At 61.2% G+C, this 41,964-nt stretch carries 35 protein-coding genes; 19 read left to right on the top strand and 16 right to left on the bottom strand.

Annotation, left to right across the window (positions count from 1 at the left end):
• Positions 1 to 490 precede the first annotated feature (490 nt).
• Entirely contained in the window at positions 491 to 862 is a 372-nt protein-coding gene (locus tag CYD26_RS20940; protein WP_065760406.1) for a hypothetical protein, read from the bottom strand.
• 236 nt (positions 863 to 1,098) lie between these two features.
• Between CYD26_RS20940 and CYD26_RS20935 the strand changes: the two genes are divergently transcribed.
• Both CYD26_RS20935 and CYD26_RS20930 read left to right on the top strand, forming a co-directional pair.
• Positions 1,099 to 2,397 (top strand): serine/threonine protein kinase, encoded by a 1,299-nt coding sequence (locus tag CYD26_RS20935; protein WP_099775529.1) that lies wholly within the window; start codon positions 1,099 to 1,101, stop codon positions 2,395 to 2,397.
• Entirely contained in the window at positions 2,390 to 3,175 is a 786-nt protein-coding gene (locus CYD26_RS20930) for a VacJ family lipoprotein (protein ID WP_102053514.1), read from the top strand. Before CYD26_RS20935 ends, CYD26_RS20930 begins: the two co-directional genes overlap by 8 nt.
• Here CYD26_RS20930 and CYD26_RS20925 read toward each other — a convergent pair whose 3' ends face one another.
• Positions 3,176 to 4,327 carry a patatin-like phospholipase family protein gene (locus CYD26_RS20925; RefSeq protein ID WP_102053513.1) on the bottom strand — a complete coding sequence of 384 codons (1,152 nt, stop codon included), beginning with the start codon at positions 4,325 to 4,327 and terminating at the stop codon, positions 3,176 to 3,178.
• A 42-nt stretch (positions 4,328 to 4,369) separates the two neighbouring features.
• Positions 4,370 to 5,302: a lipid A biosynthesis lauroyl acyltransferase gene (locus tag CYD26_RS20920; protein ID WP_065760410.1), complete on the bottom strand. Its 933-nt coding sequence runs from the start codon at positions 5,300 to 5,302 to the stop codon at positions 4,370 to 4,372.
• A 120-nt stretch (positions 5,303 to 5,422) separates the two neighbouring features.
• Between CYD26_RS20920 and minC the strand changes: the two genes are divergently transcribed.
• From minC to CYD26_RS20895, 5 genes are all read left to right on the top strand, one after another.
• Positions 5,423 to 6,163, top strand: a complete 741-nt coding sequence (gene minC / locus CYD26_RS20915; protein WP_065760424.1) for a septum site-determining protein MinC — start codon at positions 5,423 to 5,425, stop codon at positions 6,161 to 6,163.
• A 96-nt stretch (positions 6,164 to 6,259) separates the two neighbouring features.
• Entirely contained in the window at positions 6,260 to 7,072 is an 813-nt protein-coding gene (gene minD, locus CYD26_RS20910) for a septum site-determining protein MinD (RefSeq protein ID WP_065760411.1), read from the top strand.
• Between the two features lie 3 nt (positions 7,073 to 7,075).
• Positions 7,076 to 7,330, top strand: a complete 255-nt coding sequence (gene minE / locus CYD26_RS20905; RefSeq protein WP_065760412.1) for a cell division topological specificity factor MinE — start codon at positions 7,076 to 7,078, stop codon at positions 7,328 to 7,330.
• A gap of 90 nt (positions 7,331 to 7,420) precedes the next feature.
• Positions 7,421 to 8,056, top strand: a complete 636-nt coding sequence (locus CYD26_RS20900) for an RluA family pseudouridine synthase (protein WP_065760413.1) — start codon at positions 7,421 to 7,423, stop codon at positions 8,054 to 8,056.
• Between the two features lie 133 nt (positions 8,057 to 8,189).
• On the top strand, positions 8,190 to 9,479 hold the full coding sequence (locus CYD26_RS20895) for a M18 family aminopeptidase (protein WP_065760414.1): 1,290 nt from the start codon (positions 8,190 to 8,192) through the stop codon (positions 9,477 to 9,479).
• 218 nt (positions 9,480 to 9,697) lie between these two features.
• Here CYD26_RS20895 and CYD26_RS20890 read toward each other — a convergent pair whose 3' ends face one another.
• Positions 9,698 to 10,399 (bottom strand): hypothetical protein, encoded by a 702-nt coding sequence (locus tag CYD26_RS20890; RefSeq protein WP_145991804.1) that lies wholly within the window; start codon positions 10,397 to 10,399, stop codon positions 9,698 to 9,700.
• A gap of 60 nt (positions 10,400 to 10,459) precedes the next feature.
• A complete protein-coding gene (locus tag CYD26_RS25035) occupies positions 10,460 to 10,897 on the bottom strand; it encodes a hypothetical protein (RefSeq protein ID WP_145991803.1) in 438 nt (145 codons plus the stop codon).
• Between the two features lie 267 nt (positions 10,898 to 11,164).
• Between CYD26_RS25035 and CYD26_RS25260 the strand changes: the two genes are divergently transcribed.
• Positions 11,165 to 11,329, top strand: a complete 165-nt coding sequence (locus CYD26_RS25260) for a hypothetical protein (protein WP_167524074.1) — start codon at positions 11,165 to 11,167, stop codon at positions 11,327 to 11,329.
• Between the two features lie 41 nt (positions 11,330 to 11,370).
• On the top strand, positions 11,371 to 13,524 hold the full coding sequence (locus CYD26_RS20885; RefSeq protein ID WP_371917254.1) for a mechanosensitive ion channel family protein: 2,154 nt from the start codon (positions 11,371 to 11,373) through the stop codon (positions 13,522 to 13,524).
• Here the strand turns inward: CYD26_RS20885 and phnR are convergent.
• Entirely contained in the window at positions 13,521 to 14,234 is a 714-nt protein-coding gene (gene phnR / locus CYD26_RS20880; RefSeq protein WP_099775534.1) for a phosphonate utilization transcriptional regulator PhnR, read from the bottom strand. The two genes, CYD26_RS20885 and phnR, sit on opposite strands and share 4 nt — an antisense overlap.
• 356 nt (positions 14,235 to 14,590) lie before the next feature.
• On the opposite strand from phnR, the gene CYD26_RS20875 reads away from it, so the two are divergent.
• The 6 genes from CYD26_RS20875 (at position 14,591) to CYD26_RS20850 (ending at position 19,873) form a co-directional block, all read left to right on the top strand.
• Positions 14,591 to 15,655 (top strand): ABC transporter substrate-binding protein, encoded by a 1,065-nt coding sequence (locus tag CYD26_RS20875; protein WP_065760418.1) that lies wholly within the window; start codon positions 14,591 to 14,593, stop codon positions 15,653 to 15,655.
• A gap of 119 nt (positions 15,656 to 15,774) precedes the next feature.
• Positions 15,775 to 16,581, top strand: coding sequence for an alkaline phosphatase family protein (locus CYD26_RS20870; protein WP_102053511.1), 807 nt, complete (start codon positions 15,775 to 15,777; stop codon positions 16,579 to 16,581).
• Entirely contained in the window at positions 16,578 to 17,420 is an 843-nt protein-coding gene (locus tag CYD26_RS20865; RefSeq protein ID WP_065760420.1) for an ABC transporter permease subunit, read from the top strand. The genes CYD26_RS20870 and CYD26_RS20865 overlap by 4 nt, the downstream gene beginning before the upstream one ends.
• Positions 17,407 to 18,204 (top strand): ABC transporter permease, encoded by a 798-nt coding sequence (locus CYD26_RS20860; RefSeq protein ID WP_102053510.1) that lies wholly within the window; start codon positions 17,407 to 17,409, stop codon positions 18,202 to 18,204. Before CYD26_RS20865 ends, CYD26_RS20860 begins: the two co-directional genes overlap by 14 nt.
• Before the next feature lies 1 nt (position 18,205).
• Positions 18,206 to 19,195 carry an ABC transporter ATP-binding protein gene (locus tag CYD26_RS20855; protein WP_065760422.1) on the top strand — a complete coding sequence of 330 codons (990 nt, stop codon included), beginning with the start codon at positions 18,206 to 18,208 and terminating at the stop codon, positions 19,193 to 19,195.
• 24 nt (positions 19,196 to 19,219) lie between these two features.
• On the top strand, positions 19,220 to 19,873 hold the full coding sequence (locus CYD26_RS20850) for an HAD family phosphatase (protein WP_065760423.1): 654 nt from the start codon (positions 19,220 to 19,222) through the stop codon (positions 19,871 to 19,873).
• A gap of 865 nt (positions 19,874 to 20,738) precedes the next feature.
• On the opposite strand, the gene CYD26_RS20845 is transcribed toward CYD26_RS20850, so the two are convergent.
• Positions 20,739 to 21,701: an NAD(P)H-quinone oxidoreductase gene (locus CYD26_RS20845; protein WP_102053509.1), complete on the bottom strand. Its 963-nt coding sequence runs from the start codon at positions 21,699 to 21,701 to the stop codon at positions 20,739 to 20,741.
• A gap of 139 nt (positions 21,702 to 21,840) precedes the next feature.
• Here CYD26_RS20845 and CYD26_RS20840 point away from each other — a divergent pair, with 139 nt between their 5' ends.
• Both CYD26_RS20840 and CYD26_RS20835 read left to right on the top strand, forming a co-directional pair.
• The gene (locus CYD26_RS20840; RefSeq protein WP_176717470.1) at positions 21,841 to 23,922 is read left to right on the top strand and encodes a carboxy terminal-processing peptidase; all 2,082 of its coding nucleotides are present in this window, start codon (positions 21,841 to 21,843) and stop codon (positions 23,920 to 23,922) included.
• Between the two features lie 123 nt (positions 23,923 to 24,045).
• Positions 24,046 to 25,824, top strand: a complete 1,779-nt coding sequence (locus tag CYD26_RS20835) for a bifunctional diguanylate cyclase/phosphodiesterase (protein WP_102053508.1) — start codon at positions 24,046 to 24,048, stop codon at positions 25,822 to 25,824.
• On the opposite strand, the gene CYD26_RS20830 is transcribed toward CYD26_RS20835, so the two are convergent.
• The 8 genes from CYD26_RS20830 to CYD26_RS20795 form a co-directional block, all read right to left on the bottom strand.
• Positions 25,800 to 26,174, bottom strand: a complete 375-nt coding sequence (locus CYD26_RS20830; protein ID WP_065761454.1) for a hypothetical protein — start codon at positions 26,172 to 26,174, stop codon at positions 25,800 to 25,802. The two genes, CYD26_RS20835 and CYD26_RS20830, sit on opposite strands and share 25 nt — an antisense overlap.
• A complete protein-coding gene (locus tag CYD26_RS20825; RefSeq protein WP_102053507.1) occupies positions 26,171 to 26,521 on the bottom strand; it encodes a helix-turn-helix transcriptional regulator in 351 nt (116 codons plus the stop codon). The genes CYD26_RS20830 and CYD26_RS20825 overlap by 4 nt, the downstream gene beginning before the upstream one ends.
• Positions 26,522 to 26,609: 88 nt before the next feature.
• On the bottom strand, positions 26,610 to 27,050 hold the full coding sequence (locus tag CYD26_RS20820) for a YkvA family protein (RefSeq protein ID WP_065761452.1): 441 nt from the start codon (positions 27,048 to 27,050) through the stop codon (positions 26,610 to 26,612).
• A 285-nt stretch (positions 27,051 to 27,335) separates the two neighbouring features.
• Positions 27,336 to 28,058, bottom strand: coding sequence for an FKBP-type peptidyl-prolyl cis-trans isomerase (locus CYD26_RS20815; RefSeq protein ID WP_065761451.1), 723 nt, complete (start codon positions 28,056 to 28,058; stop codon positions 27,336 to 27,338).
• 153 nt (positions 28,059 to 28,211) lie between these two features.
• Entirely contained in the window at positions 28,212 to 29,138 is a 927-nt protein-coding gene (gene pcaQ / locus CYD26_RS20810; protein WP_102053516.1) for a pca operon transcription factor PcaQ, read from the bottom strand.
• An 89-nt stretch (positions 29,139 to 29,227) separates the two neighbouring features.
• Positions 29,228 to 29,593 (bottom strand): nitrite reductase small subunit NirD, encoded by a 366-nt coding sequence (nirD, locus tag CYD26_RS20805; protein ID WP_099775538.1) that lies wholly within the window; start codon positions 29,591 to 29,593, stop codon positions 29,228 to 29,230.
• Positions 29,593 to 32,151 carry a nitrite reductase large subunit NirB gene (gene nirB, locus CYD26_RS20800; protein ID WP_102053506.1) on the bottom strand — a complete coding sequence of 853 codons (2,559 nt, stop codon included), beginning with the start codon at positions 32,149 to 32,151 and terminating at the stop codon, positions 29,593 to 29,595. Before nirB ends, nirD begins: the two co-directional genes overlap by 1 nt.
• Positions 32,152 to 32,418: 267 nt before the next feature.
• Positions 32,419 to 36,483, bottom strand: coding sequence for a sulfite reductase subunit alpha (locus CYD26_RS20795; protein ID WP_102053505.1), 4,065 nt, complete (start codon positions 36,481 to 36,483; stop codon positions 32,419 to 32,421).
• 338 nt (positions 36,484 to 36,821) lie between these two features.
• Between CYD26_RS20795 and CYD26_RS20790 the strand changes: the two genes are divergently transcribed.
• Positions 36,822 to 37,502, top strand: a complete 681-nt coding sequence (locus tag CYD26_RS20790; protein WP_099775541.1) for a DUF1266 domain-containing protein — start codon at positions 36,822 to 36,824, stop codon at positions 37,500 to 37,502.
• Positions 37,499 to 40,165, top strand: coding sequence for a J domain-containing protein (locus CYD26_RS20785; protein ID WP_102053504.1), 2,667 nt, complete (start codon positions 37,499 to 37,501; stop codon positions 40,163 to 40,165). Before CYD26_RS20790 ends, CYD26_RS20785 begins: the two co-directional genes overlap by 4 nt.
• 4 nt (positions 40,166 to 40,169) lie before the next feature.
• Here the strand turns inward: CYD26_RS20785 and CYD26_RS20780 are convergent, their stop codons facing one another.
• Complete coding sequence (locus CYD26_RS20780; protein ID WP_102053515.1) at positions 40,170 to 41,858, bottom strand: molecular chaperone HscC; 1,689 nt, start codon at positions 41,856 to 41,858, stop codon at positions 40,170 to 40,172.
• Positions 41,859 to 41,964 lie beyond the last annotated feature (106 nt).

Below are 41,964 nucleotides of genomic sequence, written 5' to 3'. Positions count from 1 at the left end.
GCTTGCCTGCGATGGCGTCGGTGGGGTGTCCGTGAGTTCGCGGCGTTTGTATCGCGGGCAAGCCCGGCTCCTACAGGTTGCGCGGGCTCTGTTGGAGCAGGTTTGCCTGCGATGGCGTCGGTGGGGTGTCAGTGAGTTCGCGGCGGCTGCATCGCGGGCAAGACCCGCTCCTACAGGTTACGCGGGCGCTGTTGGAGCTGGCTTGCCTGCGATGGCGTCGGTGGGGTGTCCTTGAGTTCGCGGTGGCTGCATCGCGGGCAAGACCCGCTCCTACAGCTTGCGCGGGCGCTGTTGGAGCTGGCTTGCCTGCGATGGCGTCGGTGGGGTGTCAGCGAGTACGCGGCGTTTGTATCGCGGGCAAGACCCGCTCCTACAGGTTGCGCGGGCGCTGTTGGAGCTGGCTTGCCTGCGATGGCGTCGGTGGGGTGTCCTTGAGTTCGCGGCGTTTGGCTGCCACAGCAGGCTTGCCTGCGATAGGCTCAACACGGTCTCAGGGGGTACGCGGCGCCTGCCTAACCAGGCGCAACGCCGCCAGCACCACGGCAAACACGGCCATACTGGCGGTGTACAAGACCAAGGCCGGAATCCCGAACAGTAATGCCAACACCGCCATGCGCCAGCCGGCCCGCCCCGGGATCAGCATCGCCAGCAGTGCCAGGCCCAACGCCGTCCAGGCCAGTACCCGCCAGTGGATCATCAAACCCAACGTCGAACGCACCTGACACGACCAGGTCGTCGCCTGCTCCAGGCACAGGCCAACCCACTGTGGGTCTTCCATCAACACGTAACGCACCCCGTAGCTTGCGGCCAGCCACAACGGCAGCAAAACCAGCAAAGCGACAAACGGTAACAAGCGGGGCATGCGCAACTCCAAAATACTGAAAATCGGCACCCAGCATAATCGTCCAAACGGTCTATGCAAGGCGAAAGCGCCAGCCTGGGCTACTTTACCCGTATGACCAATCAAACCTGTTGTTGCAGCAACAGATGCCGCAACGGCACTATCGGCTGCGATGAATGCAACACCGCTTGGCAACTTTGCCAGCCTCAGGGTTGTCCTAACCTGCGCATTTCGCTTGTATTTTCCGGGGACTCGTCATGCTTCGATCACTGCACCTTGCCACTTTGTTGGGTGGCCTCCTGCTGAGTGCGTGCGCCTTGGCGGCCGATATCGATGCCGCCAGCTACGGTTACCCACTGACCAATCCCTTTGAAGCGACTATCGCCTCGACCCCGCCCGAGCTGCGCCCGGAGCTGCCCAGTGATGAGGATATCCGTCAGTCCGATTACAGCCTGAATCTCAGGCCTGAGCGGGCGTTCAGCCTGCCCGACAATTTTTGGCCCGTGAAAAAACTGCGCTATCGCATGGCCCGCCAGGACCATCCCGCACCGCTGATTTTCCTCATTGCCGGCACCGGTGCGCCTTACAACAGCAGCCTCAACGAGTACCTGAAGAAGCTCTACTACAAGGCCGGTTACCATGTAGTGCAGTTGTCGTCGCCCACGAGTTTCGACTTCATGACCTCGGCTTCGCGCTTCGCCACCCCCGGGGTTTCCAAGGACGACGCCGAAGACATGTACCGGGTGATGCAAGCAGTAAGGGCTCAGCACTCACATTTGCCCATTACCGACTTCTACCTCACCGGCTACAGCCTCGGCGCCCTGGATGCGGCGTTTGTCAGTCATCTGGATGAAACCCGACGCAGTTTCAACTTCAAGCGCGTACTGCTGCTCAACCCACCCGTGAACCTCTATACCTCCGTCAGTAACCTCGACAAGTTGGTGCAGACGCAGGTCAAGGGCATCAACAACAGCACCACGTTCTACGAGCTGGTGCTGGGCAAGCTGACCCGTTACTTCCAGCAAAAGGGCTACATCGACCTCAACGATGCCTTGCTTTACGACTTCCAGCAGTCGCGCCAGCATTTGTCCAACGAGCAGATGGCCATGGTGATTGGTACCTCGTTCCGCTTTTCCGCGGCCGATATTGCCTTCACTTCGGACCTGATCAACCGCCGCGGCCTGATCACCCCGCCCAAGTACCCGATCACCGAAGGCAGTAGCCTGACGCCCTTCTTCAAGCGCGCCCTGCAGTGTGACTTCGATTGCTACCTGACTGAGCAGGTCATCCCGATGTGGCGTGCCCGTACCGACGGCGGCAGCCTGCTGCAACTGATCGATCAGGTCAGCCTGTATGCCTTGAAGGACTACCTCAAGGGCAGCTCGAAAATCGCCGTGATGCACAACGCCGACGACGTGATCCTCGGCCCCGGCGATATCGGTTTTCTGCGTAGCACCTTTGGTGACCGCCTGACGCTTTACCCACATGGAGGCCATTGCGGCAACATCAATTACCGCGTCAACAGCGACGCCATGCTGGAGTTTTTCCGTGGTTAAAAAACTTCTATTCCTATCGGCGCTGTTCACCGCCGGCCTGGCCCAGGCCGGCGGCCCTTCGAACCAGACGCGTACGGCGGACGCGGATGGTTTTACCCAGCCGCTCAAGACCCTGAAGTTCAACCCAGGCCTGGACCAGCGCGAATTTGAGCGTTCGACGCTCACCGCCCTGAACGTCTACGACCCATGGGAGTCCTGGAATCGCCGGGTGTACCACTTCAACTACCGCTTCGATCAGTGGGTGTTCCTGCCCGTGGTCAACGGCTATCAGGCGATTACGCCGGGCTTCGTCCGTAGCGGCGTAAGCAACTTCTTCAGCAACCTGGGCGATGTACCTAACCTGTTCAACAGCCTGTTGCAGCTCAAGGGCAAGCGCTCGATGGAGGTCACCGCACGCCTGTTGCTGAACACCACGATTGGGGTCGCAGGGTTGTGGGATCCGGCCACCAAAATGGGCCTTCCGCACCAAAGCGAAGACTTCGGCCAGACACTGGGCTTCTATGGTGTGCCCGAAGGCCCCTACCTGATGCTACCGATCCTCGGGCCGTCCAACCTGCGTGATACCGGCGGACTGGTGGTGGACTATAGCGGCGAGACGCAGATCAACTTCCTCAACGTTGCCGAGGTCAGCAGCAATCACCCGGAACTGGTCGTGCTACGGGCGGTCGACAAGCGCTACACCACCAGTTTCCGCTATGGCCAGACGAACTCGCCGTTCGAGTATGAGAAAGTGCGCTACGTCTACACGGCAGCACGGCAACTGCAGATCAATGAGTGATCAGAGCCCGAGAAACCGGCTGAGCTGCGAACGCTTGGCCAGGGCATCGCGCCGCCCCAGTTCAATCAGCTCACTGCAGTAGCTGGCCTCGAACAGCAGGTAGCTGAGCACTCCGGCGCCGCTGGTCCTGGTCGCCCCCGGCCCACGCAGGAACAGGCGCAACGCCGCTGGCAACTCGCGCCGGTGACGGGCTGCGATTTCATCCAGCGGCTGGCTGGGCGCGACCACCAGCACTTCCACCGGCGTCAACCCCAAGTGTTTGGGGCGTCGCTCGGACGGCAACAGGTGGCTCAGGTGGTTAAGCCGCTGCAGTAACTCCAGGTCGTCTTCCAGGCTGTCGATGAAGGTGCTGTTGAGCATGTGCCCGCCAATTTGCGCCAAGCTCGGGTGCTGGCCTCTGAAGCTACGCTGATGCGGGTGAGGTACCGCTGGCTGCTGGGGGTTACCACTGACCCCGACCACTAGTACCCGGTTCGCACCCAGATGCAGCGCCGGGCTGATCGGCGCCGACTGGCGCACCGCACCATCACCATAGAACTCCTGGCCCAACATGACCGGCGCAAAAAGCAAGGGGATCGCCGAGCTGGCCAGCAGATGTTCGATGGTCAAGCGCGTGGGCATGCCGATGCGTCGGTGGCGCAACCAAGGGTCGATAGCACCACGCCCCTGGTAGAAGGTCACGGCCTGCCCCGACTCGTAACCGAAGGCAGTCACCGCCACGGCGTGCAGGTGCTTTTGCTCGATCGCCGTGGTAATGCCGTTCAGGTTCAAATGCGTATTGAGCAGACCGCGCAACGGGGAGCTGTCGAGCAACGCAACCGGTACTGGCCTACCCAGCCCCAACAGGCTGTGAAAGACAAAGCGCGCAGCCTGGCGCACCACGCCTGGCCAATCACTGCGCAGCACCTGACTGCTGCGAAAGCCTTGCCAAAGCTCGGTGAGCTTGTGAATCGTCTCGGAAAACTGCATGGCGCCGCTGGCCAGGGTGACGGCATTGATGGCGCCGGCCGAGGTACCGACAATCACCGGGAAGGGATTGGCAGCACCCGCTGGCAATAGATCGGCAATCCCGGCCAGCACCCCGACTTGATAAGCGGCACGGGCCCCGCCGCCGGAAAGGATCAGACCGGTGACCGGTTCTGCTGCTGCCATGCTGTTGCTCCCTGAGAACTCGCTGGAAAGTCCGTATATGGACTAACGCCGTTTTTCGTAAAGCTTCGGCGCCCCTGGTGGCCGCGATTTGAAGCGTCGATGCGCCCAGAGATACTGCTCAGGGCATTCACGGACCGAGGCCTCGACCCACTGGTTGATGCGCAGGCAATCGGCTTCTTCGGTCTCACCCGGGAAGTCGGCCAGCGGCGGATGGATCACCAGCCGGTAGCCGCTGCCATCGGCCAGGCGCTGCTGGGTAAAGGGGATCACCCTGGCCTTGCCCAGGCGGGCGAACTTGGTGGTTGCCGTCACGGTCGCAGCCTCAATGCCGAACAGCGGCACAAACAGGCTCTGCTTGGCGCCGTAGTCCTGGTCTGGCGCGTACCAGATCGCCCGGCCGGCACGGAGCAGTTTGAGCATACCGCGCACGTCTTCACGCTCCACCGCCAGCGAATCGAGGTTGTGCCGCTCGCGCCCCTGGCGCTGAACAAAGTCGAACAGCGGGTTCTTATGTTCGCGGTACATGCCGTCGATGGTGTGTTTCTGGCCAAGCAAGGCCGCACCGATCTCCAGCGTGGTGAAATGCAACGCCATCAGGATGGCACCCTGGCCATCACGCTGCGCGGCCTGCAGGTGTTCCAGCCCTTCGATATGCGCCAGGCGCGCCAGACGGGCTTTTGGCCACCACCAACTCATGGCCATCTCGAAGAATGCGATACCGGTAGAGGCGAAATTTTCCTTGAGCAGGCGAGTCCGCTCGTCGGACGACAGCTCGGGGAAACACAACTCGAGATTGCGTGCGGCAATACGCCGACGCTCGCCAGCGACGCGGTACATGGCCAGCCCGAGGCCACGGCCGATAGCCAGCAATACCCGGTAAGGCAACTGTACGATCAGCCAGAGCAGGCCCAAGCCCAGCCACAAAGGCCAAAAGCGCGGGTGCAAAAAATACGGACGAAAACGCGGGCGATCCATTCAAGATTCCGGAAAGACAAAGGCCGCGCATTCTACAACGGTTCGGTGCGGGTTGCGGCTAACGAACGATCTCGTTATAAGTCTGGGCACTTTTTCGTAACAAGTCGCCCGATGCAGACCATGAGCCAAACTCAGACGCCCGACCAAGAACCCGTGTTCCAGCTCAAGGGCAGCATGCTCGCCATTACTGTGCTTGAGCTTGCGCAAAACAACCTTGAGGGCCTGGATCGGCAATTGGCCGCCAAGGTTGCCCAGGCCCCCAATTTCTTCAGCAATACGCCGCTGGTACTGGCCCTGGACAAGTTGCCCGCCAGTGAGGGCGCCGTGGACCTGCCGGGGCTGATGCGCGTCTGCCGTCAGCACGGTTTGCGCACCCTGGCGATTCGCGCCAGCCGTATCGAGGACATTGCTGCCGCGATAGCCATCGACCTGCCCGTGCTGCCGCCTTCCGGCGCTCGCGAGCGGCCCGTGGAGCTGCCAGAGCCGGTGGTCGAGAAGAAAAAGCCCGAACCACCGGCAGAACCTGCGGTAAAACCGACCAAAATCATCACTTCGCCTGTACGCGGCGGCCAACAGATCTATGCTCAGGGCGGCGATCTGGTGGTGATTTCATCGGTCAGCCCGGGGGCGGAACTTCTTGCCGACGGCAATATCCATGTGTACGGGGCAATGCGGGGACGCGCCCTGGCAGGGATCAAGGGGAACACCAAGGCGCGGATTTTCTGCCAGCAAATGACCGCTGAACTGGTCTCGATCGCCGGGCAATACAAGGTCTCCGAAGACCTGCGCCGCGATCCGCTGTGGGGGGCCGGGGTACAGGTCAGCCTGTCCGGCGACGTGTTGAACATCACCCGTCTTTAACGGATACTGCCGCCATTTTCCGCGCAACTTTTTTCGACGTTGCCGTTTTGTATTTTTTGGGACTGAACGTCCTTTTTTCTTTAGGGGTGATACACCTTGGCCAAGATTCTCGTGGTTACATCCGGCAAGGGTGGTGTGGGTAAGACCACCACCAGCGCCGCTATCGGTACCGGCCTCGCTCTGCGTGGCCACAAGACAGTCATCGTCGACTTCGACGTCGGCCTGCGTAATCTTGACCTGATCATGGGCTGTGAGCGCCGCGTGGTGTATGACTTCGTCAACGTCGTGAACGGCGAAGCCAACCTGCAACAAGCCCTGATCAAAGACAAGCGCCTTGAAAACCTGTACGTACTGGCGGCCAGCCAGACCCGTGACAAGGACGCGCTGACCCAGGAAGGCGTCGAAAAAGTCCTGATGGAACTCAAGGACTCGTTCGACTACGTGGTCTGCGACTCGCCGGCCGGTATCGAGAAAGGTGCCCACCTGGCCATGTACTTCGCGGATGAAGCGATCGTCGTGACCAACCCGGAAGTCTCCTCGGTACGTGACTCCGACCGTATGCTGGGCCTGTTGGCGAGCAAGTCGCGCCGCGCCGAAAACGGCGAAGACCCAATCAAGGAACACCTGCTGATCACCCGCTACCATCCAGAGCGCGTGAGCAAGGGCGAAATGCTCGGCGTCGAAGACGTGAAGGAAATTCTCGCCGTGGCCCTGCTGGGCGTTATCCCTGAATCCCAGGCGGTGCTCAAGGCATCCAACCAGGGCGTTCCCGTCATCCTCGATGACCAGAGCGACGCTGGCCAGGCGTACAGCGATACCGTTGACCGCTTGCTGGGCAAAACCGTGGAGCATCGTTTCCTCGATGTACAGAAGAAGGGATTCTTCGAGCGCCTGTTTGGAGGCAACTAATCAATGAACCTTTTTGACTTCTTTCGTGCCAGCAAAAAAGTAAGTACCGCCTCGGTTGCGAAAGAGCGTCTACAGATCATCGTGGCGCACGAGCGCGGTCAGCGCAGTACCCCGGACTACCTGCCAGCCTTGCAGAAGGAACTGGTGGAGGTGATCCGCAAGTACGTCAACATCGGCAACGATGATGTGCAGGTCGCTCTGGAAAACCAGGGCAGCTGCTCGATCCTGGAACTCAACATCACCCTGCCCGACCGCTAACAGGCAGCCGGGCAAGCCACCACGGCGGCCGCCGGGCCTTCGCACTGCGAGGGCTCGACGGTCGCCGTTGGTGTTTACAGAGAGCACGCAATGCCGCTGTCCAACGTCCACATCCTGCACCAGGATGCCGCTGTCCTGGTGGTCAATAAACCGACCCTGCTGCTGTCCGTCCCGGGCCGCGCCGAGGACAACCGCGACTGCCTGATTACCCGCCTGCAGGAAAACGGCTACCCGGAAGCCCGTATCGTCCATCGCCTGGACTGGGAAACCTCCGGGATCATCCTGCTGGCACGTGATGCCGACAGCCACCGCGAGCTGTCACGACAGTTCCATGACCGGGAAACCGAGAAGGCCTACACCGCACTGTGCTGGGGGCAACCGGAGCTGGACAGCGGCAGTATCGACCTGCCCCTGCGCTACGACCCGCCAACCAAGCCACGCCATGTGGTAGACCATGAACAGGGCAAACATGCGCTGACCTTCTGGCGTATCGTCGAGCGTTGCGGTGACCATTGCCGGGTTGAGCTGACGCCGATTACCGGCCGCTCACATCAGTTGCGCGTGCACATGCTCTCCATCGGCCATCCGCTGCTGGGCGATCGCCTGTACGCCAACCCCGAAGCATTGGCGGCCCATGAACGGCTGTGCCTGCATGCAAGCATGCTGAGTTTTACCCATCCGGTGACCGGCGAGCGTTTGCGCTTCGAGTGCCCGGCGCCGTTCTGATCGATTGCATCGCCTCTATCGCTGGCAAGGCCAGCTCCAGCCCCCTTGCTGGAGCCGACCTTACTGGCGATTCGGGCCGCCCCAATCCCCAAGCAATACGTTAAACTCGCGCCACTGCTGTCTGGAGTGACTTATGCGCGATGCTCTGAATCAAGGCCTGATCGATTTTCTGAAGGCCTCCCCCACGCCGTTCCATGCCACCACCGGCCTTGCTTTACGCCTTGAAGCGGCGGGTTTCCAGCGCCTTGACGAGCGCGACAGTTGGGCCACCACCGCTGGCGGCCGCTACTACCTGACCCGAAACGACTCCTCGATCATCGCGTTCAAGCTCGGTCGACACTCGCCCTTGATCGACGGTATCCGCCTGGTCGGCGCCCATACCGACAGCCCGTGCCTGCGGGTCAAGCCACAGCCGGAACTGCAACGCCAGGGCTTCTTGCAATTGGGCGTGGAAGTTTACGGCGGCGCGCTGCTGGCGCCGTGGTTCGACCGCGACCTGTCCCTGGCCGGGCGGGTAACCTTCCGCCGTGACGGCAAGGTTGAAAGCCAACTGATCGACTTCAAGCTGCCGATTGCGGTGATCCCCAACCTGGCGATCCACCTCAACCGCGCCGCCAATGAGGGCTGGGCAATCAACGCCCAGACCGAGCTGCCGCCTATTTTGGCGCAGGTGGCCGGCGACGAGCGCGTAGACTTCCGCGCCCTGCTCACCGATCAACTGGCGCGTGAGCACGGCCTGAACGCCGACGTGGTGCTGGACTACGAACTGAGCTTCTACGACACCCAGACCGCTGCGCTGGTTGGCCTGAACGGCGACTTTATCGCCGGGGCGCGGCTGGACAACCTGCTGTCCTGCTACGCCGGCCTGCAAGCCCTGCTCGCCGCCGACAGTGACGAAACCTGTGTGCTGGTGTGCAATGACCACGAGGAAGTCGGCTCTTCCTCGGCCTGTGGTGCCGATGGCCCGATGCTGGAACAAACCCTGCGTCGCCTGCTGCCTGACGGCGATGATTTCGTCCGGACCATTCAGCGCTCGCTGCTGGTCTCGGCCGACAACGCCCACGGCGTTCATCCGAACTACGCCGACAAGCATGACGGCAACCACGGCCCCAAGCTCAACGCCGGCCCGGTGATCAAGGTCAACAACAACCAGCGTTACGCCACCAACAGCGAAACCGCGGGTTTCTTCCGCCATCTGTGCATGGCCGAGGAAGTGCCGGTGCAGAGCTTCGTGGTACGCAGCGACATGGGTTGCGGCTCGACCATCGGCCCGATCACCGCCAGCCACCTGGGCGTGCGTACCGTCGACATCGGCCTGCCGACCTTTGCCATGCACTCCATTCGCGAGCTGTGCGGCAGCCATGACCTGGCGCATCTGGTGAAAGTACTGACGGCGTTCTACCGCAGCCGCGACCTGCCGTAACACCCGGCAGGCAGAAGCAGGCCTTGCTGGGTATTTGAACCGGGCCGTGTGGGATCAAGCTTTGCCAGCGATGCGCGTATCGCGCACTGGCTGACAGGCCGTTGATCCCATCGTAGGCAAGCCTACTCCCACAGGGATCTACGCAGAACACTGCATTTTCTGTGGTAGCAAGACTTGCCTGCGATGCTGCCTTTTGCCGGGCCAACCACTGAAACACATCAACTCTGTGCCATAAGTTCCCAAATGGAGAACTCGGCAGGGAGTTTGCCAAGGCGTTGTTCTTCCTGGGCAAGCAGGCGTTCAACTTTTTCACGATCATCCGCCGGATATCGCAAACGCTCTACAGGGCTGAGGTTGTCCAGTAACTCCATGTAGCCGCGATAAACCGGGCGCGCATCACCCGCAGAAAAAATAAAGCTGGCTGCTGCCTGAAAACACTCGAAATCCAGCCCATCCTTTGCATAATCCGCTACATAACGCTCTTCATCCGTATATTCACCGCTTTCGTCTTCTACGATCGCCACAAGCTCCGAACGGGACAGCCCTGCAAATGGATTATCCGGCCTCCCCCTTCCTTCATGAATGGACAGTAGGAACTCAAAGGACTTCTGCTTTCGAGACAGTTGCTCAGGCGAGCTCTCTGCCGATACCTCTGACTGTTTGAAAGCCTCTGCGCCGTACATCCTCACCCGCAACCAAGCCGTTTTACCAAGGCCATGAGCACCGTAAACTCTTTCGTATTTATCCCTGGCTTGATCATTCTGGCCATCGACCTGCGCCATGCTGGCGCTCAACTTCACCCCCTCCGCCGAGAGGCTCACGCTTTCCTTCGTATTTGAGGTTGAAAGGTCTTCTGTGGGTGCTGGTTTTGGTGGCGTTCTAACAATGGCTACCGATGATGGAATTGTGCCTATTTTCATATTGCTCCCTCCAACCGCTCCAATACAACGAGGCACTTATTCAAGTGCCTCGCCGAACGACTACTTAATAGAGAACTGCACGGAATAATTGAAGGGAAGATTCGAGTCTGCCTTTACCAATGTTGCGGTACAGGTTGCACGGCTCGAACCAATAGACACTGCATCTTTCTTCCAACTAGGCAGGTATCCGCCCAGATGCATTTCAACCAAGTGCGACGCCGAGAACCGGCATATTTTCGAGCCCACTGCGTAAGTAAATCGCATACCGGATGCGATATCACTTCCACTGGCATGAACGAACCCAATACTGTAATTCGGTTTAATATTTGTAGGCAGGGGATTAACACTTCCAAAAAAATACTCATAGCCGTACACAGCTTCTGCACTGGTTTCATTTACAACTGTCACAGTCGCCAGATTGGCCGCTTGTACCGCCCCACCCACCGTACACCCCAACACCACAAAAGAACCCAACAACACTTTCTTGATATTTATCATTCGCGACATCCATTCAAAGGTTAACGACACGCAGCTGTTGCTGCATGTCCGTGCCGGGGCGATTCATCGATCGCTCATGACGCTTTTAACCAGTCGGCAGGAAGCCTTGGGCGCTGTATCAGACGCGGTCTGATATCGATGTAGGAAATTTCTCTGCTGTTAGAATCAGCACGGGCCGTGCCCACGCTGACCTCCATCAACCCCGGCCCAGCGATTCCGGCCTATGCTTGCCCCATGAATTTCCACGCTTTGAGAAGGTTCTTGCACATGTCAGAGTTCCAGATGATGTTCCTCCCGGTGATCGCCGGCCTGATCCTGTTGACCGTCGGTTTCAACATGCGTGAGCGCAATATCGGGGTGCTGATGATGTGGATCGGAACCTTGGGCATGATTGGCATCATGGCCTGGAAGATCCTTGAGAAACTGAACTGACAAATACACTACACTCGGGCGATTGATTGCCTGAGGTCGATTTGCCAGTGCCTGCCTTTTTCCGTTTTTTCGCGCTGTTTCTGATACTGCTGGCGCCCGTCAGCCTGGCACAGGCAGCAGGTTTGCCGGGTTTGCTCGGCAGTAGCAAAGCCCAGCCCGAAGCCACCGAGCCGCTGAGCCAGTCCCTGGACGAGGTCATCAAGCGCCTGGAAAACGATCAGCAACGTGCCAGTTTGCTGGCCGATCTGAAGAAGCTGCGCGACAGCACCAAACAGGCGCAGCCGTCGGTAGAGCAAGGCGTACTGGGGGTGATTGGCAACACCGTGGCCAGCCTCGAGAAGCAGTTCAGTGGTGATGCCAGCCCCTTCACGCGGTGGTCGCGGGAGCTGGACCAGGCTCAGGAGGAGCTGGCCGCCCTGATGGTGCCGGTGAAAGAGTTGCCCGCCATACTGTTCGGCTTTGCCGCGGTCATCGCCCTCTGGAGCCTGTTGGCTTACGGTTTTATCTGGGTCGGGCATCGGGTGCGGCTACGCTTCGGCCTGACCGAGGAACTCCCCCATCACCCCAAAACCTGGGACATGGTGCGCTTCGCCTTGCGTAAGCTTGGCCCTTGGCTGGTGGCGCTGATCATCACCCTGTACCTGAGTTTTGCCCTGCCCTCGTCACTGGGCAAGTCAATGGCCATGGTGCTGGCCTATGCGCTGGTGGTCGGTACCTGTTTCTCGGCCATTTGCGTGATTGCCTTTTCCTTGCTCGACGGCCCGCACCGCCATCATGCGCTGCACATTTTACGGCGCCGCGCGTTCCGCCCGCTGTGGCTGATCGGCAGTTTTGCCGCGTTCGGTGAGGCGATGAACGATCCGCGCCTGGCCACTGCGCTGGGCACCCACCTGGCGCATAGCCTGGCAACGCTGGCGAATGTGCTGGCAGCCCTTTCCAGCGGGCTGTTCATCCTGCGTTTCCGGCGCCCTATCGCTCACCTGATCCGCAACCAACCGCTGTCGCGTCGCCTGACCCGCCGTGCCCTGAGCGACACCATCGAGATTCTCGGCAGTTTCTGGTACCTGCCGGCGTTGGTGCTGGTGGCCATCTCATTGTTTGCCACCTTTGTTTCCGCAGGCGACACCAGTACCGCGCTGCGTCAGTCGCTGATGTGCGCCGTACTGCTGGTGCTGTGCATGGTGATCAACGGCCTGGTCCGTCGCCATGCTGCAAAACCGCACCGGAGCAACCGCCGCCAACCGCTCTACTACGAGCGGCTCAAAAGTTTTGGCTACACCTTGGTACACCTGACGATCTGGCTGCTGTTCATCGAATTGGGGCTTCGGGTCTGGGGCTTCTCGCTGATCGGTTTCGCCGAGGGCGACGGCCATGACGCCGCCATGCGCCTGCTTGGCCTGGGCGGCACGCTGCTCGCCGCGTGGCTGGTGTGGATACTCAGCGATACCGCCGTGCACCATGCCCTGACGCGCTCACGCAAAGGCGCGGCCAATGCCCGTGCACAAACCATGATGCCGCTGATCCGCAACGTGCTGTTCGTGGCCATTTTCATCATTGCGGTGATCGTCGCCCTGGCCAACATGGGCATGAACGTCACCCCGCTGCTGGCGGGTGCAGGGGTCATCGGCCTGGCGATCGGTTTCGGCGCGCAGTCGCTGGTGGCCGATTTGATCACCGGCCTGTTCATCATCATCGAGGACTCCCTGGCCATTGACGACTATGTCGATGTCGGCGGCCACCTGGGAACCGTCGAAGGCCTGACTATCCGTACCGTACGCCTGCGCGATATCGACGGTATCGTCCATACCATCCCGTTCAGCGAGATCAAAAGTATCAAGAACTACTCGCGGGAGTTTGGTTACGCGATTTTCCGCATCGCCATTCCCCACAGCATGAACATCGATCAGGCCATCAGCCTGGTTCGCGATGTTGGCCAGAAGCTGCGCAACGACCCGCTGCAACGCCGCAGCATCTGGTCACCGCTGGAGTTGCAAGGCGTGGAGAGCTTCGAATCTGGCTCGGCCATCCTGCGGGCGCGGTTCAAGACCGCACCGATCAAACAGTGGGAGGTTTCACGGGCGTTCAACCTGGCGCTCAAGCGCGAGCTCGATGAAGCCGGCCTGGACCTGGCCACTCCGCGCCTGTCGGTGCAGGTGATCACCGCCGGTGGCGGTGCCGAGGGCAACAACGCTTAACCGGCATCGGCTCGAATGCGAATCGCATCATGCCGCCAATACTCCAGGTCGCAGTCGATCAAGCGCCCGTGCTGATCGCTGTTGACCCGAGTGATCTGCAGCCCGGGGCTGCCCGACGATACTTTCAGGGCCATACCCGCGGCGACGGGCAATGCCGTAGGCAGAATTTCAAAACACACCCGGCCGTACTGGATCCCGTAGTGCTCGGCGTACAACTCAGTCAATGACTGGCCCAGGTCGAAGCTGAGGATATCCGGAAAGTACTCAGGGTTCAGGTAGTGCTCGGCATACAGCACCGCACGCCCGTCGATACGCCGTAACCGACAGATCTGAATCACGCTGGACAGCGGCGACAGTTGCAAGCGCGCACAAATCGCGGCGGGCGCAGGCTGCAGACGTGCCGACAACAACTCGGTAGCCGGCACCCGTCCCTGGGCGCGCACCATGGCGTGAAAGTGGCTACGCTCGATCAGGTCATAGGTCAATCGCTCGGGTGCAACGAACCAGCCACGACGCTCCTCACGGTAGATCACTCCAAGGGCTTCAAGCTGCACCAGCGCTTCACGCAGGGTAATACGCGTCGTGTCGAACACTTCGCTGAGCTTGCGCTCGGCCGGTAACTTGCAACCGGCGGCCAGCAGGCCGTGCTCGATCTGTTCCTGCAACGCCTGGCATATGGCTGTTACTGCGCGTGGTGGCAGTGGACGCATCAAAGGTTACCTATCTGGACTAGTCCAGCGCCAATACTGAGCAGTAAAACGCTCAGAAAGGGGCGCACGGGAATACTGCAAGACTAGGCAATGCAGATGAACGCCAGATGACATTACCGCTCAACGGTCATCAAAACCCTCTCGAACAAGGCCTTCAGGCGTTGCGGATCAAGCACTTGAATCTGGTCTACGCTGTATTTTCAGAGCCAGCTGCCATGCCGGAACAACCCGCAGCGACATCAAAATGTCATGCACCCGGCCTACCTTGGCTCAGGTATTGCTGACCTAGACCAACCGAATCGCAACAACGTCCAACACCCCATGCGTTTTGCAAGGCACCCAATAAGGAGCTTCGGATGAAACAGCTTTTCCTGGCGTCACTGTTAGGTTCTACCATTGCCCTGTGCACCTCGGCGATGGCCGCCGGTACCGACCTGAAAGCCCTGGAGGACGCTGCCCGTAAAGAGGGCGCGGTCAACAGCGTAGGCATGCCAGACGCCTGGGCCAACTGGAAAGGAACCTGGGAAGACCTGGCCAGCAAGTATGGCCTCAAGCATATGGACACCGACATGAGTTCGGCTCAGGAGGTGGCCAAGTTCGAGGCAGAAAAAGACAACGCCAGCGCTGATATCGGCGACGTTGGCGCCGCCTTCGGCCCGATTGCCGCAGCCAAGGGCGTGACCCAACCCTACAAGCCCAGCACCTGGGATCAAGTGCCTGCGTGGGCCAAGGACAAGGATGGCCATTGGGCGCTGGCCTATACCGGCACGATCGCCTTCATCATCAACAAACAGTTGGTGAAGGAAGCCGACATGCCAAAAACCTGGCATGACCTGGAAAAGGGCAAGTACAAGGTCGCCATCGGTGATGTTGGCACCGCCGCCCAGGCGGCCAACGGTGTACTGGCTGCCGCCATCGCTTACAAGGGTGACGAGAAGAATCTCGAGCCGGGCCTGCAACTGTTCACCAAGCTGGCGCAGCAGAAGCGTCTGTCGCTGGCCAACCCCACCATCCAGACCCTGGAAAAGGGTGAAGTGGAAGTGGGCGTGGTCTGGGACTTCAACGGCCTGAGCTACCGCGAACAGATCGATCCGAAGCGCTTTGAGGTCTTGATCCCGGCAGATGGCTCGGTGATCTCGGGCTACACCACCATCATCAACAAGTACGCCAAGAACCCCAATGCCGCCAAACTGACCCGCGAATACATTTTCAGCGATGCCGGGCAGACCAACCTCGCCCGCGGCAACGCCCGGCCGATTCGTGCCGAGCACCTGAAACTGCCCGCCGATGTACAGGCCAAGCTGCTGCCCAATGAGCAGTACAAGGCCGCTCAGCCGATCAAGGATGCCGCGGCCTGGGAAGCCACCTCGAAGAAACTGCCGCAGATGTGGCAGGAGCAAGTGATCATCGAGATGGAGTGAGGCTGTGGGCGCAACCGGGAAACCGTGTCGCCCCGATCGCCGGCAAACCAGTTCCCACAAGGCTCATGTGGGCGCTGGCTTGCCAGCGATGAAGCCCTCCCGCGTACTTCGGAGAAATCATGAAACACAACGTCATTCTGGTCCTGCTTGATGGCCTCAACTATCAGGTCGCACATCACGCCATGGGCCACCTGCATGCCTATGTCGAAGCCGACCGTGCAGCCCTGTACCGCCTCGAATGCGAGCTGCCGGCACTGTCCCGCCCGCTGTATGAGTGCATCCTTACCGGCGTAGCCCCCATCGACAGCGGTATTGTTCACAACAACGTCACGCGCCTGTCCACGCAGCGCAGCATCTTTCATTACGCCCACGAAGCAGGCCTGAGCACGGCGGCAGCGGCCTACCACTGGGTCAGCGAACTGTACAACCGCTCACCGTTCGACCCGTTGCGTGATCGCCACACGCACTCGCCGAAACTGCCGATTCAACACGGCCTGTTTTATTACGTCGATCACTACCCGGACTCGCACCTGTTTGCCGATGCCGAGTACCTGCGACGCCGGCATGCACCGAACTTCCTGCTCGTGCATCCGATGAACATTGACGACGCCGGCCATCGCCACGGGCTGGACAGCCGTCAGTACCGTAACAGTGCACGCGGCGCCGACATCCTGCTGGCCGACTATCTGCAAGGCTGGCTCGACAGTGGCTATCAGGTACTCATCACCTCTGACCACGGCATGAACAACGACCACTCGCACAATGGCCTGCTGCCTGAAGAGCGCGAAGTGCCGCTGTTCGTGTTTGGCGATGCCTTCAGCCTCGACCCTGCCGCCAAACCCTTGCAGACCGAGTTGTGTGGCACGATTTGCGAGCTGATGGGCATTGCCCATGACAAGCCGGTGTGCCGGGAGCTACTCACGTGAACGCCCTCACTCGCGGTAAATACCTGGCGCTGCTCTGCCTGCTGCCCTTTGCGGTGTTTTTCCTGGTCTTTCAAATTGCCCCGCTGGCCTGGGTCGCCATACACAGTGTTCAGGCCGAAAGTGGCTGGGGCCTGGACAACTTCAGCAAGGTGTTCAACTCGAAGTTCTACCGCCAGGCTATCCAGCACAGCCTGGAGATCAGTTTCTGGTCGAGCCTGTTCGGCATCCTGATCGCCATCCTCGGCAGCTACTCGCTGCGCCGGGTCGATTCGCGGCTGCGCGACTTCGTCAACGCCTTCGCCAACATGACCAGCAATTTCGCCGGGGTGCCACTGGCCTTCGCCTTCATCATCCTGCTGGGCTTCAACGGTGCCCTGACCATGCTGCTAAAGCAGGCCGGGATCATCGAAGACTTCAACCTGTACTCCAAAAGCGGGTTGATCATCCTCTACACCTACTTCCAGATCCCGCTGGGTGTGCTGCTGCTCTACCCGGCATTTGACGCCCTGCGTGAAGACTGGCGTGAGTCCGCCGAGTTGCTCGGTGCCAACGCCTGGCAGTACTGGCGGCACATCGGCCTGCCGGTGCTGACCCCGGCCCTGCTCGGAACCTTCGTGATCCTGCTGGCCAACGCGCTGGGGGCTTACGCCACGGTGTACGCCTTGACCACCGGCAACTTCAACGTGTTACCGATCCGCATCGCCGCGCTGGTCGCAGGCGACATCTCCCTGGACCCGAACCTGGCCAGTGCCCTGGCCATGATCCTGGTCGGCTTGATGACGCTGGTTACCCTGGTCCACCAATGGCTGCTGAAGAGGAGCTACCATGTCGCGCGCTGAATCCGCTTCGACCCACCTCTATCATCGGTTGGTGGTCTACGCCCTGTTTCTGCTGTTGCTGTTGCCCCTGGCCGGCACCTTGCTCTACTCCCTGGCCACCAGTTGGTCAGCGAGCATTCTGCCCAGTGGGCTGACCCTCAAGTGGTACCTGGCCTTGTGGAGCGACCCGCGCTTTCTTGCCGCATTCGGCCAATCGCTGCTGGTATGCGTGGGGGCGTTGATTCTCTCGGTACTGCTGATTCTGCCGTTGCTGTTCGTGGTGCATTACCACTTCCCCCGGCTCGACGCGCTGATGAACATCCTCATCCTGTTGCCCTTCGCGGTACCGCCGGTGGTGTCCTCGGTGGGCCTGCTGCAGCTCTATGGCTCGGGGCCGCTGGCGATGGTCGGTACGCCATGGATCCTGATCGGTTGCTACTTCACCGTGGCCTTGCCCTTCATGTACCGGGCAATCACCAACAACCTGCAAGCCATTAACCTGCGTGACCTGATGGACGCCGCCCAACTACTCGGCGCCAGTACCTTTCAGGCCGCGCTGCTGGTGGTACTGCCCAACCTGCGCAAGGGCCTGATGGTCGCGCTGCTTTTGTCGTTCTCGTTCCTGTTTGGCGAGTTCGTCTTCGCCAACCTGTTGGTCGGCACGCGCTATGAAACCCTGCAGGTGTACCTCAACAACATGCGTAACAGCAGCGGCCATTTCAACAGCGCCCTGGTGATTTCCTATTTCCTCTTTGTGCTGGTGCTGACCTGGGCAGCCAACCGCCTGAACAAGGACAAGTCGTGATATGAGCTTCGTCAGTGTGCAAAATCTGCAGAAACGTTATGCCGGCAACCCGGTGTTCAATGACATCAACTGCCACATCGAACGCGGTGAGTTCGTCACCCTGCTCGGCCCTTCCGGCTGCGGCAAATCCACCCTGCTGCGCTGCATCGCCGGGCTGACGGCAGTGGACAGCGGCAAGATTCTTCTAGACGGCCAGGACCTGGTGCCTCTGAGCCCGCAGAAACGCGGAATCGGCATGGTCTTTCAGAGCTATGCCCTGTTCCCCAACATGACCGTGGAGCAGAACGTCGCCTTTGGCCTGCGTATGCAGAAGGTTGCCCCCGAAGAAAGCCGCAGCCGCGTGCTTGAGGTACTGCAACTGGTCGAGCTGCAAGACTTCGCCAGCCGCTATCCGCACCAGCTTTCCGGAGGCCAGTGCCAACGTGTGGCCCTGGCCCGCTCACTGGTGACCCGGCCACGCCTGCTGCTGCTCGACGAACCGCTGTCGGCCCTGGATGCGCGGATCCGCAAGCACCTGCGCGAACAGATCCGAAATATCCAGCGTGAGTTGGGCCTGACGACCATCTTTGTGACCCATGACCAGGAGGAAGCACTGATCCTGTCGGATCGCATTTTCCTGATGAACCAGGGGCGTATCGTCCAAAGCGGCGATGCCGAAACCCTCTACACCGCCCCCGCCGATGCCTTCGCCGCCGGTTTTATCGGCAACTACAACCTGCTCGATGCCGACAGCGCCAGCCGCTTGCTGCAACGACCGATCAGCAGTCGCCTGGCCATTCGCCCGGAAGCCATCGTCCTGAGCCTGAACGGCGAACTGGAAGGCCAGGTACGCAGTCATAGTCTGCTGGGCAACGTGATCCGTTACCGGGTCGAGGCCCGGGGTGTCGAGTTACTGGTCGATGTACTGAATCGCTCGTCTGCCGATCTGCATCCCAATGGTCAACGGGTATCCTTGTCCATCGATCCCACCGCCCTCTGCGAAGTTGCCTGAGGGTTGCACAGGAGTTTGAGTGAAATGGCTTTAGCGATTTTCGATCTGGACGAAACCTTGATCCACGGTGACTGCGCTTCGCTGTGGAGTGAAGAAATGGCCCGCCTGGGTTGGGTCGATGGTGAGTCTTTTCTGCGCCGCGACCGTGAGTTGATGGATGCATATGGCCGTGGCCACCTGGCCATGGAGGACTACATGGCGTTCAGCCTGGAGCCCATTGCCGGGCGTACCCAGGAAGAACTGCAGCACCTGGTGGAGCCTTGGGTCGAGAACATCATTGAGCCGATCATCTTCAGCGAAGCCTGCAAACGGATCGCCGAGCACCGCAAGCGTGGCGACCGGGTGCTGGTGATATCGGCCTCCGGCACCCACCTGGTGGCACCGATTGCGGCGCGGCTGGGTATCGACGAATTTCTCGCCATTGATCTTGAGGTCGTGAACGGCGTGTACACCGGCAAGACCCGGGGCGTGCTGACTTACCGCGAAGGCAAGATCACCCGCCTGCTGGAGTGGCTGGATCAGGAAGAAGAGAACCTTGAGGGTGCCAGTTTCTACTCGGACTCGCGCAACGACTTGCCGCTGCTGCTCAAGGTGGACCACCCCGTCGTGGTGAACCCCGACCCGGTACTGCGCGGGCACGCCGAGCAACACGGCTGGCCAATCCTGAGCTGGAGCTGACCAGGGCTGTTCACTTGAGCCCTTGGAGTGCTTGATACGTCAATCAACCACATCAATGAATGGATATGTTCACGAAGTGAGTGCCAATAGCCACAAACATGCGTTGCCCCCTGATGGCGGCAGGCATATCCGTTTGCGATGTTGGGCCCGATGCCCCGTTCCGCCTTTACGGCGGGTCACTTTTGTGCGGGACAAAAGTAACCAAAACCCCTCGTCCCAACATCCGGCCCTCCGCTGCGCTGCGGGTTCTCTCACTCCAGCAGTGCTCCCGCCGGGACCGCGCTGAAGGGCCTTCCTGGCCCTCAGCACTTGCCAGGCATCCTTGCCTGGCACCCGACTACGCACTGCCTGCGTTCGACCTCCTGAAGGGACAATTTGGCGGCGCCTGCGAGGTCAGCGTATGGAAAAGCATTGGCGCCAAGGTTGGCGCCTTGATGGATAGCGTCGATTTCCTGCGTGGGCTTTGTTTGTCAGTGCGCGCAGTGGCAGGCGCTGCAGGGTGTCCCTTCAGGAGGCTGAGTGGAGCCGTCGCGTAGTGGGGTGCGAGGCAGGGATGCCTCGCAAGCGCTGATGGGCCATGGATGGCCCGTCGGCGCGCCCCCGCGGGAGCGATGGCGTAAGGAAGGAACCCGAAGCGCAGCGTAGGGCCGGATGTCGGGACAGGGCGTTTTGCCCACTTTTGTGCCTTTCAAAAGTGGGTCGCCGTAAAAGGCGAAACCAGCCGGTGGTGCCGCTGCCGGGAATGGATATGTCCGCGAGACAAGTGCCACAAATCACAAACCTGTATCGCCGCTGATGCAAACAGGCATATCCATTCGCGATGTCGGACCTGATACCAGGCTATGCCGTTTCCTTGCGCAACGAATTACACAAGGCTTTCGTCAATCACCAGCACCAGCTTGCCCGACACCTGGTTACCCGCCAGTTCGGCAAAGGCAGCCTCGGCATCCTTGATCGGGTAACGACCGACCAATTGCGGCTTGAGCCGCCCTTCAGTGAACAACGGCCACACCTGCTGGCTCAGGTCACTGAGCAGGTCGGCCTTGAACTGGTCATCACGGTTACGCAAGGTCGAACCGGTCACCTGCACGCGCTTGGCCAGCACCTGAGCCAGGTCCAGCTCGGCTTTGCGACCGCCCATCAGGCCAATGATCACCCAACGCCCATCACGCGCCAGCAACTTGAGGTTCAATGCCGCGTAATTGGCCCCAACCGGATCGAGAATCACGTCAAACGGAGCGAAATCGTTCAGGCTTTCCAGGTCGTCACCACGCACTACACCGCCCGTGGCGCCGAGGCCCTGGCAGTAAGCCAGCCGATCGGCTGAGCCCACGCTGACCCAGCATGGGCTACCAAACGCCTTGCACAGCTGGATTGCCGCCGAGCCGACACCACTGGCGCCCGCGTGCAACAGCACCTTCTCGCCCGGCTTGAGCGCCCCCAGCTGGAACAGGTTGAGCCAGGCAGTGGCATACACTTCAGGGATCGCTGCCGCTTCGTGCAGGCTCAGGCCTTCGGGCACGGGGAGCACGTGGCGGGCATCGACCACCACTTCTTCGGCCATGCCGCCACCGGACAATAACGCGCAGACCCGATCACCGACCTGCCAGGACGCGCCAGGGCCGACTTCGACGATCACCCCGGAACATTCCAGGCCCAGGTACTCGCTCGCGCCCGGAGGTGGCGGATAAAGCCCGGCTTTTTGCAGTAGATCGGCCCGATTGAGGCCCGCAGCCGCAACACGGATTCGTACTTGACCTACATCGCAGGTTGGACTTGTCGTCGTAACCCACTCCACATGTCCGTCAACGCCTTGCAATGCCTTCACAGTGCCTCCATAGTTGTGTTATCACGAGCCCGAGTGCGAACGCGTCGGGCTTTTTGCAGTATGCGTCCGGTTTTTATGGAACCGGCGAATTCAAAGACGGCCTAATATGCGTGATCAATTGCCCTTACGTCGAATCAGCATGAAGCATTTTCTGCCCAGTACCGCCCTCGCATTGTTGATCGGCCTTGGCAGCCTACCGCTGGTGGGCAATGCTTATGCCGCCAACAGTTGGGACAAACTGCAACCCGACCGTGACGAAGTGGTCGCAAGCCTGAACGTGGTCGAGCTGCTCAAGCGCCATCACTACAGCAAACCGCCGCTCAATGACGCTCGCTCAGTCATCATCTACGACAGCTACCTGAAGCTGCTCGACCCGGCGCGTAGCTATTTCCTGGCCAGTGACATCGCCGAATTCGACAAGTGGAAGACTCAGTTCGATGACTTCCTCAAAAGTGGCAATCTCGATCCTGGTTTCACGATCTACAAGCGCTATCTGGACCGCGTCAAATCGCGCCTGGACTTCACCCTCGCGCAATTGGACAAGGGCGTCGACAGCATCGACTTCAACACCCAGGAAACCTTGCTGGTCGACCGCAAGGACGCCCCGTGGCTGAAAAACGAAGCCGAGCTTGACGACCTCTGGCGCAAGCGCCTGAAGGACGAAGTGTTGCGCCTGAAGATCGCCGGCAAGGAACCCAAGGCCATTCAGGAACTGTTGACCAAGCGCTACAAGAACCAGCTGTCGCGCCTGGACCAGACCCGTGCCGAGGATATTTTCCAGGCCTACATCAACACGTTCGCCCAGTCCTACGACCCGCACACCAACTATTTGTCGCCCGACAACGCAGAGAACTTCGATATCAACATGAGCCTGTCGCTCGAAGGTATCGGCGCAGTCCTGCAAAGCGACAACGATCAGGTCAAGATCGTCCGCCTGGTGCCGGCTGGCCCTGCCGCCAAGACCAAGCAGGTCGCGCCAGCCGACAAGATCGTCGGCGTGGCCCAGGGCGACAAGGAAATGGTCGACGTGATCGGCTGGCGCCTGGACGAAGTGGTCAAGCTGATCCGCGGCCCGAAAGGCTCGGTGGTGCGCCTGGAAGTGATTCCAGCCAGCAATGCGCCTAACGACCAGACCAGCAAGATCGTCTCCATCACCCGTGAAGCGGTGAAGCTGGAAGAGCAGGCCGCGAAAAAATCGGTGCTCAAGCTCAAGCAGGATGGCCGTGACTACAAGCTGGGCATCATCGAGATCCCGGCCTTCTACCTGGACTTCAAAGCCTTCCGCGCCGGCGATCCAGAGTACAAGAGCACCACCCGTGACGTGAAAAAGCTGCTGACCGAGCTGCAGAAGGAAAAAGTCGACGGCGTGGTCATCGACCTGCGCAACAACGGCGGCGGCTCCCTGCAGGAAGCCACCGAATTGACCAGCCTGTTCATCGACAACGGCCCGACCGTGCTGGTGCGCAACAGCGATGGTCGAGTCGATGTGCTTGAGGACGAAAACAACGGTGCCTTCTATAAAGGCCCGATGGCCTTGCTGGTCAACCGCCTGTCGGCTTCCGCCTCGGAGATTTTCGCTGGCGCCATGCAGGACTACCACCGCGCACTGATCATCGGTGGCCAGACCTTCGGTAAAGGCACGGTGCAGACCATTCAGCCGTTGAACCATGGCGAACTGAAGCTGACCCTGGCCAAGTTCTACCGTGTTTCTGGCCAGAGCACCCAGCATCAGGGCGTACTGCCAGACATCGACTACCCGTCGGTGATCGACACCAAGGAAATCGGCGAGAGCGCCCTGCCCGAAGCGATGCCGTGGGACACCATTCGCCCGGCGATCAAGCCTGCAAGCGATCCGTTCAAGCCGTTCCTGGCTCAGCTCAAGGCGCGTCATGACGAGCGCAGCGCCAAGGATCCAGAGTTCGTCTACATCCGCGATCGCCTGGCCCTGACCCAGAAGCTGATGAACGAAAAATCCGTGAGCCTGAACGAAACCGAACGTCGTGCCCGACACGCCACGATCGAAGGCAAGCAACTGGCGCTGGAGAACACCCGGCGTAAAGCCAAGGGCGAGGAACCGCTCAAGGAACTGAAAAAAGAAGACGAGGATGCTCTGCCGGCCGAGCCGGATGACACCAAACCCGAGGATGACGCCTACCTGGCTGAAACCGGGCGCATCCTGCTGGATTACCTGAGCCTTAACTCAGCTGTGGCCAAGCATTGAAGCACTAATGGCAAAATAATATGGCTGGACGCTGGCGCGTCATTAAACAGTCATTTATCTGTCGTGAAATAAGGGGCTGCGTACCACGGGTACGCAGCCCTTTTTTCGTAAGGAACGCCTGACATGACCGTGACCGAACAGCTTAGCGCGCTGAGCTCCATCCTGGCTCAAAGCGGCTTGCACAGCCTGTTCCAACCCATCGTCTGCCTATCAGAACGGCGTATTCTCGGTTATGAAGCCTTAAGCCGCGGCCCTTCCAACAGCCCGCTGCACTCCCCCATCAACCTGTTCGCGGTGGCCCGTCAGGCGGGTCGGCTGACTGAGCTGGAAGTGGCCTGCCGAGAAAGTGCCTGTCGTCGCTTCAGCCAGCAAAAACTGGAGGGCAAGCTGTTCCTCAACGTCTCGCCGGAGTCGTTGCTGGAGCCGCAGTATCAGTCGGGGCGCACCCTGAAAATGCTGGAAGACATGGGCCTGTCACCAAGCCGGGTGGTCATTGAGTTGACTGAACAGACCCCCACCGATGATTTCCAACTGTTGTTCAATGCCCTGCACCACTACCGCGACATGGGTTTTTCCATCGCCCTGGACGACCTCGGTGCCGGTTACTCGAGCCTGCGGTTGTGGTCGGAACTGCGTCCGGACTACGTGAAGATCGACCGCCACTTTATCGATGGCATTCACCTGGACGCGGTCAAACGAGAGTTCGTCGGTTCTATCCTGCAAATTGCCAAAGCCTCGCGGGCGCAAGTGATTGCCGAAGGCATCGAGTTGGCCGAAGAGCTCAGCGTGCTCACCGAAATGGGGGTGGACCTGGTTCAGGGCTACCTGCTGGGCCGCCCTCAGGAACAGCCGCCGCGCAGTATCCAGAACGTGCTGCCAAGCCAGACGAACGTCAGTCAAACCCTCAGCGAGGAGAGTAGCGACCTCGAGGCGCTGTTGATCGACCAGCCGGCGGTGATGGGCGATACCCCTACCGCACTGGTACTGGAATCGTTCCGCCGCCAGGCCAACCTGAACTCACTGGCCGTGCTGGATGCCAACCAGCGCCCCTGCGGCATCGTTCACCGGCATGCGTTCTCCGACGCCCTGCTCAAGCCCTTCGCGACCGACCTGTTCGCACGCAAGCCAATCAGCCGGCTAATGAGCGAGGACTTTCTTGCCGTGGAGCTTAGCCAGTCACTGCAGCAGGTCAGCCGACTGCTGACCAGCCGGGCACGCCAGCGCATCGAGGAAGACTTCATCATCACCCAGCACGGGCAGTACCTGGGCCTGGGGCGGGTCATCGACGTGCTCAAGTTGATCACCGAGCAAAAAATCCAGCAGGCGCGCTACGCCAATCCCCTGACCTTGCTGCCGGGCAACGTGCCGATCCAGCAATGCCTGACACACCTGCTGCAGCAGCAACGTGAGGCAGCCATCTGCTATGTGGATATCGATAACTTCAAGCCGTTCAATGACATCTACGGCTATGCCCGTGGTGATGAGGTTCTACTGTGCCTGGCGCAGTGCCTGAGTGAACGGGTAGACCCCAGCCGCGACTTCGTCGGGCATATCGGCGGCGATGACTTCATGCTGGTGCTCAGTGCCAGTGACTGGCACACACGCTTGAAGCAATTGCTGGAAGACTTTCAGAAACAGTGCAGACGCTTCTACCGTGCCGAACACCTGGAGGCAGGATGTTTCGTCGGCCATGACCGTCAAGGGCAGCGTCAGTCCTTTGAACTGTTGTCGCTGTCTATCGGCGTGGTACAGCTACACGCACAAGCGGGCCTGCAGCTCAATGCCGGGCAACTGGCAGAGTTGGCCTCCAAGGCCAAGCACCATGCCAAGGACGTCAAGGGCTACAGCCTCTACGTGATCGAAACCGCCGAACTGGCTCAGGCCTCAGCCTCGGCCGGGTAACTGTACTCGAACACCCGAACCACTTCTGACGCATGCCAGGACGCAGCAGCCATGCCATCGGACGGCCCGGAAAAACGCCCCAGGCGCTCGACACACTCGAAAAAGCCGGTGCGTGGCAAGCGACTGGCGCCTTGGCTGATCACCAGCGAACTGCGCAGCGGCTGCTCGGCACGGGCATCCAGCACGGCCAGGTACTCCAGCGCTGCGGTGAGGGTCTGCATGGCCGGGCTCGGCAGCTGCAGGCGCTCAAGCAAGGCGCGATAGGTCAGTAGATGGCGCTGCCGACGCGCGACGTCCAGCTCGCCCAGCAGGCTTTCCCACTGCTGGCGGCTGATCCGCACGCTGCTCACGATGGATCACTCCAGCCAGGCACACCAAGTTCCCACGCCAGGCTACGGCGAATGGCGGCATCGGGCTGGCGCTCGCCACGCTCAATCATGCCCAGGTAGGCCGGGCTGATACCCACGGTTCGTGCCAGTTGCTCCGGGGCCAGGCCCTTGGCCTGACGCAACTGAGCCAACTCACTCAAGCTCGGAACACGGGCCGGTGCCGGCTCGACAACCGGCTCGCAGGTAACCTGCTGGCCGCTTGAATCAACCGCAGGCTGGCCGGCGGCCTTGAGCAGGGCCTGGTAGTGCTCCCAGGGTACGACCGCATATTCCGGTTGGCCGTCCCGGCTGATGACCTGAATACCCATTACAACCCCCTCGTAGGACAACTCGCATGTAATCGGTAGGCATAATCCTTATGCCAATTATATTACCAGCCAACGGAAGCGTGCGGCGTCAGCTTTTTTTATGCTCCAGGGACAATGCCTCAGGCGAATCAGGCAAACGCTCTACAACGCGCAGCTTCTCCGGTGCCTGCCGATCACGCCAGGCGCGAAAAGCCGCCATTTCATCGCCCACCGCCTTGAGCACCCAGGCCAGTACCGCGATGTCATCGAGCAAGCCCACCCCCAGCAACCAGTCTGGGATGGCATCCAAAGGGCTGACAAAGTACAACAGGCCCGCCACTACCGTGACCATGGCCTTGGGGCTGATTGCCCGATACTCGCCGCGCCACCAGGCCAGGCACAACGCCTGCAACAGGCGTACATCATCTTTCAGCTTGCCCAGCTGCGGCCCTTTGCGGGCCACGGCAAAAATCAGCGCAGGGAGCCGCCCACGGCTGAGCAAACGCTCGGCCAAAGGCAGAAAACGAGTGAAATTCCACGGAGCTTTCATGGAGCCTCCAAGCAATACCTCAGGGAAGGTTATCCACAATTATTGTGGATAACCTTGTGAACAGACCCGCTTTTGAGGCTCAGGGTGCCCGTAGCACAAGGGCCTTACTCAAATCGGGCGTTTTTTACACACCTGTTTAAATACGCAATCGTTCGGCTGCAGCGTCAACAGGTTGGGCGATTCAGACCTCGCCCTGCATGGGCCTGATGGTACAGGGAAATGTCGCCCTGCCCCAGAAACGACAACGCCCCGTGAGTACGGGGCGTTGTCAGTACAGGCGTAAACTTACTTGGCGTCAGCTTCGGCTTCTGGCTTCGGCTGATCCTTGATGCCCAGCAGTTCCAGCTCGAATACCAGCACGGAGTTGGCCGGGATCATCGGGCTTGGGCTCTGTGCGCCGTATGCCAGATCGGACGGGATGTACAGCTTGTACTTCTCGCCAACGTGCATCAGTTGCAGGCCTTCGACCCAACCCGGGATCACGCCGCTGACCGGCAGGTCAATCGGGCTACCACGCTCAACCGAGCTGTCGAAGACCTTGCCGTCGATCAGCTTGCCTTCGTAATGAACAGTGACCACGTCGGTCGGCTTGGGCTGAGCGCCATCGGCCTTCTTCACGACTTCGTACTGCAGGCCGGAAGCGGTGGTGACAACACCCGCCTTCTTGCCGTTTTCTTCGAGGAACTTCTTGCCGGCAGCGGCCGACTCTTCGCTCATCTTGACCAGACGTTCTTCGGCACGCTTCTGCAGTGCGGCGAAGGCTTCGACCAGTTCCTCGTCCTTGATTTTCTGCTCTTTCTTGCCGACAGCATCTTCGATGCCTTGAGCGACCGCCTTGGAGTCGAGGTCGTCCATGCCTTCCTGAGCCAGGCTCTTGCCCATGTTCAGGCCGATACCGTAGGAGGCTTTCTGTGCCGGAGTTTTCAGCTCGACGCTGGTCTGCGAATCGCAACCCGCCAGTACCAGGCCAACCAGGGCAACCGCAGCCGCCAACCGATGCTGTTTCATGCTATTTCCTTGTTCATGCGCCAATAGGGCAATCGAGTAAAGCCGCGAGCTTATCAGGCCGCCACGACCAATGGCTACCGGCATGAGAGCGAGAAAACGGGGATAAGTTCAGACAGATAAAACCTTCTTCATCCAGATGACAGCCAATGGCCGCTATCGCTCAGCGCGATACGCTCCGGCAACCTCACGCAGCACCTCGCACAACCACTGTGCAGGCAGTGACGGGGGCAAGGCGGCATTGCTGCAAATACCGACCGAACCGCCCGGCTCACGCACGCCCAGGTCCAGTTCGCACAGCTCACCCGCATCAAGATCGACCCGTACGGCATCGCGTGGCGCGACCCAAACCGCATCGCTGCCCAAGACATACCGGCGGCTCAAGGCTGGGGAAAGGGTTTCCAGGCGCTGCAACGACGGCTCGATCGCGCACTGCACGAACAAACTGTCGGCATGTTTGCGGATGGTGGTCCCGGCCAGCGGTAACACCAAGGGGTAGTCGCCGACACGGTTGCGCTCCAACGGCTGACGCTGCAACAACGGATGGCCCGGACGCACCACCAGGGCCATCGACTCGCTGTACAGGTGCTCGAAGATCAGGCCCTGGATTTGCGGGCTGTCGGTCATTCGGCCAATGACCAGATCCAGTTCACCGACATGCAACTGCGCCAACAGATAGGCACTGGGGCCGGTGGCGACACTGACCACCAACGCCTGATGACGCTGATGCAAACGGCAGAGCGCCTCGGGCATCAACAGGCTTTCGACCGTGGACAGCACCCCGACCCGTACCTGCGGCGGTGCGTGCTCCTCACCGCGCACGCTGCTCACGCCCTCACGCAGGGCCTGCACGCTAGGGCCTGCATAACGCATGAAGCGAAATCCGGCCGGGGTCAGCTCAACGCCCTGCTTGCCTCGCTCGAACAAGCGCGCCTGCAGCAAGTCCTCCAGTTCCTTGAGGGTTTTGGAGGTTGCAGGCTGGCTGATTGCCAGGACATCGGCAGCCTTGGCGAAACTGCCCTGCCGGGCGATTTCGAGAAAGCACAGCAGATGGCGGTATTTGATACGGGTGTCGAGGTTCATGCCAGGCAGTGTAACGGCCTGCCGCACAGGCGGCGACTGCTTTGAACAGCCACCACCGCCCGCTCAAAAGCCGCGGTGGCCGACGTGTGCTAAGGGGCAGCCACCTCGACGCAGTCGCCATTGAAGCGCACAGCCCATACCCGCAGTACCTGCTGCGGGTCTTCCAGACAGCGCCCGTCCAGCAAACTGAAGTGCTGTTTGTACAACGGCGCCGCCACGACCGGCTGCCCGTTGAGGCTGCCAATGATTCCACGCCCGATCACATTGGCGCCGGACTGCGGGTCATGGTTGTCCACGGCATACAGTGCCTGCGCAGCCTCCGGCAAGTAGAACAGGGCCACCTGGGCGTCACCCAAGCGGGCCACCACCCCTGAATTGGGTACCAGGTCATGGCGGCTGCACACTGCCTGCCAGTCTTGCAGGTCAACACGTACCGCTTGATTCGACGGGTTCATCACAGCACCTCTTCAGTGGTCGGGATCAGGTGAAGCTCGGCCTTGCCCACCGGCCGGCGCTGGCCGCGCTCCTTGACGAAATGAATCGCCGGATCTGCACGGTGGTCATTGACGAAAGTACGGAAGCGCTTGAGCTTCTCGGGGTCTTTCAGGGCATTGGCCCATTCACACTCGTAGCGATCGACTACCTGCTGCATCTGCGCTTCCAGCTCGGCGCCCAAGCCCAGGCTGTCGTCGAGAATCACCGCCTTGAGGTAATCCAGCCCGCCCTCAAGGCGCTCGCGCCAGACCGACGTGCGCTGCAGTTTGTCAGCGGTACGGATGTAGAACATCAATACGCGGTCGATGGCGCGAATCAGGCCGGCATCGTCCAGGTCCGTGGCGAACAGCTCGGCGTGCCGTGGACGCATGCCACCGTTACCGCAGACATAAAGGTTCCAGCCCTTCTCGGTGGCAATCACGCCGATGTCCTTGCTTTGCGCCTCGGCGCATTCGCGGGTACAGCCAGATACGGCGAACTTGAGCTTGTGTGGCGAACGCAGGCCCTTGTAGCGGTCCTCCAGGGTAAGCGCCATGGCCACGCTGTCCTGCACGCCATAGCGGCACCATGTGCTGCCGACGCAGGACTTCACCGTGCGGGTTGATTTGCCATAGGCATGCCCGGTCTCAAAGCCAGCGGCGATCAACTCGGCCCAGATCTCCGGCAATTCATGCAATTGCGCGCCGAACAGGTCGATGCGTTGGCCGCCGGTGATCTTGGTGTAGAGGTCGTACTTCTTGGCCACCTGACCAATCACGATCAACTTGTCCGGTGTGATTTCCCCACCCGGAATACGCGGCACCACCGAGTACGTGCCGTTTTTCTGCATGTTGGCCATGAAGGTGTCGTTGGTGTCCTGCAACGGCACCAGCGCGGCATCCATGATCGGCTGGTTCCAGCAGGACGCGAGGATCGAGCCTACCGTCGGCTTGCAGATATCGCAGCCCAGGTGGCCACGACCATGACGGGCGTGCAGGTCTTCGAACGTCGTAATGCCCTCGACCCGCACCAGCGCATAGAGCTCCTGACGGGTGAAGGCAAAGTGCTCGCAAAGGCTCTTGTCCACCGCCACACCGCGGGCGCTCAGCTCATGCTCGAAGACCTGCTTGAGCAAGGCGGCGCAGCCACCGCAACCGGTGCAGGCCTTGGTCTGGCCCTTGAGTTGTGCCAGGTCGCTACACCCCCCGTCGATGGCAGCACAGATCGCGCCCTTGCTGACGTTATGGCACGAGCAGATGGTGGCGGCGTCTGGCAAGGCATCTGCACCCAGTGCTGGCGTGGCGCTGCCCATTGGCAGGATCAAGCCGGCGGGGTCCGCTGGCAGGGCAATAGCATTCTGAACGTACTGCAACAGGGTGTCGTAGTAACGGTTATCGCCGACCAGCACCGCCCCCAGAACGCGCTTGCCCTCGGCGTCGATCACCAAGCGCCGGTAGGCGCTGCCAGCCTCGTCGATAAAGCGGTAGCTGCGCGCACCGGGGGTCGCCGCGTGTGCATCGCCAATGGAACCGACATCCACCCCCAACAGCTTGAGCTTGGTCGACATGTCGGCACCGGCAAAGGCCTGGAATCGCTCACCCGCCAAGGCTGACGCCAAGTTGCGAGCCATGCTGTAACCCGGGGCCACCAGGCCGAAGACGCTGCCGTTCCAGGAAGCACACTCGCCGATGGCAAAAATCCGTGGGTCGCTGGTGCGGCATTCGCCATTGATCACGACCCCGCCCCGTGGCGCGATTTCCAGACCGCAGCCACGGCCCAGGCTGTCCTGCGGGCGAATGCCAGCCGAAAACACGATCAGGTCGGTTTCCAGGAACTGGTCGCCATCGAAATTCATCCGGTAACGGAAGTCGCTGCCTTCAACAATGCTCTGGGTGGCGCGAGACAGATGTACACCGACACCCAACGCCTCAATCTGGGCGCGCAGGGCCGCACCGCCTTCAGCATCCAGTTGCACCGGCATCAGGCGCGGTGCGAATTCCACCACATGGGCTTCAAGCCCCAGGGATTTGAGGGCGTTGGCTGCCTCAAGGCCCAACAGGCCACCACCGATGACCACGCCACGCTGCGCGCCATAGGCCGCCACGCGAATCGCATCCAGGTCGTCCAGGGTTCGATAGACCAGTCGCGCCGCACCGTCCGGCCCGGGAATCGGCGGCACGAAGGGATAGGAACCGGTGGCCAGGATCAACCGATCAAACGGGTAGCGGCCCTGCGCCGTCACCACTTCACCGGCCTCGCGGTCGATCTCGACGACCGCCTCCCCCAAGTGCAGCCGCACGCCATGCTCGGCATACAATTGCGCATCACCCAACGCCAGGGTTTCAGCATCGCTGCCACTGAAGTACTCCGACAGGTGCACGCGGTCGTAGGCACGCTGACGCTCCTCGCCGAACACCCGCAGGTCGAAGCGGGCCAAGGCGCCGCGCTCGATCAGTTGTTCGACGCAATGATGGCCCACCATGCCGTTGCCGACGATGATCAGACGTTCCCGTTGCTCGATGGTCGCTTGAGCGTTCATAGCGTTTCCTCACACTGGCCGATCACGGCGGCCGGAAAAACACCCACAAAAAAAGGCGCCTGGAGCCGAAGCTCCAGGCGCCTTTGCCTGGTCGTTCTTAGTCGTGGTCCGTGGGGCGGATCGCCGTTGATCACCCCTGGACGTTGTAATGTGTCTTCAGCAGATACCGTGCCAACTGCGCCAACCCCGCCTATTCAAGGGCATCGCCGCAAACTCTAGGCCTCCCGCGGCGCCATCCTGGTGCAGTGCTACCCGTTCTGGGGCATTTCAGTACACATCTCGCCGGTAGCGTTTGGCCCGGCCTAACGCCGCAACATATTCGCCGGCCTGCTCGGTGCTCATCCCACCGTGCTCGGCCACCACCTGCTGCAGCGCGGCCTCCACATCCCGCGCCATGCGTCCGGCATCGCCACAGACATAGAAGTACGCGCCCGCCTCCAGCCAGCGCCACAGTTCGGCGCCCTGCTCCAGCATGCGCTGCTGCACATAGACCTTCTCTGCCTGGTCACGGGAGAACGCCGTGTCGAGCCGTGTCAGGTGGCCATCGCGTTGCCAGGCCAGCAACTCGTCGCGGTAGTAAAAATCACTGTCAGCGCGCTGCTCGCCGAACAGCAGCCAGTTGCGCCCACGGGCGCCGCGCGCCTGACGCTCCTGGAGAAACGCCCGGAACGGTGCGATCCCGGTCCCCGGCCCGACCATGATCAGCGGCGCCGTATCATCGCTCGGTACGCGGAAATGAGCCGAGGGCTGCACAAAGATCCCAACCTGCCCGGCTTCGGCACGATCAGCGAGGAAGGTCGAACACACACCTTTACGCTGGCGGTAGCGCACCGTCGAAACCGTCAGGTGAACCTGCTGCGGGTGCAACAACGGGCTTGAACTGATGGAGTACAAACGCGGCTGCAGGGGTTTGAGCAGGCTCAGCCAGGTGTCGAGCGGCATGCTTACGGGAAACTGCTGCAGCAGATCGACCAGTTGCCGCCCCCATAGCCAGTCCTGCAACGCGGCGTTGTGCGCCGGCTCCAGCAGGCGTTGCAACTCAGGCTCAGCACTGCAGCGGGCGACCTGTTCGAGCAGCGCAGGCGTGACACGGGCAATCTCCAGTCGATCGCGCAGTGCGCTACGCAACGGCATGGGTGGCTGGCCCTTGAGGCTGACACTCGCCTCCCCGTCAAGTTTCATGGCACTCAGCAGCTCTTCGACCAGTGCCGGGCAGTTGCGCGGCCAGACGCCCAAGGCGTCGCCCGCCTGATACGTCAGGCCGCTGCTCGCAAGATCGAACACCACGTGCCGGGTTTCCTTGGCGGCACCGGGCGCATTGAGCAGGCGGTTTTCCACCACCCTTACCGGCAACGGCTGCTGCTTGCTGAAGGTTGGCGCTGTCGCCGCCGGGGACGTGACCGCTGGTGCCGACTCAATTGAAGCCTGCCCAAGAGCCGTCACCAGCGTGCCCAGCCACTGTTCGGCCGGCTCGTCGAAGTCCGGCTCGCACTCGACCCGCTCCAGCAGGCGCACAGCGCCAAGCTCCGCCAGACGCTGGTCCAGCTTACGGCCGAAACCACAGAACTCGGCGTAGCTGGAGTCTCCCAGGGCCAGTACTGCGTAACGCAGCCCGGTGCAGTGGCTGGCGGACGCAGCCTGCAGGGCCTGCCAAAAGGCCTTGGCGCAATCCGGTGCCTCACCATCGCCAAACGTGCTCGCCACCAGCAGCAGGCTGGCGGCGTTGCTCACCTGCTCAAGGCTGACCTGCTCCATGCTGCTCACCTGAACAGCCAGGCCGGCCTCCCGCAAACGCTGCGCACAGTGTTGCGCCAGAGCCTGGCCGTTGCCGGTCTGCGAAGCCCAGAGCAGCCAATGGCCAGTGGCTTCGGCAGGCTCCGGGGCCTGGATTGCAGGAGCCTGTACCGAGGTACTGCGCGAAAACAACCCCGCCAGCAACCCTTCCACCAATAGACGCCGAGCCGGCGCCAATGGCGCACTGACCGGCAAGCTCGGCACGCCCTGCAGATGGCTGTTACGCAAGCCCAGCACATAACCCTGCATGTACAGTTGTTCATCCTCGGCCAAAGCCAGTTCAACGCGGTTGTTCAGGCCGAGCAGTTGGCTGAGGGTTTCGATCGGCATGGTCGCAGACTCCTGAAGCGTGTGGGCCGGCAGTTCAACAGCGGCAATACGTTCACCGGCAACCCGGCTGAGGGCCACGGCGCAGTACTTGAACGCCGGTTGCAGGGAAACCGGGTCGATGGCATCGCTGGTCAGCGCATTGATCGCCAAACGCTCGCCATAGACATCATTCCAGTGAAAGGGGGCGAAGCAGTTGCCAGGCAGTACCCGCTCACTCAGGCGCGCCGGCAATAACGCCTCACCACGCCGGGAGCGAACCTGAACCTGATCGTGCTCAGCGATACCCAATTGCCGGGCATCTTTGGGGTGAATTTCCAGGTACGGGCCAGGCTCCAGCGCATTCAACGCGCTGACCTTGCCGGTCTTGGTCAGGGTATGCCAATGGTGCTGTACCCGCCCGGTATTGAGCACCAGCGGGTAAGCTTCGTCCGGTAGCTCCGCTGGAGGCAGGTAGGGCCGGGCAAAAAAGCGTGCTTTGCCACTGACCGTAGCAAAGGCGAGTGACGGCCGCTGGCCTTGGGCGTCCTCGTGCAGCCGCTGACTGATACCGTCGTTCAGGTAGCGTTGCGGGTGCCGTGTATCAGCCTGATCGGGTGCACAGGGCCATTGCCGTGGCGCCTGGCGCAACAAGGGGTAACTGATACCGCGCAGGTCGTAACCTGTGTCGGGGTTCCAGGCCTGGCGCAGTTCATCGAAAATCTGTTCGGCACAGGTGTAGCTGAACGCAGCCTCATAGCCCATCGCACAGGCCACTCGGGCGATGAGTTGCCAGTCCGCCAGGCTCGCGCCCGGTGGCTCGACGGCCTGCGCCGTGAGGGTCAGGTTGCGCTCGGAGTTGACCATTACCCCATCGGCTTCAGCCCAGAGCGCTGCCGGCAGGAGGATATCGGCATAGCGATTGGTTTCGGTATCGAGAAAGGCGTCCTGGGTGATGACCAGCTCGGCCGTTTGCAGGCCCTCGATCACCTGCTGACGGTTGGCGACACTGGCCACTGGGTTACTGCAGATGATCCAGCAGGCCTTGATCCGCCCTGCAGCCATGCCCTCGAACATGGCGACGGTGCCGTCTCCGGCCTCGGCCCTCAGGCTGCCACGCGGCACCTGCCAGAGGTCCTCAACGAAATGACGGTCAGCCTTTACCAGCGCCGAACGCTGGCCGGGCAACCCCGGCCCCATGTAGCCCATCTCACGTCCGCCCATGGCATTGGGCTGGCCCGTCAGCGAAAACGGCCCGCTGCCGAGGCGGCAGATCGCCCCGGTGGCCAGGTGCAGGTTGCACAGCGCATTGGTCTGCCAGGTGCCGTGAATACTCTGGTTCAGGCCCATGGTCCAGCAGCTGAGCCACGCGGGTGCTTGGCCGATCCACTCGGCGGCCTTGCGGATATCGGCTTCGGCCAGGCCAGTAATCTGCGCCACCTGCGCCGGCGCATAGTCCTGCAGGAAGTCCGGCATGGCCTCCCAGCCCTCGGTAAAGCGCTCAACGAACGCCGTATCCACCGCGCCGTTGATCAACAACAGGTGCAACAGACCATTGAGCAGTGCCAGGTCGGTGCCGGGTTTGATCTGCAAGAACAGGTCGGCCTTTTCCGCTGTCGCAGTGCGCCTGGGGTCGACCACAATCAGCCGGGCACCGGCCTTGCGCCGGTCAAGCAGGCGCAGAAACAGGATCGGATGACAGTCCGCCATGTTGGCGCCAATGACAAAGAACAGCTCGCTGTGGTCGAAGTCCTCATAGCTGCCAGGCGGGCCATCCGCGCCCAGCGAGAGTTTGTAGCCACTGCTGGCGCTGGCCATGCACAGCCGGGAGTTGGACTCGATATGCCGGCTGCGCACGAAGCCTTTGGCCAGCTTGTTGATCAAGTACTGGGCCTCCAGCGACAGCTGCCCGGAAACGTAAAACGCCAGGGCATCCGGGCCATGCTCGACGAGGAGGGTCTTCAGGCGCCGGGCCGCCTCGTCGATCGCCTGATCAATTGCGGTCTGCACCGGGTCGCGCTGACGCGAGTGACGGACAAAGGCCTGCTCCATGCGCCCCGACTCGCGCAGCGGCTGATGGCAGGTCTGCCCTTTGGTGCAGAGTCGCCCGAAATTGCTTGGGTGCTGTTTGTCACCACTGACCTTGATTACCCGGTTTTCGGCCACGGTCATGACAATGCCGCAGCCGACGCCGCAATAGGGGCAGACGCTGCGCACGGTTGTCTGGGTCATTACCCGGTCTCCTGCTTAGGCAAAACAAAAAGGCGCCCTGCCGCTCCTGCTTGCGTTGCAAGCGGGAGCGACACGGCGCCTTTGTCGTGAATAGAGCAATCTGCGTTGATTGCCTGATGAACAAGCCAAAGCAAGGGCCGCGCCAAACCGCAATACCCCGTCATCTGCGGCGTCAAACCAACGCCACAGGGGTAGCAACGCACCATTGCGGAACAACCCGCACCAGTGCGAGGCAGGCGCTGAAGACTGCAGTTTGCCGCTAACCAGCCAGGTCTCTACAATTCGCGCCAATTAGTGCCGGCGCTCTCCACTCCCCCGCCGGCTCAGGAGCATTTTTCATGGAAGAAATAGAACAGCGCTGGCTGTACGCCCTTTCTGCCCCCATGGCAGCCCTCAACGGTTCCAGTTACACCGCCCCGGACTACATCGAGATGGACCTGCAGGACGGCTGGGGCATCAGCAATCGCGAGCAGTTGCTCGAGATGCTCTACATGGCCGACCGTGGCCATGCCAGCGGGATGCTCGAGGCTTACTGGAACTGGCAGCGCTGCCTGCCCAGTGAATGGTCGGCCCTGCTCGACGGCCTGGCGCCACGGCAACGCGCGCTGCATGAGTTTGCCAGTCGGACCTTCAGCGAATGCGGCCACGGCGGCATTCGTGCCTGGGACCTGGGGCGCATGGGTTTCCTGCTGCGCAACGGCCTGCGCAGCGGCTGGATCAACCTTGATGAAAGCCTCTGGCTACACAGCCGACTGGCCTTGAGGGCACGTCATTACTACAACAGCTGGAGCACCTACCTGGGCGGCTACATGACCGGCCGCATGTACTGGTGCTGCCTGGACAGTGCAGACGACGAGCTCGGCCACGCCCTGGACCGCGAAGGCTATGCCTACTGGAGCCGCTGCAGCGCTCGCGCCCTCGCTCAGGACGCCGCCGAACTGTTTGCCGAACTGCCTTGGGACCTGCCCCTGAACCTGCCACAAAAACCTGACTCGCTTGCGGAGTTCAACTGGTCATGAGCTGCTGGATATCCCTGGGCATCGAGCCTACCCGCGATCAGGACGCCATCCGCAGCGCCTACCGTACGCGCCTGCCAGAGCATCATCCGGAAACCGACCCACAAGGTTTTCAGGCCTTGCGTGAAGCCTACGAGGCCGCACTGAAGGAAGCCCGTAGCGTCGAAACCGCAGACGCCGACGATGAGCAAAGCCCGGCCCGCGAGCTGCTGGACGCATTCGACGAACTGTTCAGCGACGGCGCACGACGTTTCGACCCGGCCGCCTGGCGGAGCTATATCGAACGCCTCGACAGCGTCTCACTTGAGGTTGTCGAAGCGCTGCGCTGGAGCCTGCTGGAGCGGCTGATCGACAGCGGGCCGATCTCCAACAATTGCGCACGCCTGTTGGCCAAGCGGCTGGACTGGCAGGGCAACCTGCTGCGTATCGATAACGTCGAGCAGGTCGAAGCGTTTATCGAACGCATCGCACAGCCAGACCTCTTCGATACCGCAACGATCTCGTCCTGGCCACCACCGGCACAGATCGAAACCCTCTGGTACCTGAACACCCTGGAACACCTCTATCAGGAACGGCCGCTGGACGAGCTCCGCGACTTCGTCAACCAGCCTACCTGCCTGCCGCTGCCGAACGACGACGCCTGGCTGCAGCGTCTGCTGGTACAACTCACCCAGGCCGATGTTGCGAGCAAGACCTTCTACGCACTGTGTGCTGAAAAACATCGGCACGCACCGGATGATGTCGACTGGCTGTACCTGCTGGCCCGTCAGTGCAGTGCCCTTGGCCTGGAAGAGCAAGCCCTGAGCAGCTGGTTGCGCCTGTGGCGCGAGCACCAACATCCGCAGGCCGCACAGTGGCTGCTCGAACTGTGCGGCAAACATCAGCCACAGCGCCTGCCGCTGTTGATTCAAGCGTTCGACCGCCGCGAGCATTTCCGCGACTGGCCGAGCAACCTGAGTGAGCCAGCCCAGGCCTGGGGCAGCCCGGCGCAGCGCCCGGAGACGTTGACCCGCTGGCTCAATGCGGGTCGCCAGAACCTCGGAGGCCTTGCCGGAGCTTATGTGAACTGGCGCCTGGACGGCGATGAACTGCCATTGCTGGCGTTACTGCTCGATGAGCCTGGCGATGCGGTGTTAACGAACCTGTATCGCCAGGTCTGGGCATTGCACCGTGGCGACACCGCCCTGCTGGAACGCCTGCTGGCCGAGCCCGACAGTAACGATGTGCTCGATTCACTGGTGCTGGAAGGCCTCAAGTACCAGGCCGAACAACACCTGTACTGGCTGCAGCACGCTCCCATTCCACAAGCGTTGACAGCCTTTATCAACGCCCCGGATGACAGCGTGCAACTGAACCCGCTATTGGGTCAGGGCCTGGCACTGGACGTCACCCAACATTGGCTGCGCCGGCTCAAAGCCTTTACTGCAGCGCAATGGACGCGCCTGGACAGCGCCTTTGAACAGGAGCTCATTGCCTCGCTACCGTTTGGGGTAAAGATGCTCGCAGCCCTCAATCGCGAGGGCGTCGTGTTGCCGCCCCAACCTGACGGTGAACAGCTGTGGGAATGGCACCGGCAAGCGCTGTTCTTCATTGCCCTGATGTCCGACCCGCTGCGCTGGCTGACGCTGATTTCCCCTGCACTGCTTCACAGCATGCGTGCCGACACCGGGCATCCACTGTCGCGCGTACTGCCGCTGTTGCAGCGCGTGCATCAACAGGAAGGCCACTTCAATGGCTTGCTGGGCTGGCTGTCAGAAGAGGAGCCTGTGCAGAACGACGTCGCACTGAACCTGCTCACCGTGCCTCAGGCGTTGGGCAGTGCCAGGCTGCTGAGCAACACACGCCTGTACGACTGCGTCGTGAGCGATTACGACACCTTCAGCGATGATCTGCTGGGCTTGATGTTGCTCTGTGGCGTGCTCTATCAGGACCCGACCCTGGATGCCGAGCAGCACCGTGTACTGCTGAACAATATCGCCGGGATCGCCTGCTCCGATGCCTGGTTCGAGTCATTCCGGGATGGCTTGATCAAGGGCGAACCGGTACGCCCACCCCGGGAGATCCTCGAAGAGCAGCAAGGCATCGACAGCAGCGCCTTCTATCTCGGCGTCGATACCCTGCGCAGGCTGGTGCTGGTGGAGAACCGTACCGGCGTGCCGCGCACCAAGGTTCTGCGCCAACTGCAGCAGGCCAAGGATGATCCGCGCCATGGACCAGGCCTGCGCCTGGCCTTGGCGGCGCTGTTGTCCTGGAGCGAGCGCCTGATGCTGGCCAGATCGGGCAGCCAACCGGTATCAGAATGGAACATGCTGAGCCTGAACAGCCGCCTGGGGCGTGTTGCCTGCGCCCAACAGAGCCTGATGTGCCAGGGATTGGCTGTTTTTCTGAGCCTCGCCAGCGGCAACGCGCAGGTGGCGCTAGGGATCGTGGCCGTTACCGTGCTGGTGCAACTGAGCATCATCCTGCGGCGGCTGCATGACATCGGGTTTGGCGTAGCCATGCTGCTGATTGGCATGGCCCTGACCATCGTGCTGCCGTTCCTGCCGTTGGTGCTGCTGGTTTTGCCCGGCGACAGCCTGCCGAACCGTTACGGTGTACCACCCGGTGGCGAAAAGCATGCACTGGAAGGCGGCCTGCAAGCCGCCCTGCGCCGCCTGAACGCTTAGCGGCTCAGAGGCCCTGCTCGTCCAGCGCTGTATTCAGGCGCTGGCGAGTGCTGTTGATGTCCTGCGCATGCTGGTTACCCAGCACTGCAGTAAAGGCTTCAAGCCACTGACCGACCTGATCACGCTGCTCACCCAGGCATTGCATCCAGGCACGCTCCAGACGCGCCAGCAGTGCACGGTTTGGCAGCGCATCGCGCGGGTGAATCTTCAACGCCGCCAGGCGACCATGGCTGGCCGCCCGGGCCGCGTCGTCGAGCCCTGCGGGGCTGCGGTCGATCACATGACTGTGGCGCTCGCCGTCCTCCAGGGCAACATCCACTTCCAACAGGCCATTGATGTCGTAACTGAAACGCACATCCATGGACTGAATCCGGCCGGCCTGCGGCAACTCGATATCGAATGCATCGATGAAGATGTTGTCGCTCACCCAGGGTCGCTCCCCCTGATAGACCTCGATGCGCACGGTTTTCTGTTCGGGATGAGTACTCTGAAAGCGCTCGACCCGCGAGGTTGGAATGACTGTATTACGCTCGATGATCGGCACAAATGCTTGGCGCCGGCTTTCACCGCGCATGGCTGCAACACCCAGTGTATAGGGGCACACATCGGTCAGGATCAGCTCTTCGATGGCCTGGTCACGTGCCCTGCACGCGGCCTGGCTGGCCGCCCCCAAGGCAACGATGGTGTCGGGGTCCAGGTGCCGGTAGGGCAAACGCCCAAACAAGGTGGCAACCATCTGCTGGACCACCGGCATACGCGTGGCGCCTCCCACCAGCACCAGGCTATCGAGGTCGCGCGGGTTCAGCCGGGCATCACGCAACGCCTGCTCCACCGGGGCGCGCAGGCGCGTCAGCAAGGGTTCCCAGATCTTTTGCGCACGCGCTTCATCCAACGACCACTCGCGCAGCTCACCGGCACAACGCCACTGCACGTGCTGCGGACCTTCGCTGAGCTTGCGCTTGATCTGCTCCAGAGCGTCGTACAGCGAAGCCAGGGCTTGCGGCTCAACGCTGTCGGTCGCCAGTTGCAGGTCCTTGAGACAAGCCTGCAGCAGTGCATGGGTAAAATCCTCGCCCCCCAGGTAGTTGTCGCCAGTAGAGGCATGCACCTCGATCAGCGGCAAGGCGTACTCCAGTACGGTCACATCGAAGGTGCCGCCACCCAGGTCGAAAATCAGCGTGCGCTCGAATTTCTGCTCATGCAGACCGTAGGCCATGGCGGCAGCGGTAGGCTCGTTGATCAGGCGCTGTACCTTGAGCCCGGCCAGCTCGGCAGCAAAACAGGTGCGTTTACGCTGTTCATCGCTGAAGTAAGCCGGCACCGAAATCACCGCCTCGCTTACCGGGCAACCCAGCCAGGCTTGCGCGTCCTGTTTGAGCGCACCGAGCACCAGTGCAGACAACTCTTCAGGGCTGAAGGTCTGGCCGGCAAGCTCCAGACGTTTTTCGCTGCCCATAAAGCGCTTGAACGCTGCTGCGCTGCGTTCCGGGTGCGTGGTCAGCCGTGAGCGAGCCGCCTGGCCGACCAGAATACTGCCATCCTCATCGATGCTGACTGCGGACGGGGTAAGCCATTCGCCAAGGGCGTTGGGGATCAACTGCGCTCGCCCGTCCTGCCAGACGGCAATCAGGCTGTTGGTGGTACCCAGGTCGATACCCAGCAAGGGCGTACGGGGGGTGCTTGCATCCTGCATCATGGGACTCTTCCTGAGTAGCGGGAATGAGAATCGAGTAGGAGGCGAGTTCACACCCGCCGTCCTCTCACACCACCGTGCGTACGGTTCCGTACACGGCGGTTCA

This window comes from Pseudomonas sp. FFUP_PS_473, assembly GCF_002858665.1.
Classification (GTDB): Bacteria; Pseudomonadota; Gammaproteobacteria; order Pseudomonadales; family Pseudomonadaceae; genus Aquipseudomonas; species Aquipseudomonas defluvii.
Note: the sequence above shows the minus strand (reverse complement) of the source record. Positions and strands in the feature narration are given on the sequence as shown.

Bases quoted from the DNA above. Each gene is read 5' to 3' on its own strand.
- pcaQ (WP_102053516.1), bottom strand. From the start codon at position 29,138: ATGAACCTCGACACCCGTATCAAATACCGCCATCTGCTGTGCTTTCTC.
- CYD26_RS20815 (WP_065761451.1), bottom strand. From the start codon at position 28,058: ATGAAACAGCATCGGTTGGCGGCTGCGGTTGCCCTGGTTGGCCTGGTA.
- CYD26_RS20840 (WP_176717470.1), top strand. From the start codon at position 21,841: ATGAAGCATTTTCTGCCCAGTACCGCCCTCGCATTGTTGATCGGCCTT.
- CYD26_RS20875 (WP_065760418.1), top strand. From the start codon at position 14,591: ATGAAACAGCTTTTCCTGGCGTCACTGTTAGGTTCTACCATTGCCCTG.
- CYD26_RS20795 (WP_102053505.1), bottom strand. From the start codon at position 36,483: ATGACCCAGACAACCGTGCGCAGCGTCTGCCCCTATTGCGGCGTCGGC.
- CYD26_RS20825 (WP_102053507.1), bottom strand. From the start codon at position 26,521: ATGGGTATTCAGGTCATCAGCCGGGACGGCCAACCGGAATATGCGGTC.
- nirD (WP_099775538.1), bottom strand. From the start codon at position 29,593: ATGAACCCGTCGAATCAAGCGGTACGTGTTGACCTGCAAGACTGGCAG.
- CYD26_RS20935 (WP_099775529.1), top strand. From the start codon at position 1,099: ATGCTTCGATCACTGCACCTTGCCACTTTGTTGGGTGGCCTCCTGCTG.
- minE (WP_065760412.1), top strand. From the start codon at position 7,076: ATGAACCTTTTTGACTTCTTTCGTGCCAGCAAAAAAGTAAGTACCGCC.
- CYD26_RS20890 (WP_145991804.1), bottom strand. From the start codon at position 10,399: ATGAAAATAGGCACAATTCCATCATCGGTAGCCATTGTTAGAACGCCA.
- CYD26_RS20790 (WP_099775541.1), top strand. From the start codon at position 36,822: ATGGAAGAAATAGAACAGCGCTGGCTGTACGCCCTTTCTGCCCCCATG.
- phnR (WP_099775534.1), bottom strand. From the start codon at position 14,234: ATGCGTCCACTGCCACCACGCGCAGTAACAGCCATATGCCAGGCGTTG.
- CYD26_RS20920 (WP_065760410.1), bottom strand. From the start codon at position 5,302: ATGGATCGCCCGCGTTTTCGTCCGTATTTTTTGCACCCGCGCTTTTGG.
- nirB (WP_102053506.1), bottom strand. From the start codon at position 32,151: ATGAACGCTCAAGCGACCATCGAGCAACGGGAACGTCTGATCATCGTC.
- CYD26_RS20780 (WP_102053515.1), bottom strand. From the start codon at position 41,858: ATGCAGGATGCAAGCACCCCCCGTACGCCCTTGCTGGGTATCGACCTG.
- CYD26_RS20900 (WP_065760413.1), top strand. From the start codon at position 7,421: ATGCCGCTGTCCAACGTCCACATCCTGCACCAGGATGCCGCTGTCCTG.
- CYD26_RS20785 (WP_102053504.1), top strand. From the start codon at position 37,499: ATGAGCTGCTGGATATCCCTGGGCATCGAGCCTACCCGCGATCAGGAC.
- CYD26_RS25035 (WP_145991803.1), bottom strand. From the start codon at position 10,897: ATGATAAATATCAAGAAAGTGTTGTTGGGTTCTTTTGTGGTGTTGGGG.
- CYD26_RS20820 (WP_065761452.1), bottom strand. From the start codon at position 27,050: ATGAAAGCTCCGTGGAATTTCACTCGTTTTCTGCCTTTGGCCGAGCGT.
- CYD26_RS20925 (WP_102053513.1), bottom strand. From the start codon at position 4,327: ATGGCAGCAGCAGAACCGGTCACCGGTCTGATCCTTTCCGGCGGCGGG.
- CYD26_RS20835 (WP_102053508.1), top strand. From the start codon at position 24,046: ATGACCGTGACCGAACAGCTTAGCGCGCTGAGCTCCATCCTGGCTCAA.
- CYD26_RS20940 (WP_065760406.1), bottom strand. From the start codon at position 862: ATGCCCCGCTTGTTACCGTTTGTCGCTTTGCTGGTTTTGCTGCCGTTG.
- CYD26_RS20850 (WP_065760423.1), top strand. From the start codon at position 19,220: ATGGCTTTAGCGATTTTCGATCTGGACGAAACCTTGATCCACGGTGAC.
- CYD26_RS20860 (WP_102053510.1), top strand. From the start codon at position 17,407: ATGTCGCGCGCTGAATCCGCTTCGACCCACCTCTATCATCGGTTGGTG.
- CYD26_RS25260 (WP_167524074.1), top strand. From the start codon at position 11,165: ATGTCAGAGTTCCAGATGATGTTCCTCCCGGTGATCGCCGGCCTGATC.
- CYD26_RS20870 (WP_102053511.1), top strand. From the start codon at position 15,775: ATGAAACACAACGTCATTCTGGTCCTGCTTGATGGCCTCAACTATCAG.
- CYD26_RS20895 (WP_065760414.1), top strand. From the start codon at position 8,190: ATGCGCGATGCTCTGAATCAAGGCCTGATCGATTTTCTGAAGGCCTCC.
- minC (WP_065760424.1), top strand. From the start codon at position 5,423: ATGAGCCAAACTCAGACGCCCGACCAAGAACCCGTGTTCCAGCTCAAG.
- CYD26_RS20855 (WP_065760422.1), top strand. From the start codon at position 18,206: ATGAGCTTCGTCAGTGTGCAAAATCTGCAGAAACGTTATGCCGGCAAC.